The 57,088-nt window shown below is 58.8% G+C and carries 61 protein-coding genes and 1 riboswitch (2 of these 62 only partly in view); of the genes, 58 read left to right on the top strand and 3 right to left on the bottom strand.

The genetic code is table 11. The annotated features are described in order from the left end of the window. The 28 genes from Q4T40_02635 to yedF (Q4T40_02770) all read left to right on the top strand — a co-directional run. Positions 1 to 66: the final stretch of an SHOCT domain-containing protein gene (locus Q4T40_02635; protein ID MDT8900132.1), read on the top strand. Its footprint begins 174 nt before the window's first position; only the last 66 of its 240 coding nucleotides appear in the window; its start codon lies off the left edge, out of view; its stop codon occupies positions 64 to 66. Between the two features lie 95 nt (positions 67 to 161). Next, positions 162 to 854 carry a response regulator transcription factor gene (locus tag Q4T40_02640; GenBank protein MDT8900133.1) on the top strand — a complete coding sequence of 231 codons (693 nt, stop codon included), beginning with the start codon at positions 162 to 164 and terminating at the stop codon, positions 852 to 854. Between the two features lie 2 nt (positions 855 to 856). Then, positions 857 to 2,245 carry a HAMP domain-containing sensor histidine kinase gene (locus Q4T40_02645; GenBank protein ID MDT8900134.1) on the top strand — a complete coding sequence of 463 codons (1,389 nt, stop codon included), beginning with the start codon at positions 857 to 859 and terminating at the stop codon, positions 2,243 to 2,245. Then, positions 2,242 to 2,442, top strand: coding sequence for a hypothetical protein (locus Q4T40_02650; GenBank protein ID MDT8900135.1), 201 nt, complete (start codon positions 2,242 to 2,244; stop codon positions 2,440 to 2,442). Before Q4T40_02645 ends, Q4T40_02650 begins: the two co-directional genes overlap by 4 nt. A 38-nt stretch (positions 2,443 to 2,480) precedes the next feature. After that, a complete protein-coding gene (locus Q4T40_02655) occupies positions 2,481 to 2,744 on the top strand; it encodes a hypothetical protein (protein ID MDT8900136.1) in 264 nt (87 codons plus the stop codon). A gap of 40 nt (positions 2,745 to 2,784) precedes the next feature. Further along, positions 2,785 to 3,687, top strand: a complete 903-nt coding sequence (locus Q4T40_02660) for a cupredoxin domain-containing protein (GenBank protein MDT8900137.1) — start codon at positions 2,785 to 2,787, stop codon at positions 3,685 to 3,687. Between the two features lie 430 nt (positions 3,688 to 4,117). After that, on the top strand, positions 4,118 to 4,720 hold the full coding sequence (locus Q4T40_02665) for a class I SAM-dependent methyltransferase (protein ID MDT8900138.1): 603 nt from the start codon (positions 4,118 to 4,120) through the stop codon (positions 4,718 to 4,720). 121 nt (positions 4,721 to 4,841) lie between these two features. Continuing rightward, positions 4,842 to 6,203 (top strand): hypothetical protein, encoded by a 1,362-nt coding sequence (locus tag Q4T40_02670; protein MDT8900139.1) that lies wholly within the window; start codon positions 4,842 to 4,844, stop codon positions 6,201 to 6,203. A gap of 160 nt (positions 6,204 to 6,363) precedes the next feature. Continuing rightward, a complete protein-coding gene (locus Q4T40_02675; protein MDT8900140.1) occupies positions 6,364 to 6,534 on the top strand; it encodes a DUF2892 domain-containing protein in 171 nt (56 codons plus the stop codon). Between the two features lie 319 nt (positions 6,535 to 6,853). Then, on the top strand, positions 6,854 to 7,084 hold the full coding sequence (locus Q4T40_02680) for a hypothetical protein (GenBank protein ID MDT8900141.1): 231 nt from the start codon (positions 6,854 to 6,856) through the stop codon (positions 7,082 to 7,084). Positions 7,085 to 7,184: 100 nt separating this feature from the next. After that, on the top strand, positions 7,185 to 7,571 hold the full coding sequence (locus tag Q4T40_02685; GenBank protein MDT8900142.1) for a DUF2680 domain-containing protein: 387 nt from the start codon (positions 7,185 to 7,187) through the stop codon (positions 7,569 to 7,571). A gap of 146 nt (positions 7,572 to 7,717) precedes the next feature. Further along, positions 7,718 to 8,419 carry a response regulator transcription factor gene (locus Q4T40_02690; GenBank protein MDT8900143.1) on the top strand — a complete coding sequence of 234 codons (702 nt, stop codon included), beginning with the start codon at positions 7,718 to 7,720 and terminating at the stop codon, positions 8,417 to 8,419. After that, a complete protein-coding gene (locus Q4T40_02695; GenBank protein ID MDT8900144.1) occupies positions 8,416 to 10,308 on the top strand; it encodes a HAMP domain-containing sensor histidine kinase in 1,893 nt (630 codons plus the stop codon). The genes Q4T40_02690 and Q4T40_02695 overlap by 4 nt, the downstream gene beginning before the upstream one ends. Positions 10,309 to 10,372: 64 nt before the next feature. Beyond that, on the top strand, positions 10,373 to 10,564 hold the full coding sequence (locus Q4T40_02700; GenBank protein ID MDT8900145.1) for an SHOCT domain-containing protein: 192 nt from the start codon (positions 10,373 to 10,375) through the stop codon (positions 10,562 to 10,564). A 333-nt stretch (positions 10,565 to 10,897) separates the two neighbouring features. Continuing rightward, positions 10,898 to 11,218, top strand: a complete 321-nt coding sequence (locus tag Q4T40_02705; protein MDT8900146.1) for a heavy-metal-associated domain-containing protein — start codon at positions 10,898 to 10,900, stop codon at positions 11,216 to 11,218. A gap of 199 nt (positions 11,219 to 11,417) precedes the next feature. After that, entirely contained in the window at positions 11,418 to 12,215 is a 798-nt protein-coding gene (locus Q4T40_02710; protein ID MDT8900147.1) for an acyl-CoA dehydratase activase, read from the top strand. A 3-nt stretch (positions 12,216 to 12,218) separates the two neighbouring features. Next, on the top strand, positions 12,219 to 13,373 hold the full coding sequence (locus tag Q4T40_02715; GenBank protein ID MDT8900148.1) for a double-cubane-cluster-containing anaerobic reductase: 1,155 nt from the start codon (positions 12,219 to 12,221) through the stop codon (positions 13,371 to 13,373). An 11-nt stretch (positions 13,374 to 13,384) separates the two neighbouring features. Further along, on the top strand, positions 13,385 to 13,975 hold the full coding sequence (gene yedF / locus Q4T40_02720) for a sulfurtransferase-like selenium metabolism protein YedF (GenBank protein MDT8900149.1): 591 nt from the start codon (positions 13,385 to 13,387) through the stop codon (positions 13,973 to 13,975). An 899-nt stretch (positions 13,976 to 14,874) separates the two neighbouring features. Then, positions 14,875 to 15,438, top strand: coding sequence for a hypothetical protein (locus tag Q4T40_02725; protein MDT8900150.1), 564 nt, complete (start codon positions 14,875 to 14,877; stop codon positions 15,436 to 15,438). A 240-nt stretch (positions 15,439 to 15,678) separates the two neighbouring features. Next, entirely contained in the window at positions 15,679 to 17,601 is a 1,923-nt protein-coding gene (locus Q4T40_02730; protein ID MDT8900151.1) for a sigma 54-interacting transcriptional regulator, read from the top strand. A gap of 215 nt (positions 17,602 to 17,816) precedes the next feature. After that, entirely contained in the window at positions 17,817 to 19,013 is a 1,197-nt protein-coding gene (locus Q4T40_02735) for a CoA transferase (protein ID MDT8900152.1), read from the top strand. A gap of 25 nt (positions 19,014 to 19,038) precedes the next feature. Then, entirely contained in the window at positions 19,039 to 19,944 is a 906-nt protein-coding gene (locus Q4T40_02740; protein MDT8900153.1) for a hydroxymethylglutaryl-CoA lyase, read from the top strand. 65 nt (positions 19,945 to 20,009) lie between these two features. Then, positions 20,010 to 21,269: an SLC13 family permease gene (locus Q4T40_02745; protein ID MDT8900154.1), complete on the top strand. Its 1,260-nt coding sequence runs from the start codon at positions 20,010 to 20,012 to the stop codon at positions 21,267 to 21,269. 24 nt (positions 21,270 to 21,293) lie between these two features. Continuing rightward, positions 21,294 to 22,556 (top strand): 3-isopropylmalate dehydratase large subunit, encoded by a 1,263-nt coding sequence (locus Q4T40_02750; protein MDT8900155.1) that lies wholly within the window; start codon positions 21,294 to 21,296, stop codon positions 22,554 to 22,556. 13 nt (positions 22,557 to 22,569) lie between these two features. Then, the gene (locus Q4T40_02755) at positions 22,570 to 23,058 is read left to right on the top strand and encodes a 3-isopropylmalate dehydratase small subunit (GenBank protein ID MDT8900156.1); all 489 of its coding nucleotides are present in this window, start codon (positions 22,570 to 22,572) and stop codon (positions 23,056 to 23,058) included. A gap of 284 nt (positions 23,059 to 23,342) precedes the next feature. Beyond that, entirely contained in the window at positions 23,343 to 24,137 is a 795-nt protein-coding gene (locus tag Q4T40_02760) for an acyl-CoA dehydratase activase (protein MDT8900157.1), read from the top strand. A 4-nt stretch (positions 24,138 to 24,141) separates the two neighbouring features. After that, complete coding sequence (locus tag Q4T40_02765; GenBank protein MDT8900158.1) at positions 24,142 to 25,296, top strand: double-cubane-cluster-containing anaerobic reductase; 1,155 nt, start codon at positions 24,142 to 24,144, stop codon at positions 25,294 to 25,296. Positions 25,297 to 25,315: 19 nt separating this feature from the next. Beyond that, complete coding sequence (gene yedF / locus Q4T40_02770; GenBank protein MDT8900159.1) at positions 25,316 to 25,906, top strand: sulfurtransferase-like selenium metabolism protein YedF; 591 nt, start codon at positions 25,316 to 25,318, stop codon at positions 25,904 to 25,906. Between the two features lie 39 nt (positions 25,907 to 25,945). Here the strand turns inward: yedF (Q4T40_02770) and Q4T40_02775 are convergent, their stop codons facing one another. Next, entirely contained in the window at positions 25,946 to 26,557 is a 612-nt protein-coding gene (locus tag Q4T40_02775; GenBank protein MDT8900160.1) for a CBO0543 family protein, read from the bottom strand. Positions 26,558 to 26,768: 211 nt separating this feature from the next. Between Q4T40_02775 and Q4T40_02780 the strand changes: the two genes are divergently transcribed. From Q4T40_02780 to Q4T40_02815, 8 genes are all read left to right on the top strand, one after another. Next, positions 26,769 to 27,407, top strand: a complete 639-nt coding sequence (locus tag Q4T40_02780; protein ID MDT8900161.1) for a hypothetical protein — start codon at positions 26,769 to 26,771, stop codon at positions 27,405 to 27,407. A 44-nt stretch (positions 27,408 to 27,451) separates the two neighbouring features. Further along, on the top strand, positions 27,452 to 28,192 hold the full coding sequence (gene pdaB, locus Q4T40_02785; protein ID MDT8900162.1) for a polysaccharide deacetylase family sporulation protein PdaB: 741 nt from the start codon (positions 27,452 to 27,454) through the stop codon (positions 28,190 to 28,192). 118 nt (positions 28,193 to 28,310) lie between these two features. After that, positions 28,311 to 29,414, top strand: coding sequence for an aminofutalosine synthase MqnE (mqnE, locus tag Q4T40_02790; GenBank protein MDT8900163.1), 1,104 nt, complete (start codon positions 28,311 to 28,313; stop codon positions 29,412 to 29,414). Continuing rightward, on the top strand, positions 29,407 to 30,246 hold the full coding sequence (locus Q4T40_02795; protein MDT8900164.1) for a menaquinone biosynthesis protein: 840 nt from the start codon (positions 29,407 to 29,409) through the stop codon (positions 30,244 to 30,246). Before mqnE ends, Q4T40_02795 begins: the two co-directional genes overlap by 8 nt. Then, positions 30,243 to 31,280 carry a cyclic dehypoxanthinyl futalosine synthase gene (gene mqnC, locus Q4T40_02800; GenBank protein ID MDT8900165.1) on the top strand — a complete coding sequence of 346 codons (1,038 nt, stop codon included), beginning with the start codon at positions 30,243 to 30,245 and terminating at the stop codon, positions 31,278 to 31,280. Before Q4T40_02795 ends, mqnC begins: the two co-directional genes overlap by 4 nt. Continuing rightward, the gene (locus Q4T40_02805) at positions 31,280 to 32,101 is read left to right on the top strand and encodes an MTAP family purine nucleoside phosphorylase (GenBank protein ID MDT8900166.1); all 822 of its coding nucleotides are present in this window, start codon (positions 31,280 to 31,282) and stop codon (positions 32,099 to 32,101) included. The genes mqnC and Q4T40_02805 overlap by 1 nt, the downstream gene beginning before the upstream one ends. Before the next feature lie 49 nt (positions 32,102 to 32,150). Then, positions 32,151 to 33,692, top strand: a complete 1,542-nt coding sequence (guaA, locus tag Q4T40_02810; GenBank protein MDT8900167.1) for a glutamine-hydrolyzing GMP synthase — start codon at positions 32,151 to 32,153, stop codon at positions 33,690 to 33,692. Positions 33,693 to 33,763: 71 nt separating this feature from the next. Continuing rightward, positions 33,764 to 34,069 carry a hypothetical protein gene (locus Q4T40_02815; protein ID MDT8900168.1) on the top strand — a complete coding sequence of 102 codons (306 nt, stop codon included), beginning with the start codon at positions 33,764 to 33,766 and terminating at the stop codon, positions 34,067 to 34,069. A gap of 332 nt (positions 34,070 to 34,401) precedes the next feature. Here the strand turns inward: Q4T40_02815 and Q4T40_02820 are convergent, their stop codons facing one another. Then, positions 34,402 to 34,590 (bottom strand): putative motility protein, encoded by a 189-nt coding sequence (locus Q4T40_02820; GenBank protein MDT8900169.1) that lies wholly within the window; start codon positions 34,588 to 34,590, stop codon positions 34,402 to 34,404. A 254-nt stretch (positions 34,591 to 34,844) separates the two neighbouring features. Here Q4T40_02820 and kaiC point away from each other — a divergent pair, with 254 nt between their 5' ends. From kaiC to Q4T40_02840, 4 genes are read left to right on the top strand one after another with little or no spacing between them, the layout of a single operon-like run. Next, on the top strand, positions 34,845 to 36,533 hold the full coding sequence (gene kaiC, locus Q4T40_02825) for a circadian clock protein KaiC (GenBank protein ID MDT8900170.1): 1,689 nt from the start codon (positions 34,845 to 34,847) through the stop codon (positions 36,531 to 36,533). A gap of 20 nt (positions 36,534 to 36,553) precedes the next feature. Continuing rightward, positions 36,554 to 36,922, top strand: coding sequence for a circadian clock KaiB family protein (locus Q4T40_02830; GenBank protein ID MDT8900171.1), 369 nt, complete (start codon positions 36,554 to 36,556; stop codon positions 36,920 to 36,922). Positions 36,923 to 36,956: 34 nt separating this feature from the next. Further along, the gene (locus tag Q4T40_02835; protein MDT8900172.1) at positions 36,957 to 37,232 is read left to right on the top strand and encodes a circadian clock KaiB family protein; all 276 of its coding nucleotides are present in this window, start codon (positions 36,957 to 36,959) and stop codon (positions 37,230 to 37,232) included. Between the two features lie 2 nt (positions 37,233 to 37,234). Beyond that, a complete protein-coding gene (locus Q4T40_02840) occupies positions 37,235 to 38,782 on the top strand; it encodes a PAS domain S-box protein (GenBank protein ID MDT8900173.1) in 1,548 nt (515 codons plus the stop codon). A gap of 66 nt (positions 38,783 to 38,848) precedes the next feature. Here the strand turns inward: Q4T40_02840 and Q4T40_02845 are convergent, their stop codons facing one another. Further along, positions 38,849 to 39,505 (bottom strand): PilZ domain-containing protein, encoded by a 657-nt coding sequence (locus Q4T40_02845; GenBank protein MDT8900174.1) that lies wholly within the window; start codon positions 39,503 to 39,505, stop codon positions 38,849 to 38,851. A gap of 471 nt (positions 39,506 to 39,976) precedes the next feature. Between Q4T40_02845 and Q4T40_02850 the strand changes: the two genes are divergently transcribed. The 18 genes from Q4T40_02850 to Q4T40_02935 all read left to right on the top strand — a co-directional run. Continuing rightward, a complete protein-coding gene (locus Q4T40_02850; protein ID MDT8900175.1) occupies positions 39,977 to 41,320 on the top strand; it encodes a hemolysin family protein in 1,344 nt (447 codons plus the stop codon). 55 nt (positions 41,321 to 41,375) lie between these two features. After that, a complete protein-coding gene (locus Q4T40_02855; GenBank protein ID MDT8900176.1) occupies positions 41,376 to 41,585 on the top strand; it encodes a hypothetical protein in 210 nt (69 codons plus the stop codon). Continuing rightward, positions 41,582 to 41,713 (top strand): hypothetical protein, encoded by a 132-nt coding sequence (locus tag Q4T40_02860; GenBank protein MDT8900177.1) that lies wholly within the window; start codon positions 41,582 to 41,584, stop codon positions 41,711 to 41,713. The genes Q4T40_02855 and Q4T40_02860 overlap by 4 nt, the downstream gene beginning before the upstream one ends. A gap of 48 nt (positions 41,714 to 41,761) precedes the next feature. Beyond that, on the top strand, positions 41,762 to 42,580 hold the full coding sequence (gene speD, locus Q4T40_02865) for an adenosylmethionine decarboxylase (GenBank protein ID MDT8900178.1): 819 nt from the start codon (positions 41,762 to 41,764) through the stop codon (positions 42,578 to 42,580). A 17-nt stretch (positions 42,581 to 42,597) separates the two neighbouring features. Then, a complete protein-coding gene (locus Q4T40_02870; protein MDT8900179.1) occupies positions 42,598 to 43,419 on the top strand; it encodes an RMD1 family protein in 822 nt (273 codons plus the stop codon). 88 nt (positions 43,420 to 43,507) lie between these two features. Then, positions 43,508 to 43,610: riboswitch (purine riboswitch) on the top strand. Positions 43,611 to 43,882: 272 nt separating this feature from the next. Further along, a complete protein-coding gene (locus Q4T40_02875) occupies positions 43,883 to 45,253 on the top strand; it encodes an NCS2 family permease (protein ID MDT8900180.1) in 1,371 nt (456 codons plus the stop codon). Between the two features lie 35 nt (positions 45,254 to 45,288). Next, positions 45,289 to 45,780 (top strand): 5-(carboxyamino)imidazole ribonucleotide mutase, encoded by a 492-nt coding sequence (gene purE, locus Q4T40_02880; protein ID MDT8900181.1) that lies wholly within the window; start codon positions 45,289 to 45,291, stop codon positions 45,778 to 45,780. 20 nt (positions 45,781 to 45,800) lie between these two features. Next, complete coding sequence (locus tag Q4T40_02885) at positions 45,801 to 46,508, top strand: phosphoribosylaminoimidazolesuccinocarboxamide synthase (protein MDT8900182.1); 708 nt, start codon at positions 45,801 to 45,803, stop codon at positions 46,506 to 46,508. A gap of 13 nt (positions 46,509 to 46,521) precedes the next feature. Further along, positions 46,522 to 47,979: an amidophosphoribosyltransferase gene (gene purF, locus Q4T40_02890; protein ID MDT8900183.1), complete on the top strand. Its 1,458-nt coding sequence runs from the start codon at positions 46,522 to 46,524 to the stop codon at positions 47,977 to 47,979. Further along, complete coding sequence (gene purM / locus Q4T40_02895; protein MDT8900184.1) at positions 47,976 to 49,028, top strand: phosphoribosylformylglycinamidine cyclo-ligase; 1,053 nt, start codon at positions 47,976 to 47,978, stop codon at positions 49,026 to 49,028. The genes purF and purM overlap by 4 nt, the downstream gene beginning before the upstream one ends. Further along, positions 49,021 to 49,638, top strand: coding sequence for a phosphoribosylglycinamide formyltransferase (purN, locus tag Q4T40_02900; protein ID MDT8900185.1), 618 nt, complete (start codon positions 49,021 to 49,023; stop codon positions 49,636 to 49,638). Before purM ends, purN begins: the two co-directional genes overlap by 8 nt. Positions 49,639 to 49,647: 9 nt before the next feature. Beyond that, entirely contained in the window at positions 49,648 to 51,183 is a 1,536-nt protein-coding gene (gene purH / locus Q4T40_02905; protein MDT8900186.1) for a bifunctional phosphoribosylaminoimidazolecarboxamide formyltransferase/IMP cyclohydrolase, read from the top strand. Between the two features lie 163 nt (positions 51,184 to 51,346). Next, positions 51,347 to 52,624, top strand: a complete 1,278-nt coding sequence (gene purD / locus Q4T40_02910) for a phosphoribosylamine--glycine ligase (GenBank protein MDT8900187.1) — start codon at positions 51,347 to 51,349, stop codon at positions 52,622 to 52,624. Between the two features lie 166 nt (positions 52,625 to 52,790). Continuing rightward, positions 52,791 to 53,303 (top strand): DUF456 domain-containing protein, encoded by a 513-nt coding sequence (locus Q4T40_02915; protein MDT8900188.1) that lies wholly within the window; start codon positions 52,791 to 52,793, stop codon positions 53,301 to 53,303. A gap of 84 nt (positions 53,304 to 53,387) precedes the next feature. Further along, a complete protein-coding gene (locus tag Q4T40_02920; protein ID MDT8900189.1) occupies positions 53,388 to 54,008 on the top strand; it encodes a TetR/AcrR family transcriptional regulator in 621 nt (206 codons plus the stop codon). Between the two features lie 199 nt (positions 54,009 to 54,207). Beyond that, the gene (locus tag Q4T40_02925) at positions 54,208 to 54,798 is read left to right on the top strand and encodes a TetR/AcrR family transcriptional regulator (GenBank protein ID MDT8900190.1); all 591 of its coding nucleotides are present in this window, start codon (positions 54,208 to 54,210) and stop codon (positions 54,796 to 54,798) included. A 43-nt stretch (positions 54,799 to 54,841) separates the two neighbouring features. Further along, positions 54,842 to 55,927 carry an efflux RND transporter periplasmic adaptor subunit gene (locus Q4T40_02930; GenBank protein MDT8900191.1) on the top strand — a complete coding sequence of 362 codons (1,086 nt, stop codon included), beginning with the start codon at positions 54,842 to 54,844 and terminating at the stop codon, positions 55,925 to 55,927. Continuing rightward, positions 55,924 to 57,088, top strand: the 5' portion of a protein-coding gene (locus Q4T40_02935; GenBank protein MDT8900192.1) for an efflux RND transporter permease subunit. Its footprint extends 1,934 nt past the window's final position; the window shows 1,165 of its 3,099 coding nt (coding positions 1-1,165); its start codon is at positions 55,924 to 55,926; its stop codon lies beyond the right edge, outside the window. The genes Q4T40_02930 and Q4T40_02935 overlap by 4 nt, the downstream gene beginning before the upstream one ends.

Raw genomic sequence — 57,088 nt, forward strand, 5'->3', positions numbered from 1 at the left:
CAAAGATATGCCAAGGGTGAACTTTCCGGCGAAGAATATCAGCGCATGAAAAAGGAAATAGAATAGAATAAACTGGCAAGGCCGCCATGTTATTTTATCAGGCGGTCTTGCTTCTCTGTTTCGTGCTGCTGACGGTTGGCTAAATAAACTGGGAGGAAGGTATGATCCCGAAAACGGTCCTCGTTGTTGACGATGAGCAGAATATGCGTGATCTGATCAGAATTTACCTCCATAGACAGGGATGGTCTGTCAGGGAGGCGAGTAACGGCCTGGAGGCCCTGGAGATCATAAGTAGAGAAACAGTCCATCTTGTAATACTGGATATCATGATGCCCGGCTTGGATGGCTGGGAAGTGTGCAGAAGAATCCGGGAAACCAGCAATATCCCGGTCTTGTTACTGACGGCGAGAAATGCCACGAAGGATAAGATTCACGGGCTGAATCTCGGGGCGGATGATTATCTGACCAAACCTTTTGAGATGGAGGAACTTGTGGCGCGAGCACACGCGATTCTCCGGAGAGCTTCCTCGCAAGATGGCACGGCGAGTGAAGCTGTTCAGTTCGGAGAAATTGCCATCAACCTTTCGTCCAGGCAGATAAAGGTCAACGGCAATATTGTTCATTTAACGCCCAAAGAATTTGAACTGCTTCTCTTATTGGCAAGTAATCCTGATAAAGTATTCAGCAGGGAAACATTGCTGGACCGGATTTGGGGCATTGATTTTTATGGCGATTTTCGGACAATCGATCAGCACATAAAAAACATCCGGGACAAATTGAAAAAAGGCGGATGCACCTTTAATCCCATCAAAACGGTTTGGGGATTCGGGTATCAAATGCAGAGGAAATCGTGACAATGCTGAACAGCATAGTATTCAAGCTGGGGCTATCGATGGTTCTCTTGTTCCTGGTCGTGCTTTTTCCGATGGGCTATGTTTTGAACGCCTTTCTGACGAATTTTTACCAGCAGAAAGCGATAGACCATCTGAACGACCAAACCAATAAAGTAATCAGCGTTATAGAAACCAGCCCCGAACGGGACTTGAAGAACAATTTGGCTGTTGCCCTGAAAATGGCTGACCATAAGGCTGTCATCTACGATGCATCGCGGCGACTATCGGCTATTTCCGATTTTGCGGATGATACCGCCGGCGTCCTGCAGGACCAAGACTGGGCCTTGCTAAACTCCGGTACGCCGGTTTTCAAAGAGTGGAATGCAGGGAATAAAAGCTACCGCCTCGTTGCCAGACCATTCTACCTTCGAGAAACCTTTTCCGGCGCCGTACTGATAATGTCGCCGGTGGATGAAATCCAGGGTACACTGGCTTATATCAGGTCCATACTTCTGCTGGCCGGATTGGGAGCCATACTGATGATCTTCGGATTTACCAATATCCTGGTCCCCCAATTGTCCTCTCCGCTGCTGGCGATGGAAAAGGCAACACGGCAAATAGCGAAGGGCAATCTGGATATTAAATTGAACGAGCAATCGCAAGATGAGCTGGGTTCCCTGGCGCGGGCAATCAACGACCTTGTCGCCGATTTAAAGAGAATTCAAGACAGCCGCAGGGAATTTTTCGCGAATATCGCCCATGAACTGAGAACGCCTCTGACGTATATCGAAGGGTATGTCAAATTACTCGCCGAAACGCGGGAGTCGGAAGAGCAAAGAAGAGTTATACCGATTCTCGTTGATGAAACTAAGAGATTAAAAGGTTTGGTCGATGACCTGTTTGAATTAGCCCAGCTCGAAGAAGGCAAGATCGCCCTGACTTTAGAATGGGTGGATCTGTCCGAGATTATTGAGACATCTATTGAAAAAGTTAAGTTGTATGCGGCCAATAAGGGAATCACCATCAGGTTAACCGAAGAGGATGTTCCGATCCTCCTGCTGGATGGGAACCGCATCCAGCAGGTCTTAATTAACCTCCTTGACAACGCCATACGGTATACAAACCAGGGAATGATAACCGTCAACCTTAAAAGCATCCCTGAGTTTATTGCCGTAAAAATAGAAGATACGGGCATCGGCATCCCCGAGGAGGAGCTTCCCTTTATATTCGAGAGGTTCCACCGGGTTGAGAAATCACGCTCCAGAAATTACGGGGGGACGGGCCTTGGATTGGCAATCGTCAAAAAGCTGGTCGAAATTCAAGGCGGGCAAATTGAGGTCGCCAGTCAATTGGATGTAGGTACTTCTTTCACGCTGAAATTCCCTAAACCCGCCGAGGAGAGAATCAAATGAAACTGATAGGCGTGGTAACATCGATGGTTTTAATAGCCTCGGGCATATATTGTTTTACAATGGCTGCCCTGGGGATGGGTACAGGGGTTTCCGGTATAGACTTTTTATTTACTCTGGTAAATATTTGTTTATGGACGGCGATACCCGTGATTATTTTCGGGGTGATATATTTGATTTACATCAGGAAAACCGGGTAATTGTAACAAAAAACCATTAAAAAGGAGCTTGAAGAATAATGGACTGGAGCATACTGCTATCTTTAATTTGCCCAATAATGATGTTGTTGTGCATGAAGGGAATGTTCAGCGGACATAACCACGGTGATGCGAAGGGCAGAACGGAGCAACCGCAGATTTCTCCTGAGGAGGTACAGGCGATGCAAACAAAGATGGCTGAACTGTCGGAACAAAACGCTCATCTTCTGAAGGAACTACAGTCAATGAAAGAAACTTTCTCCAATGACGCCGGGATGAAAAGCAATAATTCGCTGAGCAACTAAAATTATATCGACGGTTACAGGGCTAAAAGGAGGCGGCAACTTGCTCGTATTTATAACTATCTCCATTGCCATTATTGTGACAGGGTACGTAATGTCATTAACCTATCGGTACAGAGAAAAACTGACGTGTATGGCGGCCATGATGATTGCCATGACGGTCGCCATGATGTCAAGCATCTTGATTGGTGCGGTCCTCGGCACGCTCGCGAACGGAAGTTTACTGCTCCCGACTGTTACGGCAGTTTCCACAGGAATGATCGCCGGGTACTTTACCGGCAAACCCGTGAGTCTGATGGCCGCGATTGACGGCATGATGGCCGGAATCATGGGTGGCATGATGGGAGCCATGCTCGGTGTTATGGTTCTCTACCAATTGCCGGAGTATATGATTGCATTTGTCAACTTGATTTTTCTAGTGGTCATGTTCTTTTTGGTAAAGCTGATTCGTGAGGAAGCCGGCGTCAGTGAGAATAACGGCAAGGCAGAGGTAAAAGAGGGCAACGGTAATGTTTTGGCTAGCAAGTGGTATATTATCCCTGTTGCCTTCATTCTGTTGTTCTTCCTGGCTAAACTTACGGATAACGGAGTCTTGGCTCCGCTAAATGTTTTTGGCTCCTCGGCGGCATCAACGAAGGAATCCGTCGTCCAGACTGATAGTTATGCCCGACAGAATAACGGCTACCAAGAGGTCGATATAGTAGTCGGACAAAACAGGTACACACCTGGGGAAATCGTAGTGAAAGCAAGTGTTCCGGTGAAGGTTAACTTTAAGAAGGCTTATGACGGCGGCTGCCTGTCTAGTCTGGTCATACAGGACTTTGGTATCCGGCAAGCCGTGAAAAAGGGTATAACCACCGTAGAATTCACTCCCGATAAACCTGGCAAATATCCGTTCACTTGCGGCATGGGAATGTTCGGGGGATATATAAAGGTTGAAACGTGAGTCACTGGCGCCAATGGAGTCTCATCTTCACCATATTCCGATAACTAGTGAAAGTGAGGTCATTCATATGGAAATTTTTCTTGAACCATCCGCTCGTGACTATATTACAAAGAAAAGTCCGCAGAAAGCCGTTACCATCGGTGTCGGCAAACGGGACGGCGCCAGTTGTGGCTGCAGCGTAAGCGGAGGAGTCTATCCATCCGTGAAACTGGGCGTAAACCCCTACGATATCGACAACTATACAAAGTAGACCGGGATGGGGTTGCAATCTATTACCCGGACTCTGTATCAGACGTGTTTAAAACAGTCACCGTGAAGGTTGAAGGAATACTTTTTTATAAACAACTGCTGGTATTGGGCAGGTAGTAGGATTGTACGAGAGGCAGCGGGAAATAATGACAATGAACGCATAAGGAATGGATGGGTAAGAGTGGAAAAAAGTACCGAGGTTATCAGGAAACGATACAACCGCACAGCTCTTTTTTACGACGCCATGGATTGGATGATACCGTCAAGATTGCGCAAGCAAGCGGTCGAATTAGCCAAGGGAGAAGTCCTGGAAGTCGGGGTCGGGACTGGCAGCAATTTATCCTATTACCCGCCCGGCTGCCGGGTGACCGGCATTGACTTCAGTCCAGGCATGCTGGCCAAGGCCAGGAAAAAAGCGAGTCGGGCTAAAGTTCCTGTGACTTTGCTGGAAATGGATGCCGAGCACATGGAATTTCCTGATAAAGCCTTTGACACGGTGATAGCAACCTGCGTTTTCTGCTCCGTTCCCGATCCTGTCCAGGGCTTGCGGGAGGTGCGTCGCGTTTGCAAACAAGGGGGCCAGATAATACTATTGGAGCATGTGCGGAGTGAAAATCCCTTCATGGGGGCTGTGATGGATTTTTTGAACCCTGTATCGCTGTACCTTATCGGCTCAAATATAAATCGCCGTACCGTCCAGAATGTTCTTGAAGCCGGCATCCATATCGATAAAGTCGAAAATGTCTTCGGCAAAATCGTGAAGCTGGTTGTGGCGAGTCCCTAAATAGGCGATAAAAAAAGACCGCTTGGCTGTACAGAGCCAGTGACGGTCTTTTCTGCATAGTGCCTGACTGCCTAAGAGCTTATTAGATCGACAATAAAACAAGTCAAAAGGAGGACGCCCCATGAGCGAGAGTTTAATGCGGCTGCTGCTCGACACCCGCAGGGCTAGAAAGCAAGGCCTGGCCGCGATAGCGGAACGGCAGCGTGCCCGTTTTGCCGAGATAGTGGCCTTTGCACGTGCCAACTCGCCTTATTACAGAGAACTCTACAAAGACCTTCCAGAGCGAATCGAAGACACCACATTATTGCCAATCACCAGCAAAAAGAAGCTGATGGCGCGCTTTGACGACTGGTGCACCGACCGTGATGTGACGTTCGACAAAGTGAACGAATTCGTTAATAACCCCGACCTGATCGGGGAACGTTTTCTGGACAAGTACACGATAAACACTACTTCGGGCACTACCGGGACGCGCGGTATCTTCCTGCTGGATGACCGAAGCCTCGCCGTAGCGGGTGCTATCGCCTTCCGTGCGATGAGCAGCTGGCTTGGAGCATGGGATGTCGTCCGCATCATAGCCGGGGGTGCACGTATGGCGATGGTGAATGCGATGGGTGGCCACTTTGCTTCCGCAGTAGCCGCTACTCGACTACGCCAGAAGCGTGGCAAGGCGGTTCAGGTCTTTCCGGTAAACATGCCCCTGCTGGAGATGGTCGAGGAACTCAACCGGTTCCGCCCGGTCATAATCACCCCCTATGCGAGTATGGGCGTGCTGCTGGCCAGCGAACAGGAAGCCGGTCGCTTGCACATCAACCCAGTGCTGATGGTGCTCTCGGCCGAGGGACTCCCGGCACGCGAGTATGACCGGATCGCCAAGGCGTTTCACACCAAAGTCCGGCACAGCTATGCCGCCACCGAGTGCCCCTTCCTCAGTTACGTCTGCGAGCACGGGTGGCTGCACGTCAACAGCGACTGGGTCGTATTGGAGCCGGTCGATGCCGACTACCGGCCCACCCCGCAAGGTGAGTGGTCGCACACTGTTCTGGTGAGCAACCTCGCCAACCGGGTGCAGCCGATCCTCCGCTACGATCTCGGCGACAGTGTCCTGCTGCGACCAGACCCTTGCCCGTGTGGGAATCCGCTGCCAGCAATCCGCGTTCAGGGTCGCACCGCCGACATGCTTACCTTTCCTACCGACTACGGCAAACCAATCACTGTACCGCCGTTGGTGTTCGGCACCCTGGTCGACCGTGTCCCTGGGATTGATCTAATCCAGATCGTGCAGACTACCCCGGCGAGCCTCCGTGTACGCCTGCGGCCTGCGGCCGCTACTGACCCGAACCGCGTGTGGCAGGCGGTGCACAACGAGATCACGCGCCTGCTCATCGAGTACAAACTCGATAATGTTACAGTGGAGCGTGCCGAGGAACCGCCTGAACAGTCTCCGGGTGGTAAGTTTCGCAAGATCATCCCTCTGAGCTGAAGTACAATGAAAGAACTGTTCTACTCCCACCTGAATGGGGCGGCTGTCACCGGGACTTAAGTTAAATATCGCGTCTGCTAATATGTTGAAGATAGCCTGGCATCTGACTGACTAATAATATGTTCTCAATCAGGGTATCCTTGGGTTCAGGGGTGAAGATGTGAACCTTGACTGGGAAAAGAATCTAGGGACTACCGACAGGATAATCAGAATAGCTTTCGGGGCAACGCTACTGGCGCTAGTTATGACAAAAAGCGTAGCAGGCTGGTGGGTAACTGGCGCCGTAGTTTTGGCTATATTTCAGTTTATCGAGGCTTTTTTTGCATACTGAATTGTTTACGATCTTATGGGTTGGTCAACCCGTAAAATTACATCCTGAAAATGCAGGTGTCACCCGTTGCATAAGGATTTCTGAGGAGAGATGGTATAAGGCTGACTTATACCTCTCTCTTTTAATTTCTTCAATTACCAATACTCCTCAATTTATTGTTCTTCTTGTGGGCAGAATCCTTGCTGCCGAGAGTAGCCACCAGGCGAAATTGCTGGTAAAGCGTGTGGGAGTTCCTAATTTGTTCCTAATTAAGCCCTACTTTTGCCATAAATGCCATCTATACTTAAATCACAGTCAAGATTGAAGGAGGATGGTTTTCATGAAAAAAGTTTCCCTGTTAGCTGTTGTTGCTCTAACGGTTTTCACCCTGGCCGCTTCGGTTGTAAGCGCTAATCCGACGGACGCTTCAGGCGGCAATTCCTACTATCAGGCTCCCCAGCAAGGGCAGTACTGGATGCAGAACACCTCGGCCTACTGCTACTGGGGCGGCAACAACAATTATCAGCCGGGATATGGAACTTCCGGGTCGAACAACTGGAATTGCTGGTAACCATGAAAAGTTCCTGATTTGTTACGAATTTGGCCGCACTTTGGTCATAAACGTCCGGTATACTTAACATTAGAAAATAGTACTTAGGAGGATGAAATCCATGAAGAAAGTATCCATGTTCGCTATCGTGGCTCTCTTGATCCTGTCCTTTACCGCTTCAGCCTTTGCCGCTCCGGCCCCCGCTCCCGCCCAGAATAACTGGTACTGCCCCTACTACGGCCAATACTACAACAACCTGACCGATCAACAGAAGGAACAGATCGCAACCTGGCATAAGCAATCAATCGAGCAAAGAAAGCAAATGCTGCAGCAGCAGGTTCAGTGGGGCTGGATAACCCAGGCCCAGGCTGACCAGCAGATTACCTGGATGGAGCAGGGCGTAGCGAACGGAACCCTGGCGTGCGGCATGATGGGCGGGCACAATATGGGTGGCATGATGATGGGGCCTGGCATGATGGGTATGGGCATGGGTATGCGCTGCTGGTAAGCTGTCAGACTGTTTAAGCCCCTGCGCATATTCTCAAGTCTACAGGTAGTAAATACCAACAGAAAGAGCCTGTCGCCCGGTGCGTGTCAGGCTCTTTCTGCCTAGTAGGGTCTGTGGTATAGTAAAAGAAAAGGCAAGCGCAAGGGGTGAAAGACTTGAACGGTAAGACAGTGCTTATTGTTGATGATGAAGAGCAGATTCGGGAATTGCTTTCCATATACTTTACCAAAGAAGGGTTTAACGTGGCCGAGGCCGCCGATGGGGCCGAAGCCCTGATGAAAGTGCAACAGGCCAAGCCGGACATCATCATTCTGGATATTATGATGCCTGTTTTGGACGGCATGGAGGTTTGCCAGCAAATCCGCAAACACTCCAACATCCCAATTATCATGTTGACTTCACGCACTCAGGATGACGACCGGATCATGGGGCTAGAGATCGGTGCGGACGACTATGTGGCCAAGCCCTTTAACCCCAAGGAGATTGTGGCCCGTGTCAAGGCAGTATTGCGGCGATCAGCCGCCCCGCAATATACTAGTTCTGATGTTTTACGGTTTCCCCAGCTTGAGATCAACATGGCCGAGCATTCGGTAATTGCCTTTGGCAACTCTGTGGCCCTTGCCAATAAGGAAATGGAAGTGTTATGGCAGCTTGCTTCCCACGTCGGCAAAGTATTGTCGCGTGAACAGCTATTGGAATTGGTATGGGACTATAGCTACTGTGGCGATACCCGTACCGTGGATACTCATGTGAAACGCCTGCGCAAAAAACTGGGAGCCGGGCCGAATACTCCTTGGGACATAAAAACCGTCTGGGGTATAGGGTACAAATTCGAGGTGAGAAAGTGAAAATCTCACTGCAATACAAATTGCTCATCAGTTTCATGGCTGTGGTTTTCGTGGTGGTGGCAGGCGTCATGGTTAGTGGTTCGGCACTTATCCGCGAATTTTTTCTGGCAAGCAAACAGCACGAACTGACCGACAAGGCCTACGAGATGGCGAGGATGGTAAATAGCTTCTATGCCGGACGTATCACCCACGGCCAGCTCCAGAACTTTGTCAACAGCGTGGACAGTTTTCTGGATGCCAGGGTCTGGGTAGTGGATAACAAGCTGAATCTTATCACCGTATCCGAAGAACGGCCGGACGAAGGTCAGGGCAACCGGCGGCCGGCGGCTGTCGTCAAACCAAGTCCCCTGCGCCAGTCCATGTGGGATTGCGACTGGCCCGGTAATCCAACCACATCACCGAGCCAGCAAAACCAACAAGGAATCAAAAATCCGGGTTCGGGCCAGAATCAATCAGCCCCTAGTCCCGCTATGCCCCCCGCTCCTAATAAGGGTATGTGGGACTGCGACGCATCTGGCGAACAGAGCTGGATGGGCGGCAGGCAGGGCGGCCAGAATATGCTGGGAATGTGGGGCCGTCCCAGCGCGCCGGCAAATCAGACTGCCAAATCGCCGCAGGTCAGTACGCCTGTCCCGGTCGATCCTCCAAATTCCGAAACCAAGTTGGCTGTGGAAAAGGACACTTCTGGCACCATCGTTCTCGATATAGGTAAAGGGCCGCAACAGCCAGGTCAGGCAGATAGTGTACCCGTTATGAGTCTGTCGGATATCAAGGGCCTGCAGGAATTGGTTCGGGAAGTTGAGGCAAATACAGGTAAGACATGGGCTAAAACCTACTATCATCCCTATTACGAAGAGAACATGCTTATCGTCGCCGTGCCGCTGCAACGAGCAGACGGCACTATCGGCGGCACTGTCATGATTAACGCTCCCATCCAGGGGATCGATGGGTTCTTGCGGCAAATCTATTACTATATCGGCATGGCCGGACTGGCAGGTATCTTTTTCGCCATCCTTTTGGTAAGTTATCTGTCCGGCAGTATCGTTCGACCCTTAAAGTTCATGAAGGAAACTGCGGCGGCAATGGCTCGCGGCGACTATAATTCCCATGTCGATGTGAAAACCAACGACGAAGTAGGCGACCTCGGGCAGTCGCTGAACTCCCTGGCCAAAGACTTAGGCAACTATGTGGGCCAGATGGAGAAGATGGATAAAGTCCGCCGGGATTTTGTGGCCAATGTTTCCCATGAACTCAGGACGCCGTTGACCATCATGCGGGGATACAACCAGGCACTACAAGACGGTACTATCACCGATCCGGCACTGGTGAACAAATACCACCGGGTCATGGGCGACGAAATAATGAGGCTGGAAAAGCTCATTGCCGAACTTCTGGATTTAAGCCAGCTCCAGGCCAACGGTGTTACCTTAGAAATTGAGCCGTTGTCACTGGCGGAAGTGGCAGACAACGTGGTAACGATGCTCAAGCAGCGGAGCGAAGAGAAGGGTGTAGAGCTTGTAGGCAATATCTCGCATGATCTTCCGAACATCATTGGAGACGGTGACCGGCTGACCCAGGTGGTCTTGATTCTGCTCGATAACGCATTGAAATTTACCCCTTCGGGCGGCCGGATTGCAGTTGATCTAGAGGTAAAGGACGGGACTGAAATATTAACCGTTTCCGATACTGGCACCGGCATCCCTCCCCAAGACCTGCCGTATATCTGGGAAAGGTTTTATAAAGCTGATAAATCCAGGGGGGGGGGAGGCACCGGACTGGGACTGTCCATTGCCAAGCAGATTATTGAACTCCACGGCGCCAAAGTGAATGTTGAGAGCCAGCCAGGTAAAGGAACCAAGTTTATTATAAAGTTTCCACTAAATGACTAACTCAGTGAGGTGAAAGAAGATGTGTCCATGGTTTGGAGGTTCATGGTTCGGAGGAGGCTTACTCATGATGCTGATGATGGTTCTGTTTTGGGGGCTTGTAATCTGGGGCGGTTTCATACTGGTGCGCAAGCTCCTGCAAACAAGCCAGGATTCTAAACAAGAGGCTGCGGCTCTTGATATTCTAAGACAACGCTATGCCAAGGGTGAAATCAGCCGGGAAGAGTTTGAACAGATGAAGAAAGAACTTTTACAGTGATTAGTTATAAACGTTTCAGGACATGCGCAGCGAAAAAGTATCTAGCCGTCATACTGCTGGTATTAATTATCCAGTGGGTTCCTACGGCATCAGCAAGTGACTTTGGTGAAGAACCGGTTTTTCTTACGATATATGAAGACGGAAAACCTGTAGCGGTCGTTTTGAATGATGGTAAAGACACTATTGTTCACTATTACCGGGACGAAATTGCCACTCAAACTGAAGTTGAGGCCTCTCCGCCTGTCCTATTCTGCTACATTCCTTGTTGTTTCATCTAATTTTACGGCTACAGGTTTTTGGCATGTTACATGTTAATCGAAGGGGAGTTGGGAAGTGGACGAAAAAAATCCTAGCGGCAATAAGTGTCTCATAATGAAGCGCCTTCGATATCAGAAATTATTAAAGGAGGCGGGTTTTGAGAACGACGAGGACTTTGTGGATGTCTGTTTTCACATTGAAGGATTCGACTGTCTACCTTGTGCGGCGAAAATAGAGGATGCGTTGCATAAGCTCGATAAGGTAGAGATTAAAGGCATAGAATTTGTCGCCAAGGTAAAAGTAAAATTTGATCGGACGAGGTTGCTCACAGCCGATATATCGGAGGTCGTCCAAGGGCAATTCGGTGACGGGTGCATTAAACGTCTGGTATTGTAGGCCATTAGAACGGAAGATTACAAATGAACACCGCCTCTTGGCTCAGGGCCGAGAAGCTTGTGTCCGGATTGAATACTGCCTCGCAATCGCAAGGCAGTATTTTTTTTTGGCAACTTACATCGTGGAGGAACAGATGGGTTCATATAGAAAATATATATAATACTATAGAAAAATTATTATAACGGACTTGCGAGGATCAATGGAACGTAAAACAGGCATTGTTGCCGGCATCGACGCCGGGTCCACCGCCATCAAGGTCACTCTCTACGATGGCACCCTTACGGAAAACATGATCGAACCGGCCGGCTGGAACGGCCGGGAAGTTGCCGCCGGGATGCTGGCCAGGGCGGCCAGCCGCCGGGGCGTACGGGTAGAGGAAATAGCGAGGATTTACGGCACGGGCTACGGGCGGGTCGGCCTCGTTTTTTTGACGAAGGCGGTGACGGAGATAACCTGCCATGCCAGGGGGGCGGCCTTTCTGGCGCCAGGGGTGGGCACGGTGATCGATATCGGCGGCCAGGATGTCAAGGCGATCCGGGTGGACGGGAGCGGCCGCGTCCTCGATTTTATCATGAATGACAAGTGCGCCGCCGGCACCGGGCGGTTCCTGCAGGTGATGGCCGGCGCCCTCGGCATGGATTTGGCGACAATGGCGTCACTGTCGGCCGTCGGGGCCGAGGCCTGCCCGATTAACACCATGTGTACGGTGTTCGCCGAATCGGAAGTGATCGGGCTGCTGAACCGGGGCACGCCTCGGGAGACGATAATCGCCGGCCTGTATAAATCCATTGCCAGCCGAGTGGCAGCAATGACTGCCCGGATAACCCCCTGTCAGCCGGTTGTACTGACCGGCGGCGTGGCTCTTCATCCCTCGATGCACAAGGCCCTTGAAAGCGAACTGAAGCTGCCGGTAACTGTGCCCGGCCAAGCGGTGTTCGCCGGCTCCGTCGGCGCTGCGCTGCTGGCCTGGGATGATTTACAAAGAGGAGGAGAATAGAAGATGACCCTATCCCGTGCTCAAGCCATGGCCCATTTCGACATGGCCATACCCCACGCCGCCACCTCGCTGAAACAGCTCAAGGATGATGGCGCCAAAGTGGTTGGTTTTTACTGTATGTTCGCCCCGCAGGAGGTGGCCCTGGCGGCCGGCGCCCAGCCGGTGGCCCTGTGCGCCACCAAGGAGGAGCCCATCGCCGATGGCGAGAAGACGCTGCCGCGCAACTTCTGTCCGCTCATCAAGTCCTCCTACGGCTTCGCGGTCACCGACAAGTGCCCCTTTTTCCTGCACTCCGACCTTATTGTCGGCGAGACGACTTGCGACGGTAAGAAAAAGATGTTCGAACTTATGGCGAGAATTAAACCACTGCACGTCATGAAGCTTCCTCAAGGCTACAGTACGGAGGCGGATAAGGCGTATTGGCTGAGCGCGGTGCTGGAACTGAAAGAGCTGCTCGAAACGACTTTCGGGGTGGCGATAACCGACGGGAAGCTTTCCGCTGCAATTAGAGAACTCAATGAGGAGCGGCTGCTCATCCAGGAACTGGCCGACTATATGAAAAACGACCCTGTTCCCTTGTCCGGACAGGATATGCTGAAACTCCTGTGGGCACGCAACTTTGTTTTTGACCGGAGCGAGTTCGGCGCCCAGGTACGGGAACTCATCGGCGAACTGAAAGAACGGGTCGCCAAAGGCGAGGGGGCACTGCCCAAGGGAGCGAAGCGGATTGTCGTCACCGGTGTTCCTACCGGCATCGGCGCGGAGAAGGTGCTCAAGATTATCGAGGAGTGCGGGGCGGCGGTGGTATATATCGAAAACTGCGCCGGCATGAAGCAGTTCGTCAGCCTGGTGGACGAGGGCAAGCCGGTGTTGGAGGCCATCGCCGAAAAATACCTGGGTACTCATTGCTCCTGTATGAGTCCCAATCCGCGGCGGATGGAACTGGTGGCCGAGGTTGCCCGGGACTGGCGGGCCGACGGCGTCGTGGATATCGTCTGGCAGGGATGTCATACCTATAACGTCGAGAGCAGGGTGTTGAAGGATTATCTGAGCAGCAACGTCAATCTGCCTTACCTGCATATCGAGACCGACTACTCGCTGGGGGACGTCGAACAGATAAGGACGCGGGTTCAGGCTTTCCTGGAGATGATGGGATAGAGGTGAGATTCATGTCTAGTGAAGTTGACGCCAGGGGTCTGGCCTGCCCCCAGCCGGTCATCGCCACCAAAAAGGCTCTCGACGCCATATGGGATGGAGTTGTCACCACCATTGTCGACAACGTCGCCGCCAAGGAAAATGTCGCCAAGTTCGCAGCCGCCAATGGCTGCGGCGTGAGTATCGAGGAAAGAGATGGCCACTACCGCATCCGCATCACCAAGGGAACGCCGCCGGACGTTTACGACAGCAAACCGGTCAGCCCTGTGTGCGCCGCAACCGTCTACCTCATAACCCGAGATACTCTTGGCCACGGCAGCGAAGAACTGGGCGCAATCCTCATGAAGTCTTTTCTTTACAGTCTTGGCGAAATCGAGCCGCTGCCTAAGTCCATCCTACTGATCAACAGCGGCGTAAAGCTGGCCGTCGACGGCTCCCCTGTCCTCGAATACCTTGCCTCTTTCGCCGAATGCGGCGTCAACGTGCTGTCCTGCGGCACCTGCCTGGACTACTTTCAGCTCAAGGACCGCCTGGCAGTGGGCGGCGTCACCAACATGTACACTATCCTAACTGAGCTTTCCGCCGGCAAGGCTATAACCCTGTGACCCTGACGGACGCCGTAGGAATAAGACTATCGAATATCCAGACGGTGGAGCGAGTTGTGACTAATTAAATGACTAACACTAGTAGAAATAATATCCGGGGATGTGCTAAGCGGTGTTTTCTTCTCACCCTTTTACAACCCTCGATGCACATCGAGTGTGTAGAAAGCCGGATTGAGGCAAGATGTTGGCTGGTTATTCGAAGAAAAAAACACGCATTCAAATCTAAACTGTGTTTTACTTTATTGTTTCTTCCTAGTATAATTAGAAGAAAAATGAGAAATACTGTTTGGACATGAGATATCCGTCACCGTCCATAACCAAACGATTCGATGCACGCAATGTTAACATAGCTAATGTGATGTTAACGAGATGTTAACGCAATTAAGGGACAGGCGTAAAACGATGCGCATATATCACAATTCGAATTATGTAATCCCGGTATTTCCGCCCTTAAGTAACGTCATTCCCTTATCCTACGATGGCGCCGATAGGGGCGGCATGATGTAAAAAGAGCCGAAAGCCCTTGAATTACAAGGGTTTCAGCTCACGAAAGCCGCAAATGCCCACAATTTGACCACATAAGGGTTTTAAGAGAGGCCGCTCATTAGTTCGCTGAACTTTTGGGCGGCCTCTTTTTCACGTCCTTTTGTACCCGCCTGGTCGTATCGTCATGGCATGGCAGAGTCGCTCCATAATCTCCTCCAGACCCGCACAGCCTCCGTCGGCAGCAGTATGGCGAGCTGTCGTGGCAGATAAGAAATGCCCGGCTGAAATTGATCGGGTTCTTTTTGCATGACACGGAAATGAAAAGTTGGTGCATATTTCCGGCGTTTCAAGGTTAATAATTTCCCTAACAATAGAGATACTAATTGCAGTGTATTGCGATGAGGTGGCTATTAATGGCAATTAACATGATTCCTTTTATATATACTGCTGTCTTTGCAGGGATAGTTATCGCGCTCGTGCCCAGACAGGAAATACGCCGGCTGTCAATTTACGGCATCATTTTCGGAGGGCTTTTTGATGCGGTTTTAGTCGGGACAGCCAGCTTAATTGGAGAATTTAGATATATCAACTATGAGCCTTTTGGTTTGATGGGAATCCACTTCTTGGCCCCCGTCTCCTGGACGTTGTTCTTTATAATATATTTTTACCACTTGCCTACGAAAAAAGTGTATATTTACATATACACTACCATGGGGATTCTGTATAGTATGCTGTTTTGCCAAATGATTACGAAACTGGGTGTATTATCACTCGCCCACGGTTTATACGACTCGATTATTCCGTTTATACCCTGGTATATCATAGCCACCTGGGGTTATCTTAAACTGACGAAAATTGACGATGCCTTTGACAGTGTAAACCCCGAGGAACACAAGCAACGCATGCGATTTGGGCCAATCTATGAACCAGTGGCAAAACCCCTCCCTAATGACGATGATAAAAAAGACGAGCAATAGATTCGCCATTTGATGTGGGCGAAGAGATATACTTCTCCCCGTAAGAGTTGTAAGCGAGCCCGCGGCTAAGCCGGAGGGCTATTTTTGCGTCGGGCACCGGACAAAAAATCTTCCAAACTAGGGTATCGGTGAGGCATGGCCGCGGATATTCTCTAAAAGGAGTTCGACGGTACGGTATTGAATGTAGGCATTGGCGAACTTTCAACCTGCGACAAAAGTGGTTTTCTTACGGGGGTGCCCATGAACGAAACGAAAAACAACATCCCGGAAAAGGTTAACTTGGCGCTCATCTCCACCTATCCGGAACTGGCCGGGGTCTTTTCCGCCGTCGCCGAACGCGAAAACCTTAATCCCTTCATCGCCATCGCCGCCCTGGAAGAAGCCGCGGCCATTGCCCGGGAAATCGAACCACATACCGACGCCATCCTTAGCCGCGGCGGCACGGCGGATTACATCCGCCGCGTTGTCGACATCCCGGTCATTTCCATCCCTATCACCCCCTTTGATGCGGCGCGCTCGGTCAACGCCGGCAAGCATCTGACCGATGTATTCGCCTTCTTCAACTACGGGCAGAACATGTACGGCATTCGTGACATTGAAAAGATGTTCGGCAAAACCATCCGCGAATACACTTTTACCACCGAGCAGGAAATTGAAGCCGGAGTCAAGGATGCCAAAGCCTGCGGTGTCGGAGTGTTGATTGGCGGCATCGTCACCGTGCGGTTGGCGCGCAAACACGGACTGGAGGGCATTCTCATCGAATGTGGCGAAGAAGCGGTTTACCGATCCATGCTGGAAGCCATCCATGTCGTCGGCATCCGGCGTACCGAGCGTAGCCGGGCCGCCCGCTTCGAAGCCGTGCTCAACTCCATTGTCGACGGAGTCATCGTGACCGATGCCGACAACCGGGTAACGATATACAACCCGGCGGCCGAACGGATTTTTCGCATTGCCGCCGAGCGGGTTATCGGCCGGCAGGTAACGGAAGTCATCCCCAACACCCGCATGCACAAGGTTTTGGAGACCGGCGAACCCGAACTTGCTGCGCTCCAGAAAATATACGACGGTACGATCGCTACCAAGCGGATGCCTATCCGCCTCGACGATAAGACCATCGGCGTCGTCAGCACCTTCGAGGATGTCACCAAGATCCAGCAACTGGAGCAGGCCATCCGCAAGCAGATCTATGACAAGGGTTTTGTCGCCAGACACCGCTTTGATGATATCCTGACCGCCAGCGAAACGATGGTAAGCCTCAAGGAACTGGCGGCGCTTTACGCAACCACAGACTCGTCGGTGCTCATCGAGGGCGAGTCGGGCACCGGCAAAGAGCTTTTCGCCCAAAGCATCCACAACGCCAGCCGCCGGGCCGATGGCCCCTTTGTCGCCATCAACTGCGCCGCCATCCCCGAACATCTGCTGGAAAGCGAGCTGTTTGGCTACGAGGGCGGAGCCTTCACCGGCGCCAGGAAAGAAGGCAAGCAGGGCCTATTTGAACTGGCCCATAACGGCACCATCTTCCTTGACGAAATCGGCGAAATCCCCAAATCCCTACAAGCGCGTTTGTTGCGCGTCCTGCAGGAACGGGAAATCCGGCGGGTAGGCGGCGATAAGGTTTTGCCGGTTGATATCCGCATCATCAGCGCCACCAACAAAAAACTGGAGCAAAAAGTCGCAACAGGTGAATTTCGCGGCGACTTATACTATCGGCTTAATGTCTTCGGCCTGAAAATCCCGCCCCTCCGGGACAGGCTGGAAGACATCGTCCTGCTGGGCGTCGCTTTCCTAAAGCGGCTTAATGTTCCTGCCGACTACGGCGCCCTGGGCAAGAAACTGGCCCCTGTACTGACGGCTTATCACTGGCCGGGGAACATCCGGGAACTGATCAACGTAATGGAACGGTTTTCTCTGCTGCTCAACCGGCGGGACAACAACCCTGACCCGGCGGAAATGCTGCTCCAGGTTATGCCGCTGACGTCGGCGGGGGGCGGGGATGAGATAGCTTTGATGGTAAGAGTGGACAAGGGCCTCAAATCAGCGGTGCAGGACGCCGAAAGAGCGATCATGGAGACTTTGCTGGCCAGGTACGGCCATGATCGGGAAACGGTGGCGAAAAAACTGGGGATTGGCAAAACCACGTTATGGCGCAAAGCCAGGCCGTAGTCGGTACCTTAGATTCCAAAACCCGAAAACCTATTTCAAAAATGGAACAGACGGTGTTCCCTTGAGTGCGTTGGGTTAGATCATCTTGATGATCGGCTCCTCTGTTTCATTAATGGAATGAGGCGTTTGACGGCATGCCGAAATCACAGGTTTCTGTGGTTGGCATGCTTTTTGCGTTTTTATAGCAGCGAAACCACAGTAAAGGAGACTGAAGCATGAATGACCGCGCAGGAGCGCTGGAAGGCCTGACCGTGCTGGATTTGACCAGAGTGCTGGCCGGACCGTTTGCCACCATGATGCTGGCCGACATGGGCGCTAACGTAATCAAAATCGAAGAGCCCGGCAAGGGGGCCGACGAGCGTCAGATGGGTCCCTTCAAGAACAACGAGAGCGCCTATTACATGAACTTGAACCGCAACAAGAAGGGTATTACCCTCAACCTCAAGGACCCCAAGGGCAAGGAAATCTTCAAGAAATTAGTTGAACAGGCCGACATCGTCATCGAAAACTACCGCCCCGGCACCATGGCCAAACTTGGCCTGAGCTACGACCAACTCAAGGAAGTAAACCCGCGGATAATCTACGCCGCCGTGTCCGGCTTTGGCCAATACGGGCCTTACACCAAGCGTCCCGGCTATGATATCATCAGCCAGGCCATGAGCGGACTTATGAGTACCACCGGTTGGCCGGGGGGCCACCCTACCCGTTCGGGCACCGCCATGGGGGATGTGCTGGGCGGGTTATCGGTGACCATCGGCATCCTGGCCGCAGTTCACAACCGCAACTTCACAAACCGCGGTCAAATGGTGGACGTGGCGCTGGTCGACTCGGCCGTGGCGAGCCTGGAGATCATCAACATGATTTACTTCACGGAAAACCGCCTGCCTCAGAGAATCGGCAACCGCTACGAATCGGTCTACCCCTACGACTCCTTCCAGGCGAAGGATGACCTGGTCATCATCGCCGGCGGCAACGACAAGCTGTGGCAGCTGTTCTGCGGCGTCATCGGCCGGCCGGAGCTGGCCGATCATCCCGACTATCAGCGCACCCGGGACCGGGTGAAAAACCATGAGGCGGTCAAGAAAATCGTCGAAGAGTGGACCGTAACCAAGACGGTGGAGGAAATCGTCGACCAACTGCTGGCGGCCGGCATCCCGGCAGCGCCCATCTACAACATCGCCCAGGTCACCAAGGACTCCCACATCGCCGGGGCACGGGAGATGTTCGTCACGACCGAACATCCCAAGGCTGGCTCCGTCACCCTCACCGGATCCCACATCAAGCTCTCCGAGACCAAGCCGGCGGTGCGCACGCCATCCCCCGCCCTCGGCCAGCACAACGAGGAAGTGCTGTCGTCACTGGGGCTTTCGGCCGCCGATATAGAAGGCCTAAAGACCGGCGGGGTCATTTAGACAAAGGAAGCGAGGCGGTTCAACGATGCTCACCCTCCCCGATAAAGTGGATGTCTTCGAAGTCGGCCCCCGCGACGGGTTCCAGAACATCAAAGAGTTCATCCCCACCCCCGCCAAGCTGGCGGTCATCGATAAACTGGTCGCCGCCGGGGTCCGCAACCTGGAGGCCACCTCCTTCGTCCATCCCAAAGCCATCCCCCAGATGGCCGACGCCGCCGAGGTCGCCGCGACGGTGGCAGCCAGGCACCCCGGCCTCAGGAAGGTCGCCCTCGTCCCCAATCTCACCGGCGCCCGCAAAGCTTACGAATGCGGCATCCGGGAGATCACCTACGTCGTCTCGGCCAGCGAAAAACATAACCTGGCCAACATCAACCGGACCAGGGAACAGTCGCTGGCCGACCTGCGGGGCATCGTGGAGGCCATCCCCGGCCTCAGGGTCCGGCTGGCCGCCGCCACCTCCTTCGGCTGCCCCTTCCTGGGCCGGGTCGAGGCCGGACTGGTGACCAGCCTGGTCGAAGCCGCTCTCCGGATAGGGGTGGACACCGTCGTCCTTTGCGACACCATCGGCGTCGCCACCCCCCTGCAGGTCGACCGGCTGGTGCGGGAGGTCAGGACCCTCTTCCCCGCCGTTCCCCTCGGCCTCCATCTCCACGACACCCAGGGGATGGGTCTGGCCAACACCCTGGCCGGACTGGAGGCCGGCGTCACCATGTTCGAAACCTCGGTGGGCGGCTTGGGCGGATGCCCCTTTGCTCCAGGTGCGGCCGGCAACACGGCCACTGAGGACATGCTCAACATGCTCCACCGGATGGGCATCGCCACCGGCATCGACCTCGACGCCTACCTGGAAGCTGTCCGGCTGGTCAAGGAAACCGTCCAGCCCGCACTCACCGGTCACATGGCCTATGCCTGCAAATACGAAAACCTGTAACACCAACCGGCACCGGCGCCATCAATGACATCATCTTTCGTGCCAATTAAGGAGGGATACTGAAAATGAATTTAGGTTTGCTATCGCTGGCCGCCCTCGTTGTCGCCATCGCCCTCGGGTTTTTCCGCAAACTCAACACCGGCCTCATCGCCATCGCCTTCGCCGTCATCCTCGGCAAATTCGCCGGCTTCAAGGACGCGAGCATCATCAGCGGCTGGAGCACCAAACTGTTCATCATGCTGCTGGGGGTGACCTTCCTGTTCAGCATCGCCCAGACCAACGGCACCCTCGAACTGTTCGCCCGCAAGGTGGTTGCCCTGGCCGGCAGCCGCACCAACCTCATCCCCATCGCCATCTACCTGCTTACCACCTTCCTGTCGGCCATCGGCCCCGGCACCATACCGGTCATGGCCCTCATCGCCCCCATCAGCATGGCGCTGGCGGCCGAGCTGTCCATCTCCCCGCTCCTCCTGGCTCCCATCGGCATCCTGGGGGCGTGCGCCGGCGGCATATCGCCAATCGCTCCCACCGGCATCATCGGCGTCCAACTTGCTGCCAAGCAGGGCATCACCGGCATCGACCTACCGTACTTTTATAATTCTCTTATGGGCGAAACCCTCTTCGCCGCCGCCCTCTATTTTGCCCTTGGCGGCTACAAAATCAAGTCGGTCAAAAAACTTTCCAACGCCGACCTTCCCACCTTCAGCCGCGACCAGTGGATCACCATGGTTGGTATAGCCGTGATGGTGGTCGTCGTCCTTCTCACCAAACTCAACGTCGGCCTGGTGGCCTTTGTCACCGGCGTAGTGCTCCTCGGCCTCAAGGTCGCCGACGAGCGCAAGTCAATCGCCGGCATCCCCTGGGGCACCCTAATCCTGGTGTGCGGCGTCGGCGTCCTCATGAACCTGGCCATCAAACTCAAGGGCATCGCCATGCTGGCCAAATTCCTGGCCTCCTTCATGACCCCCGCCTCGGCGTCGCCCATCATCGGCCTGACCGCCGGCATCATGTCCTGGTTCTCCAGCACCTCGGGCGTCGTCATGCCCACCCTCATCCCCACCGTGGCCGAACTGGCCAACAGCATGGGCGGTCAGGTCTCCTCGCTTGATCTGGTTTCGGCCATCACCATGACCGCCCACACCGCCGGCATCAGCCCGGCCTCTACCGGCGGCGCCCTTGCCCTGGCCTCCTACGCCGCCAACGCCCACATTTCGGGCGCCGACCAAAACAAGCTCTTCCTCCAGATGTTTATCGTCGCCGTCTGCGGCGTACTCTTCATGACCCTCATCGCCGGCCTCGGCCTATATCGTATCTGGGGCATCTGAAATTAGCTTTCGGGAGGGCAGCACATGCCAAAAACCATGTCAGAAAAAATCCTGGCCCGGGCGGCGGGAGTACCGGCCGCCTCGGCCGGCGACATCCTCTGGGTCAACGTCGACAAAGCCATGTTGGACGACATCCTCGGGCCCCGGGTCGAGATCGCCGAGAAAATGCTGGAAATCAAGGACGAGGTATGGAACAAGGATAAGGTGGTCGTCATCTCCGACCACTACACTCCGCCCGCCAACGCCAAACAGGCCGAAATCGTCAAATTCACCCGCGACTGGTCGAAGCGGCACGGCATCGACAACTACTATGAATACGTCGGTCCCTGCCACCAGATCATGGCCGAGTACGGCCACGTCCTGCCCGGCACCGTCGTCCTCGGCACCGACTCCCACACCTGCATGGGCGGCGCCCTCGGCGCCTTTGCCAGCGGAGTAGGCTCGACCGAAATGTTGGGCATCTTGCTGACCGGCAAGACCTGGCTCAAGGTTCCGGAAACCATCAAGGTGGAATGGACGGGCCGGCTGGCCCCCGGCGTCATGGCCAAAGATATCTCCCTCAAGACGATCGGCGTCGTCGGCCACGCCGGCGCCACCTACAAAACGGTCGAGTACTGCGGCCCCGCCATCGAGGCCCTTAGCCTGGACGAGCGTATGGCCATCACCAACATGGCGGTGGAGATGGGAGCCAAGGCCGGCCTCATCGCCCCCGACCAAAAGGTGGTCGATTTCCTGGCCGCCCGCGACATCACTACCGGCTACGAACTGATCACCAGCGACCCGGGGGCGGTCTACTGCGAAACCCACGCCTTCGCCGCCGGTGAGTTGGTCCCGATGGTATCCTGTCCCCACGAGGTGGATAACGTGGCCGAGGTGGGCGCCCTTGGCAAGAAGGCCATCCACCAGGCCTACATCGGCTCCTGTACCGGCGGCCGCTACGAGGACCTGGCCGCCGCCGCCCGCATCCTCAAAGGGCGGAAGATCGCCAAGGGTCTCAGGCTGCTGGTCTCGCCGGCCTCCCAGGAAATCTGGAAACAGGCGGCGGCCGACGGAACCCTTTCCGTTCTCGCCGACGCCGGAGCCGCCATCCTGGCGCCCACCTGCGGCGTCTGCGTCGGCCTCCACTCCGGCGTGCTGGCCGACGGCGAGGTCTGCATCTCCTCCACCAACCGCAACTTCATCGGTCGGATGGGCAGCAAGAACGCCGGCATCTACCTAGGCTCGCCGCTGACGGTGGCCGCCAGCGCCCTGACGGGCGTAATAACCGACCCGCGGCAATTCATATAAGGGGGGACGGACGATGGACGCAGCAATCAAGGGAAAAGTGTGGAAATACGGCGACAACATCAACACCGACATCATCTCCCCGCCGCAGTTCATGGAGCTTAGCATCGCCGAAGCGGCCAAGTACGCCATGGCTGGCGTCGATCCCGACTTCGCCGCCAAGGTGCGGCCGGGTGACATCCTGGTGGCCGGGGCCAACTTCGGTTCCGGCTCCAGCCGGGAAACTGCGCCGCTGACCCTGAAGCATCTCGGCGTCGGGGCCATCGTGGCCAAATTCTTCGCCCGCATCTTCTACCGCAACGCCATCAACCTGGGCATCCCGGTAATCGAATGCCGGGATGCCGACAAGATCGCCAGCGGCGACTTAGTGGAAATCGACCTCGGGCGGGGCGTAATCCGCAACCTGACGCGGAACCAGGAGTACCCCTGCAGCAAAATCCCGCCCCATATCCAGGAACTTATCGTCGACGGCGGCCTGGTTCCCTACTTGAAAAAACGGGTATAATAGATGCGATATCGCCAGCAGGGTCTTCCGGCCCAACATCGCCTTTCTGGCCGGGCGCTTTTGGTCGAATGGGCCGATGCTTTGGCCTGAGGGTAATCGAAAAATCGCATCAGATGGACGAATAGCAAGGCTCTCCCGTCTACGGGGGAGCTTTGCTATTCGTTCATTTCGCGGCCGGGACAGGCGGTGACAAAAGACCCGAACCTCTGGTAGGAATAAACATAACCATATAGAATATATATTACATCACAATAAATTATCTATATCATCGCAAGTGAGGAACAATGGCAGCAAAACCAGATATCGTCGCCGGTATCGATGCCGGCTCGACCGCTATCAAGCTCACCCTATACGACGGCACCGTGATGGAAAACTTTATCGAGCCGGCCGGTTGGAACCCCCGCGAAGCTGCCGCCGCCATGCTGGCCAAGGCGGCCGGGCGCAGGGGAGAAACGGCGGAAAGCCTGGCAAGGGTTTTTGGCACCGGCTACGGGCGAATCAGTCTCGGGTTCCTTACCAAGGCGGTTACCGAGATCACCTGTCACGCCAGAGGAGCGGCCTTCCTGGCGCCTGGGACCTGCACGGTAATCGATATCGGCGGGCAGGACGTCAAAGCCATTCGCCTGGACGGGAACGGCCGCGTCCTCGATTTCATCATGAACGACAAGTGCGCCGCCGGCACCGGGCGGTTTTTGCAGGTGATGGCCGGCGCTCTCGGCATGGAACTGGTCGCGATGGCGGCGCTGCCCGTCGACGGCGACGCCTGCCCCATAAACGCCATGTGCACGGTGTTTGCCGAATCGGAAGTAATCGGCCTCATAAACCGGGGCGCGTCGCGGGAAGCAATTGTCGCCGGTCTCTACAAGTCAATCGCCAGCCGGGTCGCCGCCATGGCCGCCCGGATAACCCTTTGCCCCCCCGTCGCCCTGACCGGCGGCGTAGCTTTGCACGCCTCGCTGCAAAAAAATCTTGAAAACGAACTCAAGCTTCCGGTGACAGTGCCCGGCCAAGCGGTGTTCGCCGGCTCGATCGGCGCGGCGCTGCTGGCCTGGGATGATCTACAAAGAGGAGGAGAATAACAACATGACCCTATCACGCGCTCAGGCCATGGCCCATTTCGACATGGCCATCCCCCATGCCGCCACATCGCTGAAACAGCTCAAGGATGACGGCGCCAAGGTAGTAGGTTTTTACTGCATGTTCGCTCCCCAGGAGGTCGCCCTCGCGGCCGGCGTTCTGCCGGTCGCTCTGTGCGCCACCAAGGAGGAGCCGATAGCCGACGGAGAAAAGACGTTGCCGCGCAACTTCTGTCCGCTGATCAAATCGTCATACGGCTTCGCGGTCACCGACAAATGCCCCTTTTTCCTGCATTCCGACCTTATCGTCGGCGAGACGACCTGTGATGGCAAAAAGAAAATGTTCGAGCTGATGGCCAAGATCAAACCGCTGCATGTCATGAACCTGCCGCAGGGCAACGGCGGGGAAGCCGACAGGGCATACTGGCTTGCCGCGGTACGGGAACTGAAAGACTATCTCGAAACAAACTTCGCTGTCGAGATAACCGACGACAAGCTTACCGCCGCCATCAAGGAACTCAACGCGGAGCGGCTGCTCGTCCAGGAACTCGCCGACCTTATGAAGCACGATCCTGTTCCCGTATCCGGCCAGGACATGCTGAAAATCCTCTGGGCCCGCAACTTCGTTTTCGACCGGCGCGAGTTCGGCAATCAGGTCAGAGAACTGATCAGCGAAATCAAGCAAAGGGTTGCCAGGGGCGAGGGAGCTTTGCCCAAGGGCGCGAAGCGGATCGTCGTAACCGGCGTTCCCACGGGCGTCGGCGCGGAGAAGGTGCTCAAGATCATCGAAGACTGCGGCGCGGCGGTGGTCTATATAGAAAATTGCGCCGGCATGAAGCAATTCGTCAGCCTGGTGGACGAGGGCAAGCCGGCGCTTGAGGCGATCGCCGAGAAATACCTGAGCACCCATTGCTCCTGCATGAGCCCCAACCAGCGGCGGCTGGAACTCGTGGCCGAGATCGTCCGCGACTGGCGGGCCGACGGCGTCGTCGACATCGTATGGCAGGGGTGCCATACTTACAACGTCGAGAGCAGGGTTTTGAAAGACTATCTCCATGACAACGGCGGCGTCCCGTATCTCCATATCGAGACCGACTATTCCCAGGGTGACGTGGAACAAATCAAAACCCGGGTGCAGGCGTTCCTGGAGATGATGGATTAGGAGAGGCGGGTGAGATTCAGTGTCGACCCAAGTTATTGATGCCAGAGGTCTGTCGTGTCCGCAGCCGGTCATCGCCACCAAGAAAGCCCTCGACGCGATGGGGGAGGGCGTCGTCACCACCATCGTCGACAATGCCGCCGCCAGGGAGAACGTTGCCAAATTCGCGGCCGCCAACGGTTGCGGCGTAAGCATCGCAGAAAAAGACGGCCATTTTTATCTTAGCATCACTAAGGGAGCGCCGTTGCCCGATAACGATAAAAAAGCCGCCAACCAAACGGGTGACGTTGTCTACCTTATAACCCGCGATACCTTAGGCCACGGGAGCGACGAACTAGGCGCCATCCTCATGAAAGCGTTTTTTTACACCCTGGGAGAAATCGAACCGCTGCCGCGGGCGATCCTTTTGCTCAACAGCGGGGTGAAGCTGGCTGTCGAAGGCTCCCCGGTCGTCGAATACCTCGCCTCATACGCGGAAAGCGGCGTCAAAGTATTGTCCTGCGGCACCTGCCTCGACTACTTTAAGCTCAAGGACCGCCTGGCGGCCGGCGGCGTCACCAACATGTACACCCTTCTCGCTGAGCTGCCCCCCGGCAAGACGATAACCCTGTAACCAGCAGACGAGCCCGCAGGCGATCCAGCCTGCGGGCTCTTACGGTTTTTCCTCCTCGTCGTCAACAAGCTTTGCCGCGGAAGGCTGCAGCCGCCAGAATCTCCGCGGGCTTGTTCCGTGGCGCGCTTCGACCGCCGCAAACCAGGCGACCAGCCCTCTGGCGACGAGGCCGACAGACAGCAACGTCAGGAAGTGGTACACGTAGTTCCAGCCGTTGTGGAAAACGATGATGCCCACCGACACGTAAACAGGCAGCAAAACAAAGCTGATCGCCCCCGTCAGGAGGGCGGCCCGCGCGCCAAAACCTTTCCAGGAGGAACTATACTGCAGGGCCAGCATGTGGGCGACCGGGGCCAAACTCAGGTTAACGACCAATAGCGATGGACGGAAGGGCACCAGGGATATGGCGTACTGCCAGAACCCCAGGGTGCCGGCCAGCACGATCTCCAGCACGCCGTAAGCGACCGCGCACAGCGACCCCAGGAGGATGATGTCGCGTACGCGGCTCTTGTCCAGCGCCAGAAGCCACGCGACATATACGCACAAAAGAACCCCGACGATGAGAAACCACTGATAAGTGAACACTTCCTCCGCAAGCCAGTGACGGTAGGATGCTTCGGCAAGAAGCCTGGAGGTCTCGTAAATTCCCATGCGTACTCCTCCTTAATCATCCTTTTACTAGCTTGTGTATGGAAAAGCAAATTATGCGACGGACGGACAAGTCCCTTTAGGGCAGCCGGCGCCAACTTGTCTTTTGCCGGTAAAGATGCTAAAATATGAACTGGCGAAAGCCGGAACTCCCGCGCGCCCGCGGCCGGCGGTTGCCTTCTCCGCGGCCTTCAATCATGCCAGGAGGTTACCGATGGCGGAAACATATTCGGAGAAAGGCCGCCTGCCGGCCTGCACCCTTGACAAAGCTCTTTTCGACCGGATCTGGCGGACCCTCGGCGAAGACGGCGAATTTATCTGGCAGGCCGTTGTCGGCACCGGCGGCGACCTCCTCGGTCAGCTCAAGGACCGTCCTCAGGAAATCGTCACCGACCGGGCGCGGCTCTATGAGCTCCTCGCGGTCCTTCCCCGCATCGACAGCCTGCAATTCACCGCCGAGATAGAAGGCAAAGGGGCGGTATCCTTCACCTTCCGCAGCTATAACCCCCCCGCCGGCGCACTGGTCGTCGCCGGCCAGGACGCAGCCTGGACGGCCATGCGTTTCGCAGCTTTCGCGAAACTGTTCGCAGCGCGGCGCGACGAGCGGGCCGACCGGCTGTACGGCAAGGCGGTGTTCGCGGTCATCAACTCGGTGGCGCCGCTTGCGGCCGCCTCGGTTATCGCTGTAGTGGCCGCCGTGCTGCTTGTTCCCTCCTGGATACGCCAAAGCGAGTTCCTGTGGTGGGTGACCGCCGGCACGGTCGTGTTTACCCTGTGGCTGGCGTCGAAACTCTCCAACCGCCTCATCGCCCGTTGCCTGCAAAAGCGTCCTTATATCCGCTGGCTTTCATAAAAACAGCCCCTCCCGCATACAGATGTTGCGAGGAGGGGATTTCTATGATCATCAGCCTGCGGAGCCTTGTTCAGCGCCGTCATCTTTTCTACAGCATCATCGGCCTCTTGGCTATCGGGACGGCCTACGTCCAGGTGGCGGACTTCACCGCCGGCGGCCCCATCGCCATTGCCGGCACCCGCACCGACCAGAAAGTGGTGGCCCTCACCTTCGACCACTCCTGGGGCAACAGATTCACCCCCTCCATCCTCGACACGCTCCAAAAACATAGCACGAAAGTCACCTTCTTTATAATGGGGCCGTGGGCGGCCAAGTATCCCGACGTCGCCAAACGGATGGTGGCCGACGGGCACGAGATCGCCAGCCATGGCTACCGCCACGAGAATTACGGCGACATGCCGCCCGAATGGGTAAAGGAAGACATCCAGAAAGCCCACAACCTCATCAAAGAGGTCACCGGCCGCGAGGCCTGCCTTATCCGCCCGCCCAACGGACATTACAGCGTCAAGTCGCTGAAGGTTGCCGACGAACTGGGCTATCGGACCATAATCTGGAACGTCGACTCGCTCGACTGGAAGAATCCCGGCCGCGACGTCATCATCGACCGGGTGATGAAGCGGCTCAAACCCGGGGCGATCATCCTCTTGCACGCCTCCGATACGCCCGTGCAGACAGCCGACGCCCTCCCCATCCTCCTCGACCGCATCAAAGCCGAAGGCTATCAGATTGTAACGGTGGGAGAGTTGCTCAGCAAATATTGTGAGCGAGGCTTACAGAGGCACTGACAAAATCAGGCCGGCAGACGCCGGCCTGATTTGTTTTCTGCGATGCAGGAAATGACTAAAGGAAAGCGAAGTAGACAAAACTGCCTCAAACGACACCATTCGCGGACGGAGGGAAACCGTGACACCTTTCGCCGAAGCCGCCGCCGCCAAGCTCAGCCGCGGCGGGCGCCTCGACCCCGACGAGGCGCTGGCCCTGTACGAACACAACGACCTGCTTCTCCTGGCCGCGCTCGCCCGTGCCGCCAAAGAGCGCCAATCGGGCCGCGACGTCTACTTCAACGTCAACCGCCACATCAACCTCACCAACATCTGCGCCGCCCGCTGCCCGCTGTGCGCCTTCGGCCGCGGCCGGGACGACGCCGGCGCCTACGTCATGGACCGCGAAGAGGTCGTCGCCGTCGCCCGGCGGGCGGCGGACGAGTCGCCCGACCTCAGCGAGATCCACATGGTCAGCGCCCTTCATCCCGACAAACCCTTCGCTTACTATCTCGACATCGTCGCCGCGGTGAGGGCTACCCTGCCCGGCATACATATCAAGGCGTTCACCCCGGTGGAAATATGTCATTTCGCCGCCGTCAGCGGCCTGCCAATCGATGAGGTCCTGCGGGCCCTCAAGGCCGCCGGCCTCGGCTCGCTGCCCGGCGGAGGGGCGGAGGTCCTCGACGACGCCATCCGCGGCGTCATCTGCCCCCGCAAGGCGTCGAGCGCCCAGTGGACGGAAGTGGTCAAGGCCGCCCATCGCCTGGGCATCCCCACCAACGCGTCGCTGCTTTACGGCCACATCGAAACGCCCCGTCAGCGCATTGAGCACCTCTGCAAGCTGCGGGCCATCCAGGACGAAACCGGAGGCTTCCAGGCCTTCGTCGCCTTCCCCTTCCATCCCGACAATACCGGCCTGCCCCAGCTTGCCAGGGTGGGGGCCTGGGAAGACCTCAAAATGGTCGCCATAGCCCGGCTGGTATTGGACAACTTCGCCCACATCAAAGCCTTCTGGATGATGCTCACCCTGCCGGTCGCCCAGCTGGCGCTGGCGTTTGGCGCCGACGACCTCGACGGCACGGTGGCGGAGGAAAAAATCATCCACGCCGCCGGCGCCAAGACGGGGACAAGCATCGCCAGGGAGGACATCGTCGCCATCATCCGCGAGGCCGGCTATGTGGCCGTCGAGCGGGACACCTTCTACAACAGCCGCCGCGTCTGGGGGACTAGCGACAATGGATAAGCCGCGCCTAGGACACATCAACTTCATCAACTGCCTGCCGCTCGACTGGGGCCTGACCGAGGGCGGGCTGGGCGCCGGCCTGGAAATCCGCCCCGCCGTGCCCGCCACCCTCAACAGCCTGATGGTTTCCGGCGAACTCGACGTAAGCCCCGTTTCCTCGATCGTCTACGCGCAGAACCCCGACAAGCTGCTGATCTTGCCCAACCTGTCGATCAGCGCCCCCGGCGCTCTCCAAAGTATCGTCGTCGTCGCCAAAAGGCCGCTTGCCGACCTGGGCGGCCGGCCGGTCGCCCTGACCGCCAAATCGGCGACCTCCCACGGCCTGCTGAAAATAATCCTCGGCAAAGCCTACGGCGTTGAGCCGGAATACTCGGTAAGCTCGCTGTCGCTGGCCGACGGGGTGCTGGACGGCGCCGACGCCGCCCTGTTCATCGGCGACGACGCCCTGTTCGCCTACCATAACCGCCGGAGCGGCTTGCTCTATTACGACCTGGGGGACGAATGGCGCAAACTCACCGGCGGGGCGATGGTCTACGCCCTGTGGGTGGCAGACCGCGGCTTCGCCGCCCGCCGCCCCGACCTGCTGCAACTGGCGTACGACAAGGTCAGGGACGGGTTCCGGTATGGCCTCACGCACCTTGAGGCGGCTGCCGCGGCCCGCGCCGGCGCGACGCCGCTGACGGCGGAGCAGGTCGTCCGTTATATCGGCCTGCTCGACTACCGGCTGGACGAAGCCCGCCGGCAGGCACTGACCAATTACTACCGCCTGGCCGCCGACCGCGGCCTCATCCCGGCCGTGCCCACGCTAGCGTTCGCGGCGGTGAAGCCATGAGCCGCCATGCGCGGCGGGAAGCCGAGGAAATGCTGGCGGCGGGCGACCTCGTCGCCCTTGGCCGGGCGGCCGACGAAGCCCGGCGTAAACGCTTTCCCGGCGATATCGTCACCTTCGTCATCGACCGCAACATCAACTACACCAACGTCTGCGTCAGCGGCTGCAGGTTCTGCGCCTTCTACCGGCCGGCCGGCCACCCGGAGGCATACACGCTCAGTCACGAAGCCATCCTTGAGAAGGTGCGGGAGGCGGTCGCGGCCGGGGCAACCCAGGTGATGCTGCAGGGGGGCTTGCACCCCGGTCTGATGTTAGAGTACTATACAGAACTTCTGACAAAAATCAAACAACAATCTGACATAATCGTACACTCTTTTTCGCCTGCCGAGATCCTTTTCCTCGCCCGCCAGAACGGCCTCGAACCCGCGGAAGTGTTGGCCAGCCTCCGGGACGCGGGACTCGACTCCCTGCCCGGCGGCGGCGCCGAAATCCTCGTGGACTCAGTCCGCCAGCGGGTCAGCCCGGAGAAAATAACGGCCGGCGACTGGCTGGCGGTTATGCGGACCGCCCATGGGCTGGGCCTCAAAACGACGGCGACGATGGTCATCGGCCTGGGCGAGAGCCTGGCCGACCGGGTCGCTCATCTGGAGGCTGTGCGCTGCCTGCAGGAGGATACCGGCGGTTTTAGGGCGTTCATCATGTGGTCTTATCAGCCCGGCAATACCGTGCTGGGCGGCGAGAAGACGTCGGCGTGGGATTACCTGAGGACGCTGGCGGTGGCGCGGCTTTACCTCGACAATTTCGACCATGTCCAGGGGTCGTGGGTGACCCAGGGCGAAAGGATAGGCCAGCTTACGCTGGCGTTCGGCGCCGACGACCTCGGCAGCATCATGCTGGAGGAGAACGTGGTGCGGGCGGCGGGGACGGCCTACGAGATGTCGGTGGACAAGATGACGGCCATGATCCGCGGGGCGGGGAAGATACCGGCCCAACGGGACACGGCCTACAAAATCCTGAAAGTATACGGGGAGAAATGATGAGGATCGAGCAAACGGCGCTGGCCGTAATCGGCGGGTCGGGCACGCTGTCCGGCGATTTCCCGCACGGGGCGGGGGACGCCGGCGTGGAGACGCTGGCCGACAACCTGGTTTTCGAGACCCCTTACGGGCAGAGCCCGCCTTTTCGTCGCTTCGCGGTCGACGGGCGGCCGGTGCTGACCTGCCGCATGCACGGCTGGCGGAGCGGGGTAAGCCGCGGCGACGCCTCCCGCCAGGTTTTCTGGGTGTTCAGGGAAGCGGGGGTCAAACGCATCATCGCCGAGGGCGGGGTGGGGTCGGTGAACCGCCTGCTCGATCCGCGCGATATCGTGATCCCGGACGATTATATCGACCAATCGCTGCGTAAGGATGTCGGTCTGGAGGGAAAATACCTGCTGGTGATGCGGGACGCGCTGTGCCCGGAGATCCGCGCCGCCCTCCTCGCCGCGGCGCACACCGCCCACGCAGGCCGGGTGTTTTCCCGCGGGGTGTACGCGGTAACCGAAGGAAGGCACTTCGAGAGCCCGGCCGAGGTGGCGATGCTGCAGGGTCATGCCGACATCGTCGGGCAGAGTTTATGCCCGGAGGTCTATCTGGCGCGGGAGATCGGCGCCTGCTACGCCGGCCTCTACTTCGTGGTCAACTATGGCGAGGGTGTGGTCAAAGCCTGGTCGCACCAGACGCTCAAGGATATCTTCCACGGCGACGCGGGCTTGCTGAGCCGCATCGTGCTAGCGGCCCTCAGGTCGCTGAAGGAGGAGGGCGAGTGCGGGTGCGCCTCGCTCCGCAAGGAAACGCTACTGAAAGACGTTTACAAGTGACGACAAATTATGGTATAGTTGGGGCTATATAAGGAGGCTTGGTATCGACATGACGGCAGCGAATCACGAAACCGTTCTGGTGATGGACTTCGGCGGGCAGTACAGCCAACTGATCGCCCGGCGCATCCGCGAGTGCGGCGTATACTGCGAGATCGTTCCCTTCAATACGCCCCTGGAAAAGCTAAGGGCGATGCAGCCCAAGGGGATTGTCTTTTCCGGCGGCCCCAACAGCGTGTACGCGGACGGAGCGCCGCGCTGCGACGCCGGCGTTTTCGCGCTGGGCGTGCCGGTGCTGGGCATCTGCTACGGCATGCAGCTGACGACCTATCTGCTGGGCGGCAAGGTGGCCCACGCCGATTCGCGCGAGTACGGCAGCACGCGGCTGTTCATCGACGAACGCGCCGGCATCTTCGCCGAGATTACCGCGGAGACGCAGGTGTGGATGAGCCACGGCGACTATATAACGGAGCTTCCGCCCGGCTTTGCGGTCACCGCCCATACCAACAGCTCGCCGGTGGCGGCGATGGCCGACGCGGCCAGGGGTATTTTCGGCGTGCAGTTCCATCCCGAGGTCGTTCATACGCCGGAGGGGATGAAGATGCTGCGCAACTTCCTGTTCAACGTCTGCGGCTTAAAGGGCGACTGGGACATGGGCTCGTTCGTCGACCAAGCGGTGGCGGCCATCCGCGCCAAGGTGGGCGGCAAACAGGTGCTGTGCGCCCTGTCGGGGGGCGTCGATTCCTCGGTGGCGGCGGTGCTGGTCCACCGGGCGGTGGGTGACCAGCTTACGTGCGTATTCGTCAACCACGGCTTTTTGCGCAAAGGCGAGCCTGAGCAGGTCGTAAAGACCTTCCGCGACGGCTTCCATATAAATCTGGTGTACGTGGACGCGACCGAGCGGTTCATGAACCGCCTGCGGGGCGTGCTGGACCCTGAGCAGAAACGGAAGATCATCGGCGAGGAGTTCATCCGCGTTTTCGAGGCCGAGGCCGCGAAGCTCGGCGATATCGATTTCCTCGTCCAGGGCACCCTGTATCCGGACGTGATCGAGAGCGGCACGGCGACGGCGGCGGTCATCAAGAGCCACCACAACGTCGGCGGCCTGCCGGAGGATATGAAGTTCCAACTGGTCGAGCCGCTGCGCGACCTGTTCAAGGACGAGGTCCGCGCCCTCGGGCGGGAGATCAACCTGCCGGAGGATATCGTCTGGCGTCAGCCTTTCCCCGGCCCCGGCCTCGCCATCCGCATCATCGGCGAGGTGACGGAGGAGCGGCTTGACATCCTGCGGGAGGCGGACGCGATCGTCTACCAGGAGATCAAGATCGCCGGGCTGTACCGCAAGGTGTGGCAGTCGTTCGCGGTGCTGCCGGCGATGAAGAGCGTCGGCGTCATGGGCGACGAGCGGACGTACGCTTATACCATCGGCCTGAGGGTGGTGGCGAGCGAGGACGGCATGACCGCCGACTGGGTGCGACTGCCGTACGAGGTGCTTGACGTCATCTCGCGGCGGATCGTCAACGAGGTCACGGGAGTCAACAGGGTGGTGTACGACGTCACGTCCAAGCCGCCGAGCACGATCGAGTGGGAGTAAGAAAGACCAACCCCCGGCCGGAAGGCTGGGGGTTCTTTATGTTCACGTGATTAACACACGGAGAGCGACCGGTGCTAGCTATTCGCCAGGCGCTCAGAGCTTTGCCGGCGGCGATGGGGGGCGGAACAATGCCTTTGTCGAGGGACGGGAAAAAATTGCGGGAGGATCCGGCGTGCCGGTCGGGTTACGAGTACGCGAAGCGCCGTGACGCGTTATGGCGCGGCGAGAGCGAGGAAGTGCTGCGGGTATTGGAAAGGGCGTTCAGGGAGCTTCACCGGTTGGAGGGGAACGGCAACTCGCTCGGAATCGCCCTGTATCTGCGGGAGCTGTTGGCGGGCGAGGCGGGGCGGGGCGGGGAGAGGAGTAAGGAAGGGTAAGGGCGGTTTTGAGACAACTGACGTGGCAGGTCGAGTAAGTCCGCTGCCCGCGGCGTGGGGGTGAGCCGATGCCAGGTCCATTCCGGAGAAAAATTTCCGTAAAACTGAGAAGACCGCTCCGGGGCGGTCTTCTTTACGTTATCATCATAGCACATGTTTTGGGGCAAACAGTCCACTAAAAGTCCACTTTTCGTCCCAAGCGGCATTGTGGCGGAATAAAAATTTCGGGAAATGGCTGCCGACGGTGAAAAATACGGTCGCGCTCCGCCAGGAAAAGGTGCGAGGACGGGAACAAAAACACCCCCCGGCGGTGTGGCCGGGGGGCGCCAGGGTCAGGCTTTGATGTCGACGGTGTTGCCGAGGTGGGGCGGCGAGGCGGGCGGAGCTGCCTGGCTGAGCAGGTTGATCATGTTCCGGCCGTCCCGGTCGAGGGTTTCGAGGGCTTTTCGCATCATGAGGATGTTGGCGCCGTCGGGATTGGGCGCGAGGGTAAGGGCGGGGTTTATCGACATTATGTTCATTCGGCACCTCCCGCAGTGTTGCTAATATTAAATATTCGACAAGCAGGGGAGCAGGTTCCTGCAGACCAAAGTCCTGTTTTTTGAGCGGCTGCGGAGAGACAGGGGGCAAGGCCGACGTGTCTTTTTTTGTCGATTTAGAAGGAAACATGTATATTATGTAAATTTTGCACATTATTGTCACTATTCTGCAGGAAAATGTGAAAAAAGATCAGAAATTAAAGTTGTTTCGCATCTTGCCGAAGGAGAGGAAATATATGAACACTATTCGCACAACCGAAAGCATCCGTAAGTGTCCTACCGGCATTCAGGGGCTGGATGAGATAACCTGCGGGGGCCTGCCGCGCGGGCGCACATCGCTGGTGTGCGGGGCGGCGGGCTGCGGGAAGACGATGCTGGCGATGCAGTTTCTGGTCAACGGCTCGGTCTTGTACGGCGAACCAGGGGTTTTCATGAGTTTCGAGGAGAACGAGCAGGAGCTGGCCGCCAATTTCGCCTCGCTGGGCGCCGACCTGGAGGCGCTGACGAAGGCGGATAAGCTGCGGCTGGATTACGTCCGTCTGGAGAGGAGCGAGATCAGCGAGACGGGCGATTACGATCTGGAGGGGCTGTTCGTGCGCCTGGATTACGCCATCAAGGCGGTGGGGGCGAAACGGGTGGTTCTGGATACGATCGAGGCGCTGTTTGCCGGCCTGGATAACGCGAATATCCTGCGGGCCGAGCTGCGCCGGCTGTTCCGCTGGCTGAAGGACAGGGGTATGACGGCGGTGGTGACGGCGGAGAAGGGCGACGGGGCGCTGACCCGCCACGGGATCGAGGAGTATGTTTCCGACTGTGTGCTGGTCCTCGACCATAGGGCGGCGGAGCGGATTTCGACCCGCCATCTGCGGGTGCTGAAGTACCGGGGGTCGTCGCACGGGACGAACGAGTATCCTTTCCTGATCGACGAACAGGGGATAAGCGTCATGCCGGTCACGTCGGTGGGGCTGGACGCGCCGGCGCGGACGGGGAAAATTTCGAGCGGCGTCGAGCGGCTGGACAAGATGCTGGGCGGCGAGGGCTACTACGAGGGGAGCAGCATACTTATCTCGGGCACGGCGGGGACGGGCAAGACGACGCTGGCGGCGTACGCGGTGGACGCGGCCTGCCGCCGGGGCGAGAAGTGCGTCTATTTCGCGTTTGAGGAGTCGCCGGGACAGATAGAGCGCAACCTGCGGTCGGTCGGACTGGACCTTCGCCGCTGGGTCGACGGGGGCTTGCTGAAGTTCGCGGCGGCGCGGCCCACCTTCCACGGCCTGGAGATGCATCTCGTCTCGATGTATAAGAAAATTGAGGCGGTAAACCCGGGGATGGTGGTGGTCGATCCGATCTCCAACCTAACGGCGGTCGGCACGATTACCGATGTGAAGATAATGCTGACGAGGCTGATCGATTTCCTGAAGATGCGGGGCAGCACGCTGCTGATGCTCGATCTGTCCACACCGGGACACGGGGAGGAGACGGAGCTGGGGGTTTCGTCGCTGGCCGACACGTGGATAGCGTTGCGCGATATCGAGTTCGGCGGGGAGCGGAACCGGGGGTTGTATATCCTCAAGTCCCGCGGAATGGCCCATTCGAACCAGATCCGCGAGTTCGTGATCGGCGCGGAGGGGATCGAGCTGCTCGACGTTTACACCGGCAAGGAAGGGGTGCTGACAGGGTCGGCGCGCTGTGCCCAGGAGCTGCGCGAGCGGGAGGAAGAGCGGCTGAGGCTGGAGGAGATCGGGCGCAAGCGGCAGGAGATCGAACGCCGGCGCAAGCAACTGGCGGTGAGGGTCGCGGAGCTGGAAGCGGCGTTCGCGGCCGAGAAGGAGGAACTAGAGAAGTCGATCACCCGGGAGGAGGCAGAGCTGAGGATCGGCGAAGAGAGCCGCGACCGATTCGCGGCGCTGCGCAAGGCGGATTAACATTCGGGGGGAGACTATATATGGATATGATCGCGGTAAATGGCAACGAATGCGGCGACGGGCCGGATAAGTGGCTGCTGCGTCTTTATATCGCCGGCCAGACGCCGAAATCGGTCAAGGCGCTGGCCAATCTGAGAAAGCTTTGCGAGGAGTATCTGGCGGGCGTTTACGAGATCGATGTGGTCGATCTGACGGTCAACCCCGAGCTGGGGCACAGCGACCAGATTTTCGCCATTCCGACGCTGGTGCGGCGGTTGCCGCCGCCGCTGGTGAAGATTATCGGCGATCTGTCGAATACGGAGAAGGTGCTGGTGGGCCTTAGCATCAGCCAGCGGCAACGAGGCAAGGAGGCAGGAGACAATGGTTTGTGCGGATCCTGCGGCACATGAGGGACTAGCCGGTCACGGGCAAGGCGATGGCTGTATGCTGTATTTGTTCATCGCCGGGTCGACGCTGCGTTCGCAGCGCGCTGTCGCCAATATGATGAGAATGTGCGACGAGGCGGCGATTTCCGCGGACCGGCTCAAGATCATCGATATTTTCGAGCAGCCGGCGCTGGCGAAGACGGAGCAGATCGTGGCGGTGCCGACGCTGGTGAGAAAGCTGCCGGAGCCGGTGCGGCTTTTTATCGGCGATCTCGCCGACCGGGAGGAAATAATGGCGGCCATTGGACCGCAATCTTGGGGCGCGGGTGGATGACGATGAGAGACGAATGCGACAGTGACGCTCTGGCGAGGGAAGTGCTGAAGCTCCGCCAGGAGCTGGCGAACGCCAATAATATCATCGACGCGATCAGAAACGGCGAGGTGGACGCGCTGCTGATGAGCGGGCGCGACGGCGAGGACGGGGTGTACGTCCTGAAGGGGGCGGACCGGCTTTACCGGGTGATCGTCGAGGAGATGCAGGAAGGGTGCCTGACGCTGGCGCCGGACGGGACGGTGCTGTTCTGCAACCGGCGGTTCGCGGCAATGCTGGGGAAGCCCCGGGAGGAGATTACCGGGACATCGGTGTATACGCTGCTGGAGTCGGAGGACGGCGAGTTGCTCAAGTGGATTTCCGGGGTCAGCCGCGGCGGGATCAAGGCCGAGATGAAGGTGAGGACAGGCGACGGGTTTAGCTTACCTGTGCTGGTGACGGCCAGCGAGGTGAAGGTCGACGGGGAGGCGTTTTCCTGCCTGATCGTGACCGACCTCAGCGAGCAGAAGCGCCGGGAACGGATGACCAAGCTGATTTTCGACCAGTCAGGCGAGGCGATAATCGTGTGCGACAGCCAGGGGAAGATCGCGCGAGTGAACGCCGCGGCGGCGGCGATGTTCGGCGACGGGCTGCTGGGGGCGGATTTCAACAGGCGGCTGTTCCTGACCGAGGAGCGGACGGGGGCGGTTTTCCACCTCCAGTCGGCGGTGGCGCAGGGGCCGGTGAAAGGCAGCGAGGTATGCTGCGCGGGCCCGGACGGGGCGGCGGCTGTGCTGCTGCTGAGCGCCGGGCGGCTGACGGCCGGCGACGACGCGCGGTTCATGGGGTATCTGGTGACGATGACAAATATAACGGAGATCAAGAATTATGCGCGCGAGATCGGCCGGCTCGACCGGCTGAATCTGATCGGCCAGATGGCCGCGGGCATCGGCCATGGGGTGCGCAACCCGCTGACGACGGTGCGGGGTTATCTGCAGTTTTTCCTCGAAAAGGCGGGTCTCGCCGGGCATCGCGAGTCGTTTCGGCTGATGATCGACGAGCTGGACAGGGCGAACACGATCATTTCCGATTTCCTGTCTTTGGCGAAGAATAAGACGATCGAGCTCCAGCCGACCGATCTTAACAAGGTGATCGAGAGCGTTTTCCCCCTGCTGCAGGCCGACGCTTTCCGGCGGGGGTGCAGGCTGACGCTCGAGCTTGCCGAGATCCCGCAGGTGACCGCGGATGAGAAGGAGATCCGCCAGTGCCTGCTGAACTTGGTGCAGAACGGCCTGGACGCAGTGCCCGAGGGCGGGCTGGTGACGGTGAGCACGCGCTGGACCGGCGGCGAGGTGATAATGGCGGTGCACAACGACGGACCGGAGATTCCGCCGCACGTGAAGGAGAAGCTGGGCACGCCGTTCTTCACGACGAAGGATAAGGGAACGGGGCTGGGTCTGCCGGTTTGCTTCAGTATCGCCGACAGGCATAACGCCCGGCTGGATGTGGCGAGCAGGCCGAGCGGGACGACTTTTTCGCTGGTGTTTGCGGAAGCGCTTAGGTCCGCCGGGTGAGCGCAGCGAACAGAAGAAATATTTAGACCCCGGCCGTAGTGGCCGGGGTCTTGTGGCGCGGGGGGGTTAGCCGAACAGTTCCTGTTCTTTTTTGCGTCTTTCGACTTGCTTTCTGAAGATGTATTTGACGATTTCGCCGCGTTCGCGTTCTTTGATGTCTTTGAATTCGATGGCGGCGGCATGCCGTTCGCCGGGTTCCTCGGGCGGGATGTCGCGGATGACTTCGCCCAGCGTTTCGATGGTGCCGACGCCGGGGAGGGGGAGGGTGATTTTGAGCTTGGCGCCGGGAGGCAGCGGCTTGTTTAGCGCGACCCTGAGGCCGCCGGCGCTGATGTCTTTGGTGAGGGTGGCGATGACGAGGCTGCCGTCTTGTTCTTCGATGAGCTCCAGTTTGACGTCGAGGACGTCGTGGATGCGGACGTAGGAGCGCATCTGGATTTTTTTGAGGTCGGCGGGGGGAGAAATTATCCACAGGGGGATGGGGTCTTCGACGGTTTGGAGGAGGTTGGCGTTGAAGAGGTAGGCGCAGCTGTCGGCGGCGACGCGGATGCTGAGTTTGCGGCCCGGCCACGGGGGGAGGTATGCGCCCCGCCGGTAAGGGGCGGCGATGGTCATGGAGGCTGCGCCGATGTCCTCGATGCGGCTGGAATAGATCAGACGCTGCTTTGAGTCCGGGTCTTCGACGATTAGATCGATTTTCTGGGGAACGTGAAAGTTCTTCATTCGGCCCTCACTCCGTGCAACGAATTGGATATAGATATTGATTAAATTCTACAGGTCGGGGCGGTTTTCCTGCCGCGGCGGGACGAACGGGACGGGCAATAGGACCGGTTGCCCGCGAAATTAAGGCGAAGGTCGGATTCCAAAGAATGCATTGCTGTGGTTTAATTAAGGTGCGAGAGTGTACCGACAAACGAGCGTGAGAAGGGAAACGAGATCGCAGAGGCGCAACTCCGCGGGCAGGGCGGGGTTGCGCCTCTGTGTGCCGGCCGGGGGTTGGCGGAGGGGCGGAAGGCGGCGAGAAAGGGCAAAATCCGGCGCTAGGACCCGGCCGGCACGGTCGCCGGCCACATTTTCCGGCAGAGGGCGGCAGCGAGGGCGTGCCGCTGATGCGGACTGTTTTCTTTTTGTTGCCAGGGCATGCTATAATATTAGCTAAAAAGTTGTTTATTTCGAGGAGAGTGTTATAAAGGGTTGGAAACGCCTTCAATAAGTACGGAGCTCGGGGTTATTTTCCTGCTGATCGTCGCGAACGGTTTTTTCGCTCTCGCGGAGATGGCGATCGTTTCTTCGCGGCCGGGGCGGCTTGAGCATATGGCTTCCCAGGGCGGGCGCGGCGCCGCGCGGGCGCTGAAGCTGGCCCAGGAGCCGACGGATATGCTATCGGCTATCCAGGTGGGCATTACCCTGATCGGTATTTTTACCGGCGCTTTCGGCGGCGCGACTCTTTCGGGGCATCTGGCGGCGTGGCTCAAGGAGGCGCCGGCGCTGGCAGGGTTCGCGGATTCGGTGAGTCTCGTACTGGTCGTCGCCGGGATTACTTATGTTTCGCTGGTTGTCGGCGAGCTTGTGCCGAAACGGATCGCGCTTAATAATCCGGAGCCGATCGCCGCTTTCGTGGCCAGGCCGATTACTTTTTTTGTGACGGTTAACCGGCCGCTGGTGCGGCTATTGAGTTTTTCGACCCGATTCGTGCTGGCGGTGTTCCGCGCCAAGCCGCCGGACGAGCCGCCGGTGACGGAGGAAGAGGTCAAGGTGATGATCGGGCAGGGGGCGCAGCACGGGGTTTTCGAGGAGAGCGAGCGGGAGATGGTGGAGAATATCTTCCAGCTTAGCGATATGCGCGCCGGGGCGCTGATGACCCCCCGGGTGCAGATCGAGTGGCTCGATCTCGAGGATTCGGCGCACCAGAATATGAGTATCATCGTCGAGGGGCGCCATTCGTGCTTCCCGGTGGCCAGGGGCAGCCTCGACGAGATCGTCGGGGTGGTGTTCACGAAGGATCTGCTGGCCGACCATGTGGCCGGCCAGGAGCTCGATTTCGAGCGGTTGGCCCGCGAGCCGATTTATGTGCCGCGCAGCATGCCGGCGCTGAAGGTGCTGGAGGCGTTCAAGGAGGAGAAGATGACCATCGCGCTCGTTATCGACGAGTTCGGCGGCATCGACGGCCTGGTGACGCTTAACGATATCATGGAGCATATCGTCGGCGAGATCGCGCTGGGCGACGGGGCGAACGACGATGAGGCGGTCCGCCGGGAGGACGGGTCGTGGCTCCTCGATGGGATGATGGATATCGAGGATTTCAAGGAGCTGTTCGCTTTCGGCGAGCTGCCGGAGGAGGAACGGGCAGGATATCAGACGCTGGGCGGGTTCGTGATTTCGTTCTTCGGCGATATTCCCCAGACGGGGGAGAGTTTCGCGTGGGGCGGCTATCGTTTCGAGGTGATGGACATGGACCGCACGCGGGTCGATAAGGTGCTGGTGGCGGCTTTGCCGCCGGAAAATGGCAACGATGTTGTCGAGTATCCCTCGGTGTAGGCCGGGGGATATTTTTTCGCTTCGTTTCGGGAAGACTAATGTCGGGAGGTGGGAAATGGTGCGGAAAAAGACGGACAGCGAGGCGTTCGCGTCGGAGTATGCGATGAGCGCCGGCGACAACGCGGTGTCCCGCGAGCAGATCGACAGGTCGATAGTAGCCGGAGAGGTCGCCAATGAGCATTCTTTCCGCGCCGCGTGCATGCGCGGCCTGGACGACATTTCCCAAGACCGAAAAAACGATAGGCGAGGAGGGGGTTCTGTGTGAAGAAGAGGCTTGTCGGCGGTTATTTCTCCAGTGTGCCGCTGGCCCAGATTATCACCGCCACCGCCGATATCGCGCCCGAGGACGAGGTCCGGGACGACAGCCCGGACGGGGAAGGTTATGAGGACTGACGGAAGGACGGCAGCCCCGGACGCGCTCCGGGGCTTGGCTTTGTGAATATGGATGTCAAGGCGCTGAAGAAGAAGCTGCAGCTTTACGGGTTCAATAATCTGACCAAGACGTTGAGTTTCAATATGTACGACATTTGTTACGCGATCAGCCCCCAGCATCGCCGCGAGTATATAGACTATGTCGACGAGGAGTACAGCGCCGCCCGCCTGACGGCTATTTTAACGGCGGTGGCGGGCATCATCGGGGCGAATATCCTCAATGTCGCCCAGCAGGATTACGAGCCGCAGGGGGCGAGCGTGACGATGCTGATTTCCGAGGGCAAGGAGGGGGACGCGCTTTCCCAGGTGAATGCCGCCGCTCCGGAGGTGAAGGCCGCGGAGGCGGTGGTGGCGCATCTCGATAAGAGCCACATTACGGTGCATACTTATCCGGAGAGCCACCCGGACAAGGGGATCAGCACTTTCCGGGCCGATATAGATGTTTCGACGTGCGGCGAGATTTCGCCGCTGAGGGCACTCAATTTCCTGCTGGGGAGTTTCAATTCGGATATTGCGATCATCGATTACCGGGTGCGGGGGTTTACCCGCGATGTTGCCGGGAAGAAGTATTTCATCGATCACCGGATAAATTCCATCCAGAATTACATCGCCAAGGAAAGCCGCGACAGGTACAATATGATCGATGTGAACGTTTATCAGGAGAATATTTTTCATACTAAAATGATCCTTAAGGAGTTCGATCTCGATAATTATTTGTTCGGTACGGCGAAAAAAGAGCTGCTGCCGGGCGAGAAGAAGAAGATCAAGCAGCGCCTGAAGCGGGAGATGGCGGAGATTTTTTACGGCCGGAATGTTCCCAAGGTGTAGCGGAGGGGGGTGGCGAGGTGGCAACCGCCCAGTTTAAAGCGGCCGCGCTGACGAACGAGATCGGCCTCAACGCACTTGCCGCCCATTTCGGCATCCGCCGCAAGTACCGGTGGGAGGATTCGCTGGCCTTGGGCGAGCGGGCTCTCAAGGGCGTGGTGCTGGAGCCGGCCGGCAAGTCGGTGCATGTTTTCTCGTTCGGTGCGGTGGTGTTCGTGAATTGCCAGCACCATGAGATGATGGATGTGATCCGTTATCTCGGGCAGGTGGAGGGCGGTCTGGCGGAGGCGGCCGCTCTGACGCATTCCGATGATTACCGCATCGAGGTTTCGAGCGAGGAGGAGCCGTCGGTCAACAACGACTGCCTGGTGGTGCCGCGGGAGGAGGGCTACCAGAGGGAGATGGTGGCGACCGTGCTGGCGAAGTCGGTGGCGCTGGAGCGGACGGAGACGGGCACGAATGCTTTGTTGGACGAGATCGAGGATGTGGTGGCGCTTTTGGGAAAGGGGCGCCTGACGATGTCGGACGAGCAGTTGGCGCAGATGTCGGCCCGCATCCTGGGGTTTCGCCTGAGTACGCTGTCGTATATAATGCTGCTGGATAAGCCGGACATAACCTGGGTGAACGAGGGGGCGGGGGCGCTTTACGACGAGTTGGGGGCGCTGTTCGAGCTGACCGACCGGTACGAGAGCATCCGCCATAAGACGGAGGCGCTGATGGACATCACGACGGTGTTCGCGGGGCTGGCCCACGCCAAGCGCGGCACCAGGCTGGAGTGGGCGGTGATTATCCTTATAGCCATCGAGATTGTGCTGTCGGTGACCGATATGGTGATGAGGTAGTTCGCCGGAGGATGCGAACGTTTTTGAGGAAGGTGCGAAAAAGGTTCACTTTTTTCGTTGACACTGTGCCGCCACCGGCGTTAAAATGGATATGGACAAGTTAATAGCTCGTATTATTTTGGGGATATGGCCCAAAAGTTCCTACCGGGCGACCGTAAATCGCCCTGACTACGGGTGAAAGTGTACCTAGGGTTCCGCATGACCGACGCCGCTCGTGCTGCTGCTTCGGCTTGGCCTGGACCGAGTGGTACAGGCGCCACTCGGTGACGCTACACCGGAGGGATAAAAACCCGGGCGGGGAGGTTTCGCTCTTACGAGATGGAAATTCCCCCGCCGGGTTTATTTGTTTTCTCCGTGACGGCCAGCCGAGAGGCCGCAGTGGCCGCGTGTTGCCAGCGGGCGAGTAAAAAACGGCTCTGCGGGTATAATGGGAAACAGCCTAGCAGATTGGACAGGTGATGATATGCTGGAACGACTGTTTTCCCTGCGCGAGCGCCGTACCGACGTCAGGACCGAGGTGCTGGCGGGTGTTACCACTTTCATGACGATGGCTTATATCCTGTTCGTCAACCCCAGCGTCCTCGGGACGGCGGGCATGGACAGGAACGCCGTGCTGCTGGCGACCGCCATCGGCGCGGGGCTGGTGACGATCATGATGGGGCTGTTCGTGAATTATCCGATCGCCCTGGCTCCCGGGATGGGGCTGAGCGCATTTTACGCTTTCACGGTTGTCGTCGGCATGGGGGTGCCTTGGCAGACGGCGCTGGGGGCGGTGTTCATTTCGGGGCTGATTTTTATCGCCCTGACCGTGACCCGCGTGCGCCAACTGCTGGTGGAGGGGATTCCGACTTTTCTCAAGCACGCTATCACGGCCGGCATCGGGTTGTTTATCACTATCATCGGGCTGAAGCTGTCGGGTCTGATGACGATCAGGCTGTCGCTTATCCCGTCGACGGTGGAGCGGCTTGTCGCCGCAAAGGGCAATGCCACGCCCGCCCATTTCGAGACGATTATCGAGATGGGCAGTCTGGCGGAGCCGCAGGTGCTGCTGGCGATGTTCGGCCTGCTGCTTATCGGCGTGCTGACGGCCCGGAAGATGAGGGGCGCGATTCTCGCGGGCATCGTGACGACCACTGTTCTGGCGGTCGCGGCCGGGGTGGTCAAGGTGCCGGCCGGCTTCAGTCCGGTGGCTGTGCCCGATTTCAGCCGCAACGCGTTTTTGGCGCTCGATATCTGGGGGGCGCTTAATATGGGGCTGGCAACGATTATTTTCACCTTCACGTTCGTGGAGCTGTTCGATACGATGGGCACGCTGGTCGGAACGGCCACCAAGGCGGGGCTGATGGACAAGCGCGGCCGTTTCCCCGGCATCGGCAAGGCGATGCTGGTGGACGCGACCGGCGTGAGTCTCGGCGCTCTTTTGGGCACGAGCACGTTAACTTCGTATATCGAGAGCGCGGCCGGCATTGGCGTCGGCGGCCGCACCGGCCTGACGGCGGTGACGTGCGGCATCCTCTTTCTCTTGGCGCTGTTCTTCACGCCGCTGGCCGGCCTGATCCCCGATGCGGCCACGGCTCCGGCGCTGATCTTCGTGGGCGCGATGATGATGGAAGGGGTGCGCCATATCGATTTCGGCGATTTGAGCGAGGGGCTGCCGGCGTTTTTGACTATCACGCTGATGCCCTTTACATACAGCATCGCCAACGGCATTTCGGCCGGCCTGGTTTTTTACCCGATCCTCAAGCTGGCGACCGGGCGCGGCCGCGAGGTCCACTGGATCGCCTACGTGATGGCGGCGCTCGTGATTTTGCGGTTTGTCTACCTGGCCGGTTAAGCCGGCCGGAGCATCGGATATTAAGGAGGAGTAGCATGAAAGTAGCGATAATCATGGGCAGCGATTCCGATCTGCCGGTACTGGAGCCGGCGCTTAAGACGCTGGAGGAGTTCGGGGTGGCCGCCGAGGTTGTGGTGGCTTCCGCCCACCGCACTCCCCAGAAGGTGCACGATTTCGTGTCGACGGCCGCCGACCGCGGCGTCGGCGTGTTCATCGCCGCCGCCGGCGCCGCCGCCCACCTGCCGGGCGTGGTTGCCAGCTTTACCACGCTGCCGGTCATCGGCGTGCCGGTCAACTGCACGTCGCTGGGCGGGATGGACGCCCTGCTGAGCATCGCGCAGATGCCGTCCGGCATCCCGGTGGCGACGATGGCGATCAACGGGGCGAAGAACGCCGCGCTGTTCGCCGTGCAGATCCTGGCGACCGCCGATCCCGCGCTGCGGGAAAAGCTGGCCGACTACCGCCGGACGATGGCCGCCGAGGTCGAGCGTAAAGCCGCCAAGGTAACCGCCAGTCTTAATAAATAATTTATACGGAGGAATGAAAAATGGCCCAAATGCTTTACGAAGGCAAAGCCAAAAAGGTATACGCCACCGAGAATCCTGACGAGTATCTGGTATTTTACAAGGACGACGCCACCGCTTTCAACGGCGTCAAACGGGGAACGATCCTTAACAAGGGCGTCCTCAATAACAAGATTTCCGCCTTTTTCTTCGATCTGCTGGGCAAGAACGGTATTCCCCATCATTTCGTGCGCTTGGTCAGCGACCGCGAGATGCTGGTCAAGAAGCTGACTATCCTGCAGATCGAGGTGGTCGTGCGCAATATCGCCGCCGGCAGCCTGGCCAAGCGTATCGGCTGGGAGGAGGGGCGCAAGCTGCCGCAGCCGGTCGTCGAGCTGTATTACAAGAACGACGATTTGGGCGATCCGCTTATTAACGAGTACCACGCCCGGGCGATGGGCCTGGCCGACGACAACCAGCTCAAGGCCATTCAGGAGCTGGGTCTGAAGATCAACGCCATTCTGGGCGCTTATCTTAAGGAGAAGAAGCTCGAACTGATCGATTTCAAGCTGGAGTTCGGCCTCCACAACGGCCAGTTGCTCCTGGGCGACGAGATATCCCCCGACACCTGCCGCTTCTGGGACAGCGAGACCGGCCAGAAGCTCGACAAGGACCGTTTCCGCCGCGACCTCGGCGATGTCGAGGACGCTTACAAAGAGGTGCTGTATCGCCTGACGGGCGAGAAGCTTTAAGGAGATTGACGGCGTGTACTGTGAACTTACGAGCGACAAACCGCGCGAAGAGTGCGGCGTATTCGGCATCTATTCCCGCCATGACGATGTGGCCCTGAACACGTACTGGGGCCTATACGCCCTCCAGCACCGCGGCCAGGAGAGCGCCGGCATCACTTTGACGGACGGCTGCCAGATGGACGTCCAGCGCGGCATGGGCCTGGTCGGCGAGGTGTTTCGCAAGGGGCTGCCCGAGATGCCGGGGGCGCACATCGCGATCGGCCATGTGCGCTATTCGACCACCGGCTCCAGCCTGCTGATCAACACCCAGCCGCTGATGGTCTCGTATTCGGGCGGGCATATAAGCCTGGCCCACAACGGCAACCTCACCAACGCCCGCGAGCTGCGCGTCGATCTCGAGCAGAAGGGCAGCGTTTTTCAGACATCGATCGACAGTGAGGTGATCGTCAACCTGATCGCCCGTTCGGGCAAGGATACGATCGAGGACCGCGTGTTGGAGAGCGTGGCCCGGATCGAAGGCGCTTACTGCCTGGTGATCATGACCGACGACAAGCTCATCGGCGTCCGCGATCCCCACGGCTTTCGGCCGCTGTGCATCGGCAAGCTTAACGGCGGCTGGGTGCTGGCGTCCGAGTCGTGCGCGCTCGATTCGGTGGGGGCGGAGATGATCCGCGACCTGGCGCCGGGCGAGATGGTGGTCGTCGACGACGCCGGGCCCCGTTATTACAGCTTCGCTGCGGGCAACCGGCGGGCGCTGTGTATTTTCGAGTATATTTATTTCGCGCGTCCCGACAGCGTCATCGACGGTCAGAGCGTGTACGCCGCCCGCTTCGCCATGGGGCGCCAGCTGGCCCGCGAGAGCGGTTTCAAGGCCGATCTCGTCATTTCGGTGCCAGACTCGGGGACGACCGCGGCCCTCGGTTTCAGCTACGAGTCGGGCGTGCCGTTCGCCGAGGGGCTGATCAAGAACCGCTACATCGGCCGCACCTTCATCCAGCCCGAACAGCAGAAGCGGGATACGGGGGTGCGGATCAAGCTCAACGCCAACCGGGCGGTGGTGGAAGGCAAGTCGGTGATCATGGTGGACGACTCGATCGTCCGCGGCACGACCAGCGGCAAGATCGTCAAGATGCTGAAGGAGGCGGGCGCGACGTCGGTGAAGATGTGCGTCAGTTCGCCGCCGATCGGCTACCCGTGCTATTACGGCATCGATACGTCGGCCCGCAAGGAGTTGATCGCCGCCAGCAAGCAGGTGGAGGAGATCAGGGATTTTATCGGTGCCGACGCGCTGTATTATCTATCGCTGGAGGGATTGCACGGGTCGGTGGCCAATATTGACCATGGCCGGATGTGCTACGCCTGCTTCAACTGCGATTATCCCTGCAACATACCCGGCGGGGAAGAGGCGGCGGGCAGCAAATTCGTATTTGAAGCGGCGGCGAGCCGCAAGAAGTGCGGGGGAGAGGGATGAGCGAAGGATTGACATACCGCCAGGCCGGGGTGGATATCGACGCCGGCAACAAGGCGGTGGACATGATGAAGAAACATGTGCGGGCGACCTATCGCCCTGAGGTGCTGGGCGATATCGGTGGCTTCGGCGGCCTGTTCGCGCTGAACGCGGCGAAATACAAGGAGCCTGTCCTGGTGAGCGGCACCGACGGTGTGGGCACCAAGCTGAGGCTAGCCTTTATGATGGACAGGCACGACACCATCGGCCAGGATGCGGTGGCGATGTGCGTCAACGATATCCTGGTGCAGGGAGCCGAGCCGCTGTTTTTCCTCGATTACCTGGCGGTAGGCCGCCTGGAGCCGGAGAAGGTGGCGGCGATCGTCAGCGGCGTCGCCATCGCCTGCCGCGAATCGGGCTGCGCCCTCATCGGCGGCGAGACGGCCGAGATGGCAGGCTTCTACCCTGACGGCGAGTACGATATCGCCGGCTTCGCGGTCGGCATCGCCGATAAATCCCGCCTTATAACCGGCGAGAAGATCAGGCCGGGCGACGTGCTCATCGGCCTGCCGTCGAGCGGCCTCCATTCAAACGGCTTCTCGCTGGTGAGGAAGATCTGTTTCGACGTTAAGGGGCTGACGGCGGATGCGACTGTGCCCGCGCTGGGCAGGACGCTGGGCGAGGAGTTGCTCGTCCCCACGCGTCTGTATCCGCGGGTTTGCCTGCCGTTGTTCGACCGGTTTTCCATCCGCGGTCTCGTACATATCACCGGCGGCGGCTTTTACGACAATATCCCCCGGGTGTTGCCCGCCGGCTGCGGCGTGACGGTCGATGCGTCGGCGTGGCCCATGCCGCCGATCTTCGCGCTCCTGCAGGAGTGGGGAAGAGTGGCCTGGCCGGAGATGTTCCGCACCTTCAACATGGGTATCGGCATGATCCTGGTGGTGCCTGAGGGCGAGGCGGAAGCGGTGCGCAAGGACCTCGCCGGGCGCGGCGAACAGTCGTATATCATCGGCGCGGTAACGGACGGCGAGCGGGCCGTCACCATCAGGGGAGGCGTGTTCGATGAATAGGGCGGTGCTCGGCGTGCTGGTATCGGGGCGGGGCAGCAATCTGCAGGCCATCCTCGACGCCATCCAGGCCGAACGGCTCAGGGCGAAGATCGGCGTAGTAATCAGCGACACCCCGGGCGCTCTTGCCCTTAAGCGGGTGGCCGGCTTCGACATCGCCACTACTGTCATCGAGCGGAAGAAGTTCGCCGACCGGCGCTCGTTCGAGCAGGCAATCGCCGCCGAGCTCCAGCTCCATCATGTGGAGCTGGTCGTGCTGGCCGGCTTTATGCGCATTCTGAGCAGCGAGTTCATCGGCCATTTTCCCGGCCGGATCATGAATATCCATCCCGCTCTGCTGCCCGCTTTTCCCGGTCTGGACGCCCAGGCCCAGGCGGTAAGGTACGGGGTCAAGGTGTCGGGCTGCACGGTCCACTTCGTCGACGAGGGCGTGGACACCGGCCCGATCATTCTTCAGGAGGCCGTGCCGGTGCTGGACGGCGACGACGAGCATTCTTTGGCGGAGCGCATCCTCCATGTCGAGCATAAGCTCTATCCCCGGGCAATCGGCCTGTTCTGCGAGGGGCGCCTCAGGACCGAAGGGCGCAGGGTGATAATCACTGAGAAACGGTAGGTGGCTGGAATGAAGATCGAACGAGCACTTATAAGCGTATCGGACAAGACCGGGGTGGTGGAGTTCGCCCGCGTCCTCCACGGCCTGGGGGTGGAGATTGTCTCCACGGGCGGGACGATGAAGACGCTGAAGGAAGCGGGAATACCCGTGGTGTATGTGAGCGAGATCACCGGCTTCCCGGAAATAATGGACGGTCGGGTGAAGACCCTCAATCCGTACATCCACGGCGGCATCCTCGCCATCCGCGACAACCCCGAGCATGTGCAGGCGATGCGCCATCACAAGATCAGGGGTATCGACATGGTGGTGGTCAACCTTTACCCCTTCCGCCAGACGGTCGCCAAACCGGACGTTACCCTGGGCGAGGCGGTGGAGAATATCGATATCGGCGGTCCGGCGATGATCCGGGCGGCCGCCAAGAATTTCGCCTATGTGGCGGTGGTGGTGAATCCGTCCAACTACGCGCAGATCGCCGACGAGCTGACCAAGAAGGGCGAGATTTCCCAGGAAATGAGGATGGAGTTGGCGCGGGAGGCTTATAGCCATACTGCCGAATACGACGCCTGGATCGCCCGCTATCTCGCCGGGCAGCTTGGCCAGGGGCGGTTTCCCGCCCGGCTGCAGCTGGTGTTCGACAAGGTGCAGGATCTGCGCTACGGGGAAAACCCCCACCAGCAGGCGGCTTTTTATCGCGAGCAGGGCTTCGCCGGGCCGGGGGTGGCAGGCGCCCGACAGCTTCACGGCAAGGAACTGTCGTTCAATAACATCGTCGACCTTGAGGCGGCGTTCAATATCGTGAATGAATTTTCCGCGCCGGCGGCGACGATCATCAAGCATACCAACCCCTGCGGCACCGGCACGGGCGAAAGCCTGGCGGCGGCCTACGCGAAGGCGTACGAGGCCGATCCGGTTTCAGCGTTCGGCGGCATCATCGGTCTCAACCGCGAGGTGGATAAAGCCACGGCGGAGAAAATCGGCCAGCTATTCGCCGAGGCGGTGATCGCGCCCGGGTACAGCGATGAGGCGCTGGCGGCGCTGAGCGAGAAGAAGAATATCCGCCTGCTGGCGGCCGAGTTCGGTAAAGGCGTGGATGCTCTCGATATCAAACGGGTTTCGGGAGGCATACTCGTGCAGGACGCCGACGCCGGCGACCCGGACGCGAAGCTCACGGTGGCGAGCAAGCGTCAACCGACCGCCGGCGAAATGGAGCAGCTCGATTTTGCCTGGAAGGTGGTCAAGCATGTCAAGTCGAACGCCATCGTCGTGGCGGCGGACAACCGCACCGTCGGCGTGGGCGCCGGCCAGATGAACCGGGTGGGCGCGGCGAATATCGCCCTGACCCAGGCCGGCGAGGCGGCCAAGGGAGCCGTGCTGGCCTCCGACGCGTACTTCCCCTTCCGGGACACGGTGGACGCCGCCGCGAAGGCGGGCGTGACCGCGATCATCCAGCCGGGAGGCTCGATTCGCGACGAGGAGTCGATCAAGGCGGCGGACGAGCATGGGATTGCGATGGTGTTTACGGGCGTTAGACATTTTAAACATTAACAGGGCCAGGCCGTTGATAAGGCCCGTCTGCGGCGTTAGACCTCCGGGCGCTTGCTTGCGTACGTTCGAGTACGCGGCGCGGCGCGTCCTCGGTCTGCCTTGCATCCGGACCTTCTGAACGGCCTGGGTATGTTTCAAACGGTGTGAGGAAGGGGGACTTTTGATGCGAGTTTTGGTGATCGGCGGCGGCGGGCGGGAGCACGCCCTGGTGTGGAAGCTGGCGGCCAGCCCGCGGGTGGAGAAGATCTACTGCGCGCCCGGCAACCCTGGCGTCGGCGCGTTGGCCGAATGCGTCGATATAGACGTGAAGGACAATACCGCGCTGGTTACCTTCGCGTGGGAGAAGAAGATCGACCTGACGGTGGTGGGGCCGGAGGCGCCGCTGGCTAACGGGATCGTCGACGTTTTCGCCGCCCACGGCCTGAAGATTTTCGGTCCCGCGCAGGCGGCGGCCAGGATAGAGGGTTCGAAAGCGTTCGCCAAGGATATCATGCGCAAGTACGGGATACCGACCGCCGGCTACGGGGTTTTTACCGACGCGGTCGCGGCCCGGGACTACATCAAGGAGCAGGGCGCCCCGATCGTCGTCAAGGCCGACGGCCTGGCGGCCGGCAAGGGCGTCGTGGTGGCGATGACGGAAGCGGAGGCGCTTGCGGCGGTCGATATGATCATGACGGACGCCGTTTTCGGGACGGCCGGGGCGCAGGTGGTTGTCGAGGAGTTTATGCAGGGCGAGGAGGCTTCGCTGCTGGCGTTTACCGACGGCCGGACGGTGGTGCCGATGGTGTCGGCCCAGGACCATAAGCGGGTTTTCGACGGCGACCGGGGGCCGAACACCGGCGGCATGGGCGCATATGCCCCGGCGCCGGTGCTTACGCCGGCGGTGCTGGAGCGGGTGATGAAGGAGATCCTCCAGCCGGCGGTGGACGCGCTGCGCGCCGAAGGCTGTCCCTACTGCGGCTGCCTGTACGCCGGCCTGATGATTACCGACGCCGGGCCGAAGGTGGTGGAGTTCAACGCTCGTTTCGGCGATCCGGAGACCCAGGTGGTGTTGCCTCTGCTGGAGAGCGACCTGACGACGGTGATGGAGGCGTGCATCGACGGCACGCTGGACAAGACGGCGGTGGTCTGGCGGGACGAGGCGGCGGTGTGCGTGGTAATGGCGGCCGGCGGCTATCCCGGGGAGTATGACAAGGGGGACGTCATCAGCGGCCTGGAAGAAGCCGCGGCGGCCGGGGCGGTTGTTTTCCATGCCGGCACGGCGCTGAAGGACGGCCGGGTCGTGACGAACGGCGGCCGGGTGTTGGGCGTGACCGCGATGGACCGGGATGTGCTGCGGGCGATCGAGAAGGCGTACGCCGCCGTGGACAGAATCGGTTTCCGGGGGGCGCACTGTCGCCGGGATATCGCCCACCGGGTGATCGACAGGGTGAAGAAGTAATACAGGGGAGGGCTGTCCACTAGGTCCATCTGCGGCGTTGCTCCTCAGAGCGCTTGCTTGCGTACTTCGAGTATGCGGCGCGTCGCGTTCTTCCGGTGCGCCTTGCATATGGAGCCTATTGAACGGCCTCCGGCAATTCAATCAAAGGGATTAGGAAGGTAATCATATGGAATTCGGCCTGGTCGCCGCCAATGTGATATTGATCGTCTTTTTGCTGTTGGCGGTAGGGCTGACGCTCTTTGCTCTGCCAGGCAATTTCGTCATTTTGCTGGCTGCCGTGGGCTACGGTTTTTACGAGGGTTTCAGCCGCTTTGACGGCGGGTTCCTGTTTACGCTCGGCGGCCTGTTCGTACTGGGCGAGGCGGTGGAGTTCGTTGCCGGCATGCTGGGGGCGAAACGTCACAACGCCTCGGGGCGGGCGGTGGTGGCCGCATTGGTGGGCGGCATTGCCGGGGCGATTGCCGGCACGGTGGTGCTGCCGGTCCTGGGGACGGTGGCCGGGGCGGTGGCGGGGGCGTTCGGCTTGAGCTACGTCGCCGAGTACAGCAAGACGGGGGACCGGGAGAAGGCGGCCCGGGTGGCGCGGGGCGCCGCCGCCGGGCTGCTTGTTGGCACGCTGTTCAAACTGGCCGTGGCTGTGGGGATGGCGGTGGCGATCGTTACTCGCCTGGCGTGGTGATGGTTGACCGGCCGGTCAATTTTGCGTTGACAGGCTTTCCGGGGCCTCCTATAATTAAAATATAAGCAGCACAGGGAGGTTGCCATGGCCTATTACCGTGAAGACCCGCAGGGCGATGACTCGCGCTCCAAGCGCCAGCAGATTCTTGAGGCCGCTTACGCCGTTTTTTCCCGCAAGGGCTACCACCGGGCGACGGTGGACGAGATAATCGCCCTGGCGGATACCGGCAAGGGGACGGTGTATAATTATTTCAACAACAAGGAGCAGCTTTTCTACACCCTCATCCGTGAGCGCAGCCAGCCGTTCGAGACTGCGCTGGAACAGGTGGCCGACGCCGATCAGCCCGTGCTTGATAAGCTGCAGGCGATGGTCAGGCTGTTTTTGCGCTTCTATCTGGACAACGCCGCCCTCTGGCGGGTGATGATGCACGAGATTCGCGGCTTTGGCAGCGACGGCCTTTCGTATGTGAAGGCGGAGACCCGCGATAAGTACCGGGAAGGCTTCAGCCGCACCATCGGGATGCTGGGCAGGGTGCTGCAGGAGGGGATCGACCAGGGGCTGCTGAGGGAGGTCAATGTCGCCCATACGGCGCATGCTCTGTTCAGCGTGATCGTGGCCCTGACTTTCCAACAGTTTGTCGCGGATGTGGACACGGCGGCTCACGAGGTGACGGATATTTTTCTGTATGGTTTGGTCCGGAAGTAACGGCGTTTTTTATAGGAACCTTTGACCAGCCGGTCATGGTTTGGAGGGCCTCTTTCAACTGTTGTTGAGAGGGGCCTTTCGCTTTTGGTCCCGGGTGACGCGCGCAAAACGGTGTTGATATTTGGAAACTGGAATACTATAATAGTTTATAAGGGCGAGTAGGACCCATGTTAAGCAGATTATCCGGCAGGTGGTGCGTATGGACAATATTAAGGAATTAATCCTCGACAAGGCGCGGGAGCGGTTTGACCGTTTCGGCTACAAGAAGACGACCATGGACGAGATCAGCCATGATTGCCGCGTTTCCAAGAAAACGCTTTACGAGCATTTCCGGGATAAGGAGGATTTGTTCAACAGACTGTACGTACGCGAGTGCCGGGCGGCCAGGGACACGATCTTCGCCCGCATGGGCGAGGTCGCCGATCCGCTTGACCGCCTCGTGCGGTTGCTCAGGACGGCGATCGGCTATTTCAACGAGGACAATTTCCTCACAAGGCTGCTGCGGGACGATTACGCCCTGTTTACGGCCTGTTTTACTTCCGAGCATCAGCGGCTGATCGACGACGAACTGGTCGCGATCATCGCCGGGGTGATCGACGAGGGCAAGCAAAAGGGCAGTATCCGGGATGTGGACGGGGAGATTGTGGCGTACGCGGGGCTGAAGCTGTTTCAGGCGTTCAGCTATATGCGCACGACCCGCTTTTCGGCGGAGAAAGAGGAGCAGGACTATTACACCGGGGTGCTGGTCGATTTTATCGTCCACGCCGTAGCCGGCCGGCAGGCCGGCTAGCGCTGATGACTGGCAAGGATTCACGGATTTGGAGGTTGACGGGATGGGGAAGAAGTACTTAACCGGCGGGGCGGCCGTGATTGTGATCGCCGGCCTGCTGTTGGCGGGCTGCGGGACTGAGGAGAAGGCCAGGGAGGAGGCACCGCTCGTTCGCACGCAGGTTGTGAGGATGGGCGGGGCCGGGCAGCCGGTCAGTTATTCGGGCGAGGTGAGGGGCAGGTACGAGAGTCAGCTTGCTTTCCAGGTGGGCGGAAAGATCGTCAGGCGGGCGGTGGAGCTCGGCAGCGCGGTCAATCCGGGCGATACGCTGCTGGAGATCGACCCGAAGGATATCAGCCAGGCGGTGGCGGTGAGCGCCGCCCAGGTTTATTCGGCCGAGTCGCAGCTTAAGCTGGCGGAGAACAACCTGCACCGTTACCGGCAATTATACGAGCAGGCGGCGGTAAGCCGCGCGCAGTACGAGCAGTATCAGAACGCCTATGACGCGGCGCTGGCCGCGGCGCGCCAGGCGTCGGCCCAGCACGCCCAGACTTCCAACCAGTTGGGGTACAGCGTCCTGCGGGCCAACGGGGCTGGGGTGATTTCCGCCGTGAACGCCGAAGTCGGCCAGGTGGTGAGCGCCGGGCAGGCGGTCGTGACTCTCGTGCGCGACGGCGAGCGGGAGGTGGAGATCGATGTTCCCGAGAACCGCGGCGAGGAGCTGCGGAAGGCAGGGAAGATCAGCGTGAATTTCTGGGCGCTGCCCGGGGTGGCTCTCGCCGGGAAGGTGAGAGAGGTGGCCCCGATGGCTGATAAGGTTTCGCGTACTTATAAGGTGCGGGTTAGCCTCCCCGATTGCCCGCCGGAGGTAAAGCTCGGCATGACGGCGACGGTGACGGTAACACCTCCGGCTTCGGGGAACGGACGGTCCGCCTATATACCCTTGGCGGCGGTGTACCAGACAGGCGATTCCCCCTGCGTGTGGGTGGTGGATAAGGGCGCGGTCGTTCTCAGGAAGGTGAGGTTGGGCGCGTTCGGGGACGGTAAGGTCGAGGTGGCCGAGGGCCTCGCGGACGGCGAGACGATCGTAACGGCAGGCGTGCACAAGCTGCGCGAGGGGCTGAAGGTGCGCACGGGTGACGGTTTATGAAAAGGGTCAATCTGACCGAATGGGCGCTTAATAATAAGGGCCTGGTTTACTATTTCATTATCCTGATTTTTGTCATGGGGGTGTTTTCCTACCGCCAGTTGGGGAGGATGGAAGACCCCGATTTTGTCATCCGCCAGATGGTGGTTTCTGCGGCCTGGCCGGGGGCGACCGCCCGCGAGGTGGAGGAGCAGGTTACCGATAAGCTTGAGAAGAAGCTGCAGGATACGCCCGGCCTGGATTATCTGAAGAGTTATTCGCGGCCGGGGAAGGCGGTCATTTATGTGACGCTGAAGGAGTCGCTGCGGGAGACGGATGTCCGGCCGACGTGGCTGGAAATCCGCAACCAGATCAACGATATCAAGGGCACGCTCCCGCAGGGGGTGATCGGCCCCGCCTTCAACGACCGCTTCGACGACGTGTACGGCTGCATTTACGCGCTGACGGCCGACGGGTTCACGTACGAGGAGATGCGCGACCGGGCGGAGAAGATCCGCCGCGTCCTGCTGGGCGTGAAGAATGTCAAGAAGGTCGAGTTGATCGGCGTCCAGACGGAGAAGATTTATGTCGAGATCGAAAACAGCAAGCTTGCTAAGCTGGGCATCGATCCGGCGCTGATAATCGGCACGATCAAGGCGCAGAACGCGATGGCCGCCTCGGGGATGATCGAGACGGCGTCGGATAACGTGTATCTGCGCGTCTCCGGCCTGTTCGGGGATTTGGAGGCCATCCGCAATCTGCCCATCCGGGCCGGGCGCACTTTCCGGCTGGGCGATATCGCCAAGGTAGAACGGGGCTATGCCGAACCGGCCGAGCCGAAGATGTTTGTCAACGGCCAGCCGGCAATCGGCATCGCGCTGTCGATGGATAAGGGCGGCAATATTCTGGCGCTCGGCGAGGATCTGGATATGACGCTGGCGCAGATTAAACGGGATTTGCCGCTGGGGCTGGAGATTACCCAGGTGGCGAATCAGCCCAAGGTTGTCGAGGATTCGATCGGCGAATTCGTGAAGTCGCTGCGGGAAGCGATCATCATCGTGCTGGTGGTGAGCTTTCTCAGCCTGGGAGTGCGTTCGGGGGTTGTTGTGGCGCTGTGCATCCCGCTGGTGATCGCCGGCGTTTTCGCGGCGATGAAGATGGCGGGCATCGATTTGCACAAGGTTT

This window comes from Selenomonadales bacterium 4137-cl (assembly GCA_032334055.1).
In the GTDB taxonomy this organism is placed as follows: Bacteria; Bacillota; Negativicutes; order Sporomusales; family UBA7701; genus Anaeroselena; species Anaeroselena agilis.

Bases quoted from the DNA above. Each gene is read 5' to 3' on its own strand.
- Q4T40_02640 (MDT8900133.1), top strand. From the start codon at position 162: ATGATCCCGAAAACGGTCCTCGTTGTTGACGATGAGCAGAATATGCGT.
- Q4T40_02645 (MDT8900134.1), top strand. From the start codon at position 857: ATGCTGAACAGCATAGTATTCAAGCTGGGGCTATCGATGGTTCTCTTG.
- Q4T40_02650 (MDT8900135.1), top strand. From the start codon at position 2,242: ATGAAACTGATAGGCGTGGTAACATCGATGGTTTTAATAGCCTCGGGC.
- Q4T40_02655 (MDT8900136.1), top strand. From the start codon at position 2,481: ATGGACTGGAGCATACTGCTATCTTTAATTTGCCCAATAATGATGTTG.
- Q4T40_02670 (MDT8900139.1), top strand. From the start codon at position 4,842: ATGAGCGAGAGTTTAATGCGGCTGCTGCTCGACACCCGCAGGGCTAGA.
- Q4T40_02680 (MDT8900141.1), top strand. From the start codon at position 6,854: ATGAAAAAAGTTTCCCTGTTAGCTGTTGTTGCTCTAACGGTTTTCACC.
- Q4T40_02685 (MDT8900142.1), top strand. From the start codon at position 7,185: ATGAAGAAAGTATCCATGTTCGCTATCGTGGCTCTCTTGATCCTGTCC.
- Q4T40_02700 (MDT8900145.1), top strand. From the start codon at position 10,373: ATGATGCTGATGATGGTTCTGTTTTGGGGGCTTGTAATCTGGGGCGGT.
- Q4T40_02710 (MDT8900147.1), top strand. From the start codon at position 11,418: ATGGAACGTAAAACAGGCATTGTTGCCGGCATCGACGCCGGGTCCACC.
- Q4T40_02715 (MDT8900148.1), top strand. From the start codon at position 12,219: ATGACCCTATCCCGTGCTCAAGCCATGGCCCATTTCGACATGGCCATA.
- yedF (MDT8900149.1), top strand. From the start codon at position 13,385: ATGTCTAGTGAAGTTGACGCCAGGGGTCTGGCCTGCCCCCAGCCGGTC.
- Q4T40_02725 (MDT8900150.1), top strand. From the start codon at position 14,875: ATGGCAATTAACATGATTCCTTTTATATATACTGCTGTCTTTGCAGGG.
- Q4T40_02730 (MDT8900151.1), top strand. From the start codon at position 15,679: ATGAACGAAACGAAAAACAACATCCCGGAAAAGGTTAACTTGGCGCTC.
- Q4T40_02735 (MDT8900152.1), top strand. From the start codon at position 17,817: ATGAATGACCGCGCAGGAGCGCTGGAAGGCCTGACCGTGCTGGATTTG.
- Q4T40_02740 (MDT8900153.1), top strand. From the start codon at position 19,039: ATGCTCACCCTCCCCGATAAAGTGGATGTCTTCGAAGTCGGCCCCCGC.
- Q4T40_02745 (MDT8900154.1), top strand. From the start codon at position 20,010: ATGAATTTAGGTTTGCTATCGCTGGCCGCCCTCGTTGTCGCCATCGCC.
- Q4T40_02750 (MDT8900155.1), top strand. From the start codon at position 21,294: ATGCCAAAAACCATGTCAGAAAAAATCCTGGCCCGGGCGGCGGGAGTA.
- Q4T40_02755 (MDT8900156.1), top strand. From the start codon at position 22,570: ATGGACGCAGCAATCAAGGGAAAAGTGTGGAAATACGGCGACAACATC.
- Q4T40_02760 (MDT8900157.1), top strand. From the start codon at position 23,343: ATGGCAGCAAAACCAGATATCGTCGCCGGTATCGATGCCGGCTCGACC.
- Q4T40_02765 (MDT8900158.1), top strand. From the start codon at position 24,142: ATGACCCTATCACGCGCTCAGGCCATGGCCCATTTCGACATGGCCATC.
- Q4T40_02775 (MDT8900160.1), bottom strand. From the start codon at position 26,557: ATGGGAATTTACGAGACCTCCAGGCTTCTTGCCGAAGCATCCTACCGT.
- Q4T40_02780 (MDT8900161.1), top strand. From the start codon at position 26,769: ATGGCGGAAACATATTCGGAGAAAGGCCGCCTGCCGGCCTGCACCCTT.
- pdaB (MDT8900162.1), top strand. From the start codon at position 27,452: ATGATCATCAGCCTGCGGAGCCTTGTTCAGCGCCGTCATCTTTTCTAC.
- Q4T40_02795 (MDT8900164.1), top strand. From the start codon at position 29,407: ATGGATAAGCCGCGCCTAGGACACATCAACTTCATCAACTGCCTGCCG.
- mqnC (MDT8900165.1), top strand. From the start codon at position 30,243: ATGAGCCGCCATGCGCGGCGGGAAGCCGAGGAAATGCTGGCGGCGGGC.
- Q4T40_02805 (MDT8900166.1), top strand. From the start codon at position 31,280: ATGAGGATCGAGCAAACGGCGCTGGCCGTAATCGGCGGGTCGGGCACG.
- guaA (MDT8900167.1), top strand. From the start codon at position 32,151: ATGACGGCAGCGAATCACGAAACCGTTCTGGTGATGGACTTCGGCGGG.
- Q4T40_02820 (MDT8900169.1), bottom strand. From the start codon at position 34,590: ATGAACATAATGTCGATAAACCCCGCCCTTACCCTCGCGCCCAATCCC.
- kaiC (MDT8900170.1), top strand. From the start codon at position 34,845: ATGAACACTATTCGCACAACCGAAAGCATCCGTAAGTGTCCTACCGGC.
- Q4T40_02830 (MDT8900171.1), top strand. From the start codon at position 36,554: ATGGATATGATCGCGGTAAATGGCAACGAATGCGGCGACGGGCCGGAT.
- Q4T40_02835 (MDT8900172.1), top strand. From the start codon at position 36,957: ATGCTGTATTTGTTCATCGCCGGGTCGACGCTGCGTTCGCAGCGCGCT.
- Q4T40_02840 (MDT8900173.1), top strand. From the start codon at position 37,235: ATGAGAGACGAATGCGACAGTGACGCTCTGGCGAGGGAAGTGCTGAAG.
- Q4T40_02845 (MDT8900174.1), bottom strand. From the start codon at position 39,505: ATGAAGAACTTTCACGTTCCCCAGAAAATCGATCTAATCGTCGAAGAC.
- Q4T40_02855 (MDT8900176.1), top strand. From the start codon at position 41,376: ATGGTGCGGAAAAAGACGGACAGCGAGGCGTTCGCGTCGGAGTATGCG.
- speD (MDT8900178.1), top strand. From the start codon at position 41,762: ATGGATGTCAAGGCGCTGAAGAAGAAGCTGCAGCTTTACGGGTTCAAT.
- Q4T40_02875 (MDT8900180.1), top strand. From the start codon at position 43,883: ATGCTGGAACGACTGTTTTCCCTGCGCGAGCGCCGTACCGACGTCAGG.
- purE (MDT8900181.1), top strand. From the start codon at position 45,289: ATGAAAGTAGCGATAATCATGGGCAGCGATTCCGATCTGCCGGTACTG.
- Q4T40_02885 (MDT8900182.1), top strand. From the start codon at position 45,801: ATGGCCCAAATGCTTTACGAAGGCAAAGCCAAAAAGGTATACGCCACC.
- purM (MDT8900184.1), top strand. From the start codon at position 47,976: ATGAGCGAAGGATTGACATACCGCCAGGCCGGGGTGGATATCGACGCC.
- purN (MDT8900185.1), top strand. From the start codon at position 49,021: ATGAATAGGGCGGTGCTCGGCGTGCTGGTATCGGGGCGGGGCAGCAAT.
- purH (MDT8900186.1), top strand. From the start codon at position 49,648: ATGAAGATCGAACGAGCACTTATAAGCGTATCGGACAAGACCGGGGTG.
- purD (MDT8900187.1), top strand. From the start codon at position 51,347: ATGCGAGTTTTGGTGATCGGCGGCGGCGGGCGGGAGCACGCCCTGGTG.
- Q4T40_02915 (MDT8900188.1), top strand. From the start codon at position 52,791: ATGGAATTCGGCCTGGTCGCCGCCAATGTGATATTGATCGTCTTTTTG.
- Q4T40_02920 (MDT8900189.1), top strand. From the start codon at position 53,388: ATGGCCTATTACCGTGAAGACCCGCAGGGCGATGACTCGCGCTCCAAG.
- Q4T40_02925 (MDT8900190.1), top strand. From the start codon at position 54,208: ATGGACAATATTAAGGAATTAATCCTCGACAAGGCGCGGGAGCGGTTT.
- Q4T40_02930 (MDT8900191.1), top strand. From the start codon at position 54,842: ATGGGGAAGAAGTACTTAACCGGCGGGGCGGCCGTGATTGTGATCGCC.